We start from the raw sequence: 57,361 nt of genomic DNA, 5'->3' as shown, positions 1-57,361 counted from the left end.
TCCTGATACAACTCAGCACTTTGAGTTAACCAGCCTCAACCGAAGTTAAGTGGCGGAATGGACGGGACTCGAACCCGCGACCCCCTGCGTGACAGGCAGGTATTCTAACCAACTGAACTACCACTCCGCATTGTGGTGGGCGTGGAGAGGTTCGAACTCCCGACATTCGCCTTGTAAGGGCGACGCTCTCCCAACTGAGCTACACGCCCACAATGCAGTGGCTTATTTTTTATCCTGATACAACTCAGCACTTTGAGTTAACCAGCCTCAACCGAAGTTAAGTGGCGGAATGGACGGGACTCGAACCCGCGACCCCCTGCGTGACAGGCAGGTATTCTAACCAACTGAACTACCACTCCGTATTACGGTTCTGACATCATCGCCGTAACGAGGTGCGCATTTTAAATACTTTCCCTGTGTTGTCAAACATTTGCGTTAAAAAAATGGCTCTTTTTTTGATTTGATTAACACTTGATCAACTCTGCTTAATATTCAACCAGCGCTAAGGCATTGATCCTTTAACTGTTATCGGCCAGCGCTGATATTGGGAATATTCAAACAGCTATTCGCAAACGTTCGCAGCCTCGCTACACTGCCTCTAAACCACGCAACTTTAATGAAATGCCCGTTATGAATGATCACATGTTATCCCCTTTTATAGAGCAATGGATAGCGACCAACGACCCGCTGCCTACGATTCAGTATCAAAATGAGTGGCCCTCTCCTTGCGTTAAAGCTGATAGCCCGCAAGAAAACGATATCGTCAGCTGGCAGCCAGTCCCTCAATCAACACAAACTGACATGTTTGATCGGCTAAGCGATGCGCTTGAAATCGAAGTCCATCCGGCGATTGTGGAATTTTACTCGGGTTATTGGTCGGATCCGCTCGCCGCACAATCACAAGAGGGAGAACTCGTGCTGCTACAAGCATGGAGCCCTGAAGATATGGAGCGCCTGCGCAGTAACTTAATTGGCCATGCATTAGCAAAGCGAAAAATGAAGCACCCTTTGACCTTCTTCTTTGCTTGCACCGAACCTGATGACGGTATTCTGAGTATTGCGAACGACGATGGCAGCGTTTGGCTTGAATACCCTGGCAAACGCCCAACTCGTCAAATAGAGGAGAGTTTGCCAGCCTTCATCCAGCGTTTATCACCACGTCCATCAGCGTAGTGCTTACCACCCGACACAAAACGATAGCAGGCGGCTGATCTGGCAATATGGCCGCCCATTGGACTGCTCATGCCATGTGTTGAACGCTGATTGCACTTTAGCTAAATCACGTTTTGATGTTGGTGGCTTGTCGATAATATCTTGGGCTTTCAATGCAGCGATGACATCGTCTGTCAGAATAAATGCATCCTTACCCACCATCCTCAAAAAGTAAGCCCCTGACTTCCCACCAAGTTGTGCGCCGTGCTTTTTGAGGTGCGCCCAAAGCCCCACCAAATCATCTTCTGGCCACTGAGCAATCCAGTTAGCAAAGCTTCCATGCGTTGCTTGTATCTCGGTAATGAAGTAGGCATTAGCACGCGTTGCTTTGATCTTGCCCCAGTGCCTAATGATTTGATCGTTTTGCATCAACCGCTCGAGCTGCTCGTCACTCATTAGCGCAACTTTTTGCGGATCGAACCCCCAAAAAGCTTTTTCAAAAGCAGGCCATTTCTGATCGACAACAGAATGCTTCAGCCCCGCTCGAAAGATCCGCAAGGACATTGCCGAAAACATTGTGCTATCAGGGATCTGGCTCAACTCATCTCGCTCAAGACAATTCGGCAACAGCGACTCTATCACTGGGCCTTTGTGCGCTGCCGCGTGTTCATAGATCCATTGAAAGGACTTCACACATCCTCCGCTTCAAAATTAAGTGACGCCGAATTCACGCAATAACGTAAACCCGTTGGCGCGGGGCCATCTGTAAAAACATGCCCTAAATGCGCGTCGCAATGGCTGCATGTAATCTCTGTGCGAGCCATACCGAAACTACGATCAAACTTCTCGTTGATATGCTGTTTACTGTGAGGCGCATAGAAACTTGGCCAGCCGCTGCCAGAATCATATTTCGTTGCCGAGTCAAAGAGTGGCGTGCCGCAGCACGTGCAGCGATAAACACCAGCCTCTTTGTGATGATAATACTCACCAGTAAAAGGGCGTTCTGTGCCACCCTCGCGGCATATCGCGTACTGCTCCGGTGACAGCTCTTCGCGCCACTGCGCTTCACTTTTAGTGACTTTCGATTCGTTTGCCATCTTTATCTACCTCTGCGCTATGTGCTTGTTTTTGTGACCACAAGAACGCCGAAACGACTCCCATTAAGTAGAGTTCTCATCAAATCCTAAACGGCGTATGATAGGTTCCCTTTTTAAAAATGCTACCGTGGTGTCAATTACTCGGCACACGGATTACGGGATAAAACGCATGTCTGTTTTTCGCAAGTCCAATAAGCTGATCAACGTCTGTTACGATATTCGCGGCCCCGTTCTTCAAGAAGCCAAACGCCTTGAAGAGGAAGGCAACCGCATTCTCAAACTTAACATTGGTAATCCCGCCCCATGGGGCCTAGAGGCCCCGGAAGAGATTGTCCAAGACGTTATTCGCAACCTACCCGCCTCACAGGGTTATTGCGATTCGAAAGGCTTATTTTCGGCCCGTAAAGCAGTGATGCAAGAGTCGCAAAAAAGCGGAATTCGCAACGTAACGGTTGAAGATGTCTACATCGGCAACGGCTCTTCTGAGCTCATCGTGATGGCGATGCAGGGTCTCCTGAACGACAACGATGAGGTGCTCATTCCATCTCCAGACTACCCACTCTGGACAGCCGCTGTCAGCCTGGCTGGCGGTAACCCAGTGCATTACGTATGCGACGAAGAATCGGATTGGATGCCCGATATCGAGGATATGCGCAGCAAAATCACTGAGCATACGCGCGGTATCGTGGTGATCAACCCGAATAACCCCACAGGCGCGGTCTATTCGGAAGCGGTACTCAAGCAAATTGTTGAGCTTGCGCTCGAGCATGATCTGATCATATTTGCTGATGAGATCTACGACAAAATTCTATACGACCAAGCACAGCACATATCACTCGCATCGCTATCAGATGAAGTGCTCTGTTTAACGTTTAATGGCCTTGCTAAAGCCTATCGTGCCGCAGGCTTTCGTGCTGGCTGGATGATCGTCAGTGGACCTAAGCACCGGGCTCGCGACTACATTGAAGGGCTCGATATGCTAAGCAGTATGCGCTTGTGCTCAAACGTCCCCTCACAACACGCCATACAAACAGCACTTGGTGGTTACCAGAGTATTAACGAGCTTATCGTTCCAGAGGGCCGGTTGTATGAGCAACGGGAACTTGCATGGCGTTTGCTAACGCAGATACCTGGTGTTTCTTGCGTGAAGCCGAAGGGCGCGATGTATCTATTCCCGAAACTCGACCCAACGGTCTACCCAATCAAGAACGATGAAAAGATGGCCTTAGACCTGCTTCAACAGCAAAAGGTACTTATCGTACAAGGCAGTGGATTCAACATGCCGGATACTCAGCATTTCCGCATTGTTTTCCTACCACGCGTCGACGAATTGGAAGACGCGGTGCAACGTATCGCCGACTTCTTAAAAACCTACCAACAATAGCCACCTCGGGAGCAACAACCCTGTTGCTCCTAATCCTCGCCTTTTTGTCAAAAAGTTGTCATATTTATGCAATAAAGTACGCCTCACCGACAACGTAGTGGACACAGCAATGTTTATTAAGATCAAGAAAAACTGCGGTATTTACATGGAGCACAACGGCCTAGAGAAGCAACATCTCGTGCCGGTTACCTCTAACTTTCTTATCAACCTAGATCAGGTCGCAGAGATCTCTTTCTACACCATCAAAGAGAAGAAAAAGCGCTACGACCTAGAGGGTCACGAGTTTGACGTTCAGCCGCACACTCGCGTCATTCATTTGCAGATGTCCTACACCTATGCGATGACTAAAGAGAGCATCAATGGGACTAAAGGTCGCTTGATAGAGCGCAGCTACTACAAGTTGTACTTTATGCCAGAAGAGATGGGTCAATATGCCGAGTTACGCCAAAAAATTGAGGACCGTGTATTAAACCTGTGATCTGAGTAATTATGTCGTACAACAAAAGGGCTGATAACAACCCTTTTGTTTGCGATTTCACAAACCTGCTCTACGCTGATTAATAAACCTATCGAATATCGGTGTATTGTAGGAGATCACATGGAAATTAAGGACTTACTCGCGCAAACCAGTAAACTGCCTAACGTCCCCGAAGTCGTTCGTGAGCTTATTCAAGCGCTCAACCAACCTAATGCCGACTACTCCGAAATAGCACAGAAAGTCAGCAAAGATCAGACGCTATCACTCAAAATTTTACGCCTTGTCAACTCTGCCCACTTTGGCCTCTCAAGAAAAGTCTCTTCTATTGATGAAGCAACCGTCATGCTCGGAATGGAAAAGCTAAAAACATTGGTTATTGCCTCTGGCTTTGCGAACTCAACGGGTGATGTTGAAGGTTTAGATATCAAGAGCTTTTGGTCCGAGTCGTTCCGTGTTGCAACACTCGCAAAATGGCTCGCCGAGCAAACAGATAAGGTTGAGGCAGACAAAGCTTTCACCGCTGGCGTCATTCATAATATCGGCCGCTTACTCCTACACTTGGCTCAGCCAAACCGCGCTCAAGCTATCCAAACTCTGATCGAAGAGTCCGGCGTTAGCCGCTCCGAGGCAGAACGCGAGCGCCTAGGCTTCGCGACTCAAGATGCGGGTAAAGAGCTACTTGATATGTGGAAGTTCCCTGAAGAGCTCGGTATCGCGGTACAGCAACACAAAAAGCCGCTCACCTTCCAAGAAACGCAAGCACTGAGTTGTGTAGTCAACATCGCCTGCTACTTGAACGCCGCTATCCGCGACCAGAAAGATGAGGAGGCCGTCATCGAAGGCTTCCCTACTGAAGTTGCGATCCATGCAGGTTTGCCAGCAGATATCGTCGACAAGCTACCAGAAGCCCTAACGATCGAATCGGGCTTAGACAGCCTAGCCGCTTAAACTAAGTGTGACTTAGGCACTGTTTCATAGACGCCATCAGTGCGTAGGCATCATCCAAAGCTCGATGCTTACGCACTTCCGCCTTTGCCACAATGCGATAGTAGATCAATTGTTCTGGGCGCAGAACAGCATCTAACCCCGCCAACTTAAAAGCAGGGTTCATCCGTGCTGCATCAAATAGCCGTCTCATCCAGAAATAATCAAACTCAAGTGCATCGCAAATAACTGTGCACCCCGCCAGCCGCGCATTCAGCCGTGAACACGCTTCACGCACGGATAAACCAGACACTAACGACTCTCGCGGAATATTGTGAATAGACTGGGCTTTTTCGTCCCAATCGCTCCACTGCTCGACCTCGTTAGGATTAATCAAGAAGGTATCATGCTCATCAGAGCCGCTGTCTGCCCAGGCTATCTCAATTGGGTAGGAGCGCGGCCCCAAACCACTTGCCTCAATATCCAAGCAAATAAACGTATCTTTACTCACTACTGCGGTACACCATAGCCTTTACGCCTTTACCGGCTTGTTTTTCAGGGAAATCGACTTGCTCAGGAAGCGACTCTACATACGAGAAAGTTGGGCATTCACTGGCCATAATTTGGCGCAGAAACGTCTCATCATGGGATGGGTCATTATGACAAAGCAATACATCTCCCCCTTTGGCACACAGTCGATCGAGGCGTTGAACAAGACGACGATAGTCTTTCTCTGCAATAAAGCTTCCCGGCTGGAAACTGGGCGGATCTATAATCACGAGATCATACGGCCCGGAGCGGCCGATCTTTCCCCATGATTTGAATATATTGTAGGGTAAAAATGCAACTTTCGAGGTATCCAAACCATTCATCCGATGATTCGTTCGACCACGTGTCAACGCACCCTTACTCATATCCACATTCACCACATGCTCCGCATGGTTGGCAATTGCCACCACGGAGAACGCACACGTATAAGAAAATAGATTAAGTACTCGTTTGCCCTCTGCATGCGCAGCGACCCACTCACGGCCTTTACGCATATCCAAAAAGAGCCCAGAGTTTTGTGTTTGCGTCACATCCAGTGAGTACGCAAGCCCCAGCTCTTTCGCGTGGAGCGTAGCGGGCAGCTCACCATACAGGACTACGTTTTGTAGCGTGTTACCCACTCCTCTCCTCTGCAGCACGATACAATCCACCTCAGGCAGACGCTCTAAAGACTCGGCTAGGCTGCGCAGACTTTCGTCTGGGAACAGGTCATAGAGGCGAATCACCGCCACCGGAGCGAACCAGTCAACCACCAGCGATTCAAAACCTACAAAGCACCCACCTCTGCCGTGAAACAGCCGGCGCGACTCACCTTGAGCAAGTGCGAGTTGGGACGTAATTGAATCCAGAACCTGTTGCACCGAGCACCCTCTCAAAAAAAGCCACACATTATAGAGAGCTAAAGATGCGCCGACTAGTTCCTCAATCAGCTAACTCTGTACCGTCGTGGGTAGCGCATGATAACTGCTGAAAAAAGCTAGACGGCTAGACTCAAACGGGCCAAATATTTTTACCTTTTACTTGAAACTTTTGACCTGAATCTATATCTAGGCCATTAGATATTAATAACTATGGAACCAAGAACCATGCGAATCCTTCTGTTTCTCGCGACTAACCTTGCGGTTATCCTCGTCGCGTCCCTTGTACTTAACCTTCTGGGTGTGGGCAGTTATGTCTCATCTGCTGGTTTGAACATGACATCGCTGCTGATTTTCTGTGCTGTGTTTGGCTTTGTCGGATCATTTATTTCGCTATTTATGTCGAAATGGATGGCCAAACGCTCCACCGGTACTCAGATCATCACAGAGCCCCGTACCGCAGAAGAGAAGTGGCTGGTCGATACCGTTGCCGAGTTATCTCAGCAAGCAGGTATCAAAATGCCAGAAGTTGGGATCTTCCCATCCCACCAGTCCAACGCTTTCGCAACCGGCTGGAATAAAAACGACGCATTGGTCGCTGTCAGCTCAGGCTTGCTCGAGCGTTTTCGTCCAGAAGAAGCCCGCGCGGTCATGGCCCACGAAATCGGCCACGTTGCAAATGGCGACATGGTAACACTAGCCTTGATTCAAGGTGTCGTGAATACCTTTGTCATGTTCTTCGCGCGCATCGCAGCCTATGCCGTGGATAGTTTCCTCAAAAATGATGAGGATGACAGCGCCGCAGGCGAAGGCATTGGTTATTACATCACCGTATTCGTGTTTGAGATGCTGTTCGGTATCATCGCGTCTATGATCGTCGCTTGGTTCTCGCGCCGCCGCGAATACCGGGCGGATGAAGCGGGTGCCATGTTTGCCAGCACACCTGGCATGATTGGCGCATTGCAGCGTTTGAAAGCCGAGCAAGGGATGCCTGATGAGCTACAGGGCCAACTGCAAGCGTTCGGCATTAGCAGCCACATCAAGCAGGGTTTTATGGAGCTGTTCTCCTCTCACCCACCCCTTGATGATCGCATCGCGGCGTTGCAAAACCGCGCACAATAAGCTTCACGTGAAAAGGCGCCTAAGGCGCCTTTTTTTCTGTCTCATCTAAAATGGCGAATGAGATACAAGAGGCGAAAATGACGATAATAATGGCAACAGGTAAGCTTGCAACTAGCCCAATCGTAATGAGCGCGATAAACCAGAGAAGTGATACAAAGCGATAACGCCGCTTGTATGCCGCAGTGAACTGTCGACGATAAAAATGATAGGGATCAGGAGAGCGGTCGTGTGCCCAATCGGGCAACCAAGTACGCCACAACAACATTAGGAACAGCTTCATAAATACCCCACCTCCCTCTTCAGGTTAGGCGGGGCGACGTTTAAATGCAATGCTGCCTGATTACTGTTTAACAGGCTCGCGCATAGTAACAAACTCTTCAGCTGCCGTTGGATGGATGCCGATAGTTGAGTCAAATACCGCCTTGGTAGCGCCCGCTTTAAGCGCTATACCAATACCCTGAATGATCTCACCGGCGTCAGGCCCCACCATGTGCACGCCCAGCACCTTGTCTGTGGTTTTATCCACGATCATCTTCATCAGCGTCCGCTCTTCACTGCCTGAGATGGTATGCTTCATCGCTCGGAACTCACTACGATAGATATCGATATCGTGGTTTTGCGCGCGCGCTTGCTCTTCTGTCAGTCCAACTGTGCCGATATTTGGTTGGCAGAATACCGCTGTTGGTATCAGGTTGTAGTCGACGTTGATGTCTTGGCCTTGATACAGATGCTTCACCAACGCCATACCTTCTGCAAGCGCAACTGGCGTTAGCTGCACACGATCGATCACATCACCAACCGCATAAACGGACGGCACATTCGTCTGGAAGGTGTCATTTACAATGATTGCGCCATTGGCTTGCTGCTCGATGCCTAGATTCTCCAAGCCCAGCCCTTCAACGCGAGGCACACGCCCTGTCGCATACATAACGCAGTCTGCATCAATTGTGGAGCCATCAGTGAGTGATACTCGCAGAGAACCATCAGCCAGCTTCTCAACCGCCTCAACGTTAACACTGAACTTTAGATCCACACCCTTTTTTGCCACTTCCGCGGCTGTAAACTCACGCACGTCATTATCAAAGCCACGCAGGAACATATCACCGCGGTAGATCAACGACGTTTGAGCACCTAAGCCTGCAAAGATCCCAGCAAACTCGACGGCGATATAGCCACCACCGACCACAACAGCGCGCTTGGGAAACTCATCCAAGTAGAACACTTCGTTAGAGGAGATAATATGCTCTTTGCCTGGGATATCCGGGACAAACGGCCAACCTCCTACAGCCACAAGAATGCGTTCAGCGGTATAGGTACTATCACCCACCTTAACGGTGTGCTCATCAACTAATGAGCCATGGCCTTCGATCAACGTGCAACCCGAATTCACTAACAGGTTGCGATAGATACCGTTTAAGCGCTGAATCTCTGCGTTCTTGTTGTCACGCAGCGTTGGCCAATCGAAGGACGTACCCTCTACATTCCAACCAAAACCTTTTGCATCGTGAAAATCTTCACCGTAGTGAGAGGCATATACGAAGAGCTTTTTAGGTACACAGCCCACGTTGACGCACGTACCACCTAGATATTTATCTTCAGTGATACCGACCTTTACGCCCATAGCCGCTGCCATTCGCGCAGCACGAACACCACCGGAACCTGCACCAATTACAAAGAGATCAAAATCGTATGCTGACACCTGTCTCACTCCATTATCCAATAATAATGGATGAACTGTAGCGCCTTGGCGCACAACTTACCAATCAAACGTTTTTAACAACGCCATAGAAAATGACTATCGGCTTCACGATAAACTTGAGGTAACTTTTTGATACACTCAGCAGTCATTAGAAACAGCATAGTGGTCGGTAGAAAAATGAAAGTTATCTCTTTTAACATTAACGGCTTACGCGCACGACCTCATCAGTTGGCCGCGTTGATCGAAAAGCATCAACCTGATGTTATCGGTTTACAAGAAACCAAAGTAGACGATCCACAGTTCCCCCTAGAGATGGTGGAAGCGCTCGGTTACCACGTTGAGTTCCATGGACAGAAAAGCCACTACGGCGTTGCGTTGCTGTCGAAACAGCCGCCGTTGAGCATTCAAAAGGGGTTTACGACAGATGACGAAGACGCTCAACGCCGCCTGATTATTGGCGAATACCAATCACCTGCAGGAAACCGCATCACGGTGATTAACGGCTACTTCCCCCAAGGCGAGAACATCGCGCACGAAACCAAATTTCCAGCAAAAGAGAAGTTCTACGCCGATCTACAAAGTCACCTTGAGCATAACCATCAACCTGATGATCTACTCATCGTGATGGGTGATATCAATATCTCACCTGAAGATATCGACATCGGTATTGGTGAGCCAAATAGAAAGCGCTGGTTAAAAACCGGTAAAACGAGCTTCCAACCTATCGAAAGAGAGTGGCTAGGGCGCTTGAAAGGCTGGGGGCTAGAAGATAGCTATCGCCATTTACACCCGACCGTAGATGATCGCTTTAGCTGGTTCGACTACCGCAGCCGAGGCTTCGAAGCTGAACCAAAACGCGGCCTACGTATTGACGTTATCTTAGCGACTGCACCGTTAATCAGCCACTGCAGCGATGCGGGCATTGACTACGAACTGCGTGGTATGGAAAAGCCGTCAGATCACGCCCCAATCTGGGCACAGTTTCAGGCGTGATTAGATAAACAAGAAGAGCGGCAATTTAGTTGTCGCTCTCTTGCGGCTGAGACTCCGGCACAATCAGTAAATCCGCCGTTATTTGATCGATCACACGCTCAATTGAACTGCCAGTCAGCAAACGATCGAAAAAGTCGTGATCGACCGCTCCCATGACGACAACGTCGATATGCTCGTTTGCCACCACCTCCGGCAGCTTGGTATGCACATCGCCCTCTTCCAAATGAATGACCGCAGAGTTGACTCGCTCTTCATCAACAAGCTGCTGAAGCGCTTCGGTATGCTGCTCCCGCACCTTCAAGCGTAAGCCATCGTAGTCAGTTGTCAGGTGCTCATCAAAAATCGCTGATTGGGGAATCGCATTAAAGCTGTGGATGACGTGCAGCTCACCAATCAATAGGTCAACCATACTTTTCGCAGCGCCAAGGATCAGGTGATCAAGCTGAGCTGGCGAGTTACACTCTAAAAACGGCTCCACCGCAGCGGCAACCCGTGGATGCGCACTCCATGACTCGGCCCCCACTAGCATCAAGGGTACAGAGGTGTTCGATATCAGGCGCCAATCACCCTGATTGAGTAGATATTCACCTAGATAGTGATTGCTCTTTGGGGCAAGAATAAGGTCAGCCGCATGGTGCTCGGCCTGCTTGACAACGCGATCGGCCAGCTCAGAATCCCAACACAAATCATAGGAGACAGATGCACCTGTTTCCCCTAGCTGTTTCGCAAACTTTGCTAGGTCGTTTTCGCGCTTTTTCATATAGCTGGCAATGGCGGCTTGCTCAGCGTCTTTATCCAGTAAATAGCTATTTCTCAGTGGCCGCGAGTAGCAACAGGCGAACAACGCGATCTCAACGCCCGCAGAGGCGAGCAGCAACAATTTAGCTGTAAAACTATCTGAAATATCCTCGGGATCTAGATGGACCAGAACTTTACGAATCTGCATAACGACCTCCAGCCACTGATTTATAGCAACACGACCTTGCCTAGATATCTATAGCTAGCCATTTGAGTTCGTCTTAAGTCAAGAGGGAATCTTTACTTTAGAAATATCTTATATATTATATTAGAAAAATCTTAAATGGAGTCTATTTATGTCCCTCAATGCTGCTCTTCGCTTGATGGCCGGCACGGTTATCGTTGCTAGCCTTGCACTTGCCGTTTATGTGAACTTTAACTGGTTGCTCTTAACTGCGTTTGTTGGCTTCAATTTACTGCAGTCCGCATTTACTGGCTGGTGCCCAGCGATCACCGCTTTCCAAAAAATGGGGTTAAAGCAAGAGCCAAAGCCTGACCAAGGTATGAGCGTTAACCAGGGTGTACATATCATTGCCGGCGCAATCATATTGGCAACTTCAGGTGCCGTATTTCTCGAGTTTGCACCTTTTCAGCTACTTATCGTGACAGGAATCGTGGGCTTAAGTTTGGTTCAGTCAGCGTTCTCAGGCTGGTGCCCAGCGATCACAATCGCGCGATTAATGGGTTTTAAGCCTGCCAATTAAGAGGCTATTGTTTAAGTTATAAACTTATTCCAATTTTCCCTCATAATTGGGGAGGTTCGCGCCAATTGAGAACAAAAAGCAGATCTCGTAAAATAAGTTACAATTTGTAATGATAGATAACAAACTATAAAACTAAAGCGTTAGGAGATCGAATTGGCAGACGCAAATGACCCCAAACTGAGTGCTGAAACTTTAGAGATGATGAAGGAAAATGCTTCTCAGGCAGCCAAACTTATGAAGGCGTTAGGGAATGAAAGCCGTTTGCTCATATTGTGTTATCTAGATGGCAAAGAGCTATCTGTAACACAACTCAACAGCTGTCTGGATCTGAGCCAATCTGCACTCTCGCAGCATTTGGCGGTTCTACGGAAAGATGGACTCGTGCAGACTCGTCGAGAATCGCAAACAATTTACTACTCCCTAGCGGGAGATACCGCGAAGCGTATCATCCATACGCTGCACGAGCTTTATTGTCCTTCGATGTAAAGCATCCAGAAAAAGGCGCCGTTCAGGCGCCTTTTTTATTACTCACTAGCTAAACAGGTTTAACTCTGTAAACGCGTAATCTGCCAGTCCTCGGTCGGCTCATTCAGTAGCATCTTCATCTCCACGACCTCCTCTTCCATGTTAAAGCTGTTTTTAAAGCCAAGCTTTTGCGCCAGCCCCTGCATACCTTTATTCGATGGAAGAGTTGACCCTTCAATCATCAGCGTTCCGCGAGCTTTACAGTAGGCGATCACTTTGCTCATCAAGATCACACCTAACCCCTCTCCCTGCAAGTCATCCCGAATCACCACCGAAAACTCGCTGCGGATATTGTCTGGATCCGTGACTGCGCGCACAACACCCAGCGTTTCGGGACCTTTACCGTCTAACCTCGGTGCCGACACGATAAAAGCCATCTCACGGTCATAATCGATTTGGGTCCAACTCGCGAGCTCTTGGTGAGTGGGCACTCCGCGGCTATAGAAGTAGCGCATCCGGATCGACTCCGGGCTCAGTTGATTGTAAAAAGCCAAGTGGTTCGGCTCATCTTCACCGCGAATAGGTCGTATTACTGCAGGCCTTCCAGAACGTTTTAGCGTGATGTTTTCAGCCAAGTCGCCGGGATAGGGCGATATCGCCAAGCGCGAAGGTTCAGGAGATATCGAAACCGCCGCGTCAACGGCGAGAATCCCCTGTTTGTTCAGCAGCAGCGGGTTAATTTCCAAAGACTCAAGGTGCGGCAGATCAACGATCATCTCCGACAACTTAACGATTACCTCGGAAAGCTGATCAACGTCGCGCTCGAGTTGGTAGCTATGCTCCATCAAGATTCGGTAGATACGTGAACCTTTTACCATCTCGCGCGCAAGCGCCATATTGATAGGCGGTAGCATCAATTTTCGGTCTGCCAAAACATCAACAGTGTAGCCACCAGCACCGAATACGAGCAACGGTCCAAACGTACGGTCTCGAGTAAAACCGACATTCACCTGCATCGATTGAAAGCCGCGCTTCATCTGCTGAATACAGAACCCCATGCTGGCATCGTCGCCAAAGCGTTCACTTACTCGGTACGCTAATCGGGTGGCTGCGTGGCGCACCTCATCACGCGAAAAGATATCTAGTGCCAAATCATGCCAGCGCTGCCCAGACTTCTCATCATAGTTGAAGGGCTGCGCGTTCTCTTGATGGAGAGCTTTAATCGCAACAGCTTCACCGATATCGTCAGCGCATTGCACAACCGAGTCGATGTCAGCGGCATAACGTGTCGGCTGTACTGGAATATCGTATTGGTCCAGTAGGTCGAAAGCCTCGCGATGCGTTAAGTAATTGCGTTTATCATCTAACGCTTGTGTCACGATCTGTCGAGAGCTGAGATGGTTTGGAGTATTCTGCTCGATATACGTCGCAGGGGTCTGGCGCATGACCTCTTGGTTTTTCCGGTAGTCCACCATATGTAAAAAGGCATCGACCGCCTCTTCAGGGGTGATAAATGTCGCGATATTCGCATTATTACAATGGTTTCGTGCGTCAATCGCCGTTGCGCGCCCCATCCAGCAGGTTAAGAAATTACGTGGTGACTTACGCGCGACGGCAACCAACGCATCAGCTGTTTCGACTGAAGGAGCTAAACGCGTGGGCGCATGGATCGATAGCACCGCATCAACCGCCTTATCTTTAATCAGAATCGCCGCAGCTTGCGCGAAACGCTCTGGCGTGGCATCTGCATTCAGATCAACTGGGTTCAAGCCATTCCAGTTACTGTTTGGCATGATCTCACGTAACGCCTCAACCGTTGCCTCACTGAGCGGCGCCAACTGACCACCTTGGCGAATTAAACGATCCGTCGCCAGTGCATTTGGCCCGGAGCCGTTGCACAACAAAGCGATGCGTTCACCGCGCAGTGGCTTCATACGAGATAACGTTTCAAGAGCATGAAATAGCTCATCGGATGTTGTAACACGTACCACACCGGCACGCCGCAGTGCAGCGTTATATACCGTGTTTTCATCAGGAATACCCGGTGCAGGGGCGGGCTTAGCAACGGTAACATCATCCGACTTTAACACCAGCACCAGCTTATTTCGCGATGCTGCACGCAGCGCTGAGATAAAGTTTCTCGATGACCCTGTAACATGGTCTATCTGCAACAGAATCGAATGTGTATATGGATCTTGAGCTACATAATCGATCACCGAAGGCAGATCGACGTCACCGCCCTCGCCTAACGTTAAGAAGTGGGAAAACCCGATCCCTTGTCCTGCAGCCCAGTCGATCATCGCGGTACCCAGAAGCCCAGATTGGCCTATGTAAGCCACTTTCCCTTTCGTGATATTGATATGTGAGTAACTGGCATTCATATTTGAACCCGGTACCAGCATACCCATGCAATCTGGCCCCATGATACGAATGCCGTAAGGACGTGCAGCCTCTTTCACCTCTTCCGCCAGAGCCTCTGCGCTGCGACTGCCGGCCAGCGATAGGCCTCCCGTCAAAATCAAAGCGGCTTTGACTAAGTTAGCACCGAGTTTTCTGACAATATCCGCCACCGCCTCAGGAGGGGCGCAGATAATTGCTAGGTCAGGCATTTCTGGAAGTTCAGTAATCCCACGGTAACAACTTACACCATAAACGGCATCATACCCTTCAGGATTGACTGCCATTAAAGTCCCGGGGAAATTTGAATCGATCAGATTCTGGATTACGATCCCCCCCATGCTCTCGGCTTTTTCCGATGCACCAAACACAGCAATTGAACGAGGTTTGAAAAAGCGCTTAAGGTATTTCGTTGACACGGAAACCACCTAAATACAATTGAAGAGTTAAAGGGAAAAGACACGTGCTGCGGTATACATAGTAGCCAAATCGATACTTACAGCTCAGAAGAAAGATAGCACCGTTATCAATATATTGCACTGCAACAAAGCAAGCCAAATGACCCAGAGCAAAAGAGTTATACGACCAAATACCAACACATTCAGTATTTTCAATAAAAACTGAAACATGTATAGTATGTCGCGAACTGAGTACATCGCTTTACCGACAGGCGCAGCACCCACGCGCCTGACGTTATCACCCATTCTATTCGGGCTCTTCGGAGCCCATTTTTATTTTTTTCATATCTACCTCCCATTTCTTAAATTCTTTTCAATTTACAGGGCGCACAAGCCTTGCTAAATCTCTACCTGCGTAATCGCTGTTTATCCTTGGCACAGTGGATTGCCGCCCCGGAATTAGAATTGGCATATACAGCCTGCGGAGAGCAATTATGAGTAACGATTTCGACCTCGGCGACGAAGCGATGGACGACTTTGATCTTGCCAGTACAGACACATTTGAAGACCTTGGATTTATTAGTAACGCTCAGGATAAGCGTCGTAATGTCAGACGTAACATTGAGGAGATGCTAGAAGCCAAAGCACTGAGGGACAACATACGAGAGATCTTCGATGATGACGAGTAGTCGGTTTTTAAGCACCCGCCTACGACGAGCACACCACAATTGTTGAATCTTTACTTTAAAACCACCGCCGGTTGTGGTTATCCTAGTTAAGCGGTCGTCCTTGGTCGGCGATTCTCCAGCGAGCGCTGACCGAGTGACTTCCGTTTTCTGCGCTAATAGACCGATATTTCGCTCCCTCTGTGCTATAGTTCGCGCGCGAATTTAGAGTGTTTAATCGGTACGAAATTATGTCTAAATCCCTCCAAGATCAGCTTCTTAAAGCAGGGCTTGCAAGCAAGAAGCAAGCGAACAAAGCTAAAGCAGACAAGCGCAAGGCGAAGAAAAAAGCAGCGCCTCAAGCAAATGACCAAGCCGCACAAGAGCAAGCGCGAATAGAAAAGCAGCAGCGTGATAAAGCGCTTAATCAGCAGCGCAATGAAGAGCGCGCCAAAAAAGACCTTGAATCCCAAGCCAAGCAGATCATCGAAACCAGTCTTCTATCGCTCCCAAAAGATGCGGAGGTGCGCTACAACTTCGTGCACGACAAGCAGGTAAAGAGCATCTACGTCACCGCAGATATCCAGTACAAGCTGTCACGGTCACTGCTAGCGATTGCGATACTCGAAGAACGCTATGTGGTGATTCCAAACGACGCAGCAGAGAAAGTACTAGAGCGTAAGCCAGAGTGGGTGATCTTAATCCAAAAAGAGGAGAAGCACTCAGAAGACGATGATTACTACGCACAGTTCGAGGTACCCGACGACCTGATGTGGTAAGCACACATTGTGCCTTGCGCATTATTAACTACACTCATTAGGTGTAGGGACGCTAAATCTGCTGAGTAGGGATGCGACACCTAAACAAGTGAGGGCCAGTTCTGGGCCCCACTTTGAAGCGTTTGCAACCAAGGCGGTAAGAAGTTTGTTCGATCGTTCCAGTAGTTCTATAAAAACAGCATTTTTTATTCGCGTGCTACCGCTGTTCTTCCTGACTTCGGTCTGCTTTCTGATTGCGCTTGCTAACTATGAGCTGGAACGCGCAAAAAAAGATCACCGTAATGATCTACAAAAAACCACACATCATATTGCTGAACTTCTCAGAGAACCGTTGTGGCAACTCTCTGAACGTTTATATACCGAGATTTTATCAGCCGCGCTCAATCGCTCCGAAATCGTTTGTGTCCGCCTGATACAGGAAGCTAGTGTCAGCCCTCCCGTAGAGCGTGGGGAGTGTCAGAACCAGTACCACGACCAAGAGTCATTTAGCACCGAAATTTACTACGACCTGGGCGGTAAAAAAGCGTTTTTAGGGAGCCTTATCATTCAAGCACGCGTGAGCGACGGTTGGGCCACCATCAAGCGCCAGCTCTATATTTTAGCTTCCCTTTCTGTCGTGCTGTTTATACTGTTAGCCGGTGCAACACTCGCGGCCTTTAACTCCGCCATTCTGCCACCACTGCGGCATATTTCGGCATCTTTAAAGCAGCTCCAAGATACAGGGCAGCGCCAGCCGGTCAACTGGAGTTCACCGGATGAACTGGGCGACTTGATTCGCGTCTACAATGGCGCCCTGAGGCACCAAACAATTATTGAAGACAAGCTAGAAGCCGCGCGCGAGGAAGCTGAGCAAGCGTTAGAGAACCTACAGCATGCACAAGAGTCGCTTATCCAAGCCGAGAAGATGGCTTCACTCGGCAGCTTAGTGGCCGGTGTCGCGCATGAGATCAATACACCACTGGGCAATAGCCTAACCATCACCACCACAATCGGTAGCAGCGCAGAGCGCATCTCAACAAAAGTGGCGAACCAAGCCCTGACGCGGCACGACCTAAACATCTTTATTAGCGATATTAGCGAAGCCAGTGCCATTTTAGAGCGTAATCTGCAAAATGCTGCCACGCTGGTTCGTTCCTTCAAACAAGCGGCGGTTGACCAAACCAGCGAGAAGCAACGTAACTTCAACTTAAAGCGCTTAGTCGAAGATGTTTTGTATACGTTGCAGCCGCAAGTAAAGCGCACCGGATTTACCTTTCAGGTTGAGATCGATGATGACCTCTGGCTAACAAGCTACCCAGGAGCGATCGGGCAAATTATCACAAACTGCGTTTACAACTCGCTGCGCCATGGTTTTCAGGACCGTGATCACGGCATCATTCGCTTTGCCACCATCGATGCAGATACTCGCCACGTGGTCTTTACGATCTCCGATGATGGCTGTGGAATGAGCCCTGATGTTCTGCACCATGCGTTTGATCCGTTTTTTACCACTAAATTTGGTCAAGGTGGCTCTGGTCTTGGGTTAAACCTTGTCTATAATTTAACTACGACGGTACTTGGAGGTACTGTGAAAATTTGGAGCGAAGAGAATAACGGAGTCACTCTCAGCTTCACGTTTCCTTACACACCTCACGCTGAGGCTAAAGGGTAAACAACTGGATGCTACCAAAAGAAGAAGAACTCTTTACCTTTGCCAACGAAATGCCGGCACCCAAGCAGCCTGACTTGCCCGCGTGGCGCATCCTTATTGTGGATGATGAACCCGATGTTCATGAAGCCACCCGCTTCGCACTCAAAGAGCAACGCATTCTGGGGCGTCCACTTGAGCTTTGCAGTGCATACTCAGCGCAAGAGGCTAAGCGTATTTTGGCAGATGAGGCGGAGTTCGCTTGCATCTTGCTAGACGTGGTGATGGAAACAAGCAGCTCTGGGCTTGAACTCATCAGCTACATACGTGAAACCTTACAGCAGACTTCAACACGGATCGTTTTACGTACCGGCCAGCCCGGATACGCCCCTGAAGTTGCCGTGATCGAGAAATATGACGTTAATGATTATAAAAGCAAAGATGAGCTAACACGCACGCGCTTAATCACCACACTCACTGCCTCGCTGCGCAGCTATGAGCAAATTCGCAGCATTCTTAGCCATGATGAAAGCCTCAACCAATTCATCGCTAGCTCACGCGAGCTTTTCTGTGAGCATGACGTTGATAACTATGCCGCTGAGCTGATCAAACAACTCAGCAACATCTTGGGTGTTGAAAGCAGCGGAGCGGTCTGTACCTATGATCGCGACCGAGACCAGTTTGAGCTATTAGCCGCCACCGGCCGCTATCATCAAACCTCTATGGAGATCGGTCACTCGCTCCCAGAATCTGTTTGCCAGCAGCTTAAAGCGGCGACACAGACCCAAACACATGCACTCGATGAGGATTTTATCCTCTTGTCTTTGCAGCCACCGCACTCCCACGAGTTGTATATCTATCTGGATTTCGGGCGCAAAGCCTCACCCTTGGATCTACACCTCATTGATCTGTTTTGCTCAAGCGCCCCGGTAGGTTACGACAACGCTTGGCTATTTGAGCAGATGGCGGAGCAAGCATACTGCGATCCTTTAACCAAACTTCCCAACCGTGCAGGCTTTCAAAAAGAGCTCGCGCGCGCCGTGAAGTTGGGCAACCCTTTCTTTCTGATTCACACCGATATCGATAACTTTCAGGAAGTGAATGATGGCTTGGGCTACCCGTTGGGTAACGAAGCGTTGGTGACCATCGCGCACCATCTACAAGAGATTTTTGGTGAGCAGGCTCTATACGGAAGAAACTCATCAGACACTTTTTGTGTCGCGATTTTTCAGCCGCACCAAAGCACCATGAGTTTGTACATGCGCCACCTTGAAGCCTCGCTGGAATCGACCTTTAATGTGATGGGGTATGAACTGCCGCTTAGCTTAACGTCTGGCATTGTTCGCTTCCCAGACCATGGAAAAGACGCGGATACATTGCTGCAAAACGTTGGTATCGCGCTCAAACATGCGAAAAAGCACCAACGTGCCGGTTACACCGAATTTGGCCAAGAGTTTGAACAGCAACTACAGCGGAGGCTGCAAGTTGCGTCGGAATTGCGCCACTGCGTTGAACGCAATGAGCTGCAACTCTACTACCAGCCGCAGATCTGCCTGAAGGACCAAAAAGTGATCGGTGCCGAGGCACTGGTGCGCTGGATCAAAGATGGCAAAATGATCCCTCCCGGTGAGTTTATCAGCACAGCGGAAACATCTGGCTTTATCGTACCCATGGGCTACTGGATTTTAGAAGAAGCCTGTAACGAGCAGATACGCTGGCACACTGAACTTGGTTTGCAGTTGAAAGTAGCGGTCAATGTGTCGGTTAGACAGCTCAAAGACCCATCATTCATTGGCCGTCTCGATGATATCTTGAGACGCACCGGTATCGACGCTAAATGCTTAGAGTTAGAGGTGACAGAGTCGATGATGATGGAGAATAGCCGCGACCTGCGTAAAATCTTACAACTCATCCGCCAGCGCGGACTCTCCATCGCACTCGATGATTTTGGCACCGGCTACTCCTCCCTCAGTCACCTTCAAGAGTTGCCTATCAATCTACTTAAAATTGATCGCTCATTTATTAGTAAAGTAACTAAAAGCGAGGAAGACAGAGCGATTACTTCGTTGATGATCAAAACTGGAGAGCTCTTAAAACTGCGAGTTATCGCCGAGGGGATTGAGGAAGCTTACCAACATGAGGAGCTTATTAAGCTCGGCTGCCATGAAGCACAGGGCTACCACTATAGCCGCCCGCTAAGTAAAGCGGACTTTATGGCGCTGCTACAGGAGTATCCGGAGCTTGAATCATCTTAACCACCCGCCTTTTGGTAACGCTTGTAGAGAATTCCAACGCGCTTAACATAGGCTTGTGTCTCGGCATAAGGCGGTACACCGTCATATTTAGCAACGGCACCGGGGCCAGCATTGTAAGCCGCCGTCGCGCGAGTGATATCACCCTTGTAACTTGTTAGCAGCTCGCTCAGGTACTTGGTACCGCCACGAATATTCTCTGCAGGGTCAAAAGCGTTACCTACGCCTAGCTCGGCTGCTGTTGCAGGCATTAACTGCATCAGCCCTTGCGCACCCTGCGATGACACCGCACCTTTCTTGAAGTGAGACTCTGCATGCATCACCGCACGAATCAGCGCCGGGTCCACCGCAAACTCTTTAGCCGACGCACTCACATGATCACGGTAGGCTTCGGTATTCAAAGCGGTTTTGTACCAATCCACTGACGTCTTTGGACGACACGCATAACAGCTGAACTTAGCGTAACGTCTTGTCACAAAGGCTTTTTTGCCCTTGGGCTTCTGGTTGGTAAAAGTGATCACGCCATCATCTGAGCGGTACTTGTAAATCGACTCGTATGTTACTTTGCCCTTCTCCCCGGACTTGGGTGGGCGGGTGACGTAAGTGACGCCATCATCTGAAACATTGGTGTATTCAACACGGCCATCTTCACGTATCACTTTACGGATCGACTGCGCAAGCGCCCACTCACCGTGCAATAGGCCAAGTAACAGTCCAAACGAAACAACTCTGAGCATAGGGTTAATCACCTGCAAAATCTCTGCGCACAGTATAGCTAAGCCCCGGTGTTATACCACCAAGCTGGTATCATGTTTGATCTCGCGTAGTGCAAAGTTCGAGTGTACTTGGGCTATCCCTTCCAGCGGAAAGACCTTGTCATTGAGAAACTGGTCATAGGCTTTGATATCAGAGACCATCACCCGCAGCATAAAATCAGCGTTCCCTGTCACTGCGTAGCACTGTTGTACCTCTGCGCACTCGCGCATCGCAGCTTCAAATGCCACCGTGTGATCAACGGAGTGGCGCAATAAAGAGACCATCGCGATGACACACAACCCCTGACCCACTGCATCGGCATCTAGCAGCGCGGTATAGCGCCGAATAACCCCGCGCTCTTCAAGCGCTTTCACACGCCGCCAACATGCAGCGGAAGATAAACCCACCGCATCAGCTAACTGTTGGTTACTCATACGCCCATCGCTCTGTAACAGGCGCAAAATATGTTTATCAAAGCTGTCCAAATTTCACTCCCAACCAAAAATTGAAATTATTTTTCACCTATTTATAAAAAATGTAAATAGTCTTTCTTTTGAGCAGCCATTTAGTCATCAATTAGGAAGCACTTTTCACACAAAAACACTTACGCTGTGACTAACTTATAAGAATATGTGTGATAAAAATGACAAGAGCAACTTACGCACCAGCTGCTGGCAGCACAGCACCACTAGACACCTACGAATTGGACGAACGTTATACCCGCACAGAGGGCCGCGTGTTCCTCACCGGCACCCAAGCCTTGGTTCGTCTTCCCCTAGTTCAAGCGCGGCTGGACCAACAAAACGGCTTAAACACAGCAGGCTTTATCAGTGGCTATCGCGGCTCACCATTGGGCGGCTACGACCAAGCGCTGTGGAGTGCAAAAAAGCACCTCGAGTCACACAATGTAGAGTTCGTTCCCGCAATCAACGAAGACCTTGCTGCAACACTGGTGCTTGGTAGCCAGCAGGTCGAAACCGATCCCGACAAGCAAGTCGATGGCGTTTTCTCTATCTGGTACGGCAAAGGCCCCGGTGTTGATCGTGCTGGCGATGCACTAAAGCACGGCAACACCTATGGCAGCTCCCCCAATGGCGGCGTCCTTGTGGTGGCCGGAGATGACCATGGCTGCGTATCATCTTCTATGCCCCATCAGTCCGATGTGGCATTTATGGCGTGGTTTATGCCGACGATTAACCCTGCTAGCATCGCCGAGTATGAAGCTTTTGGCCTGTGGGGCTACGCATTGTCGCGCTTTTCAGGCACTTGGGTTGGCTTTAAGGCGATCTCAGAAACCGTAGAGAGCGCCGCAAGCGTTGAGTTAAAACCACTCCCGAATTTTGTAACGCCCACCGATTTCACACCACCCGACTCAGGGCTACACTATCGCTGGCCCGACCTCCCTGGCCCACAGCTTGAAACTCGTATCGAACACAAACTAGCCGCGGTGCAAGCTTTTGCGCGGGCCAACCCGATCGATACTAAAGTGTTGAGCTGCGACAACCCTACCCTAGGAATTATCACCACAGGTAAAGCACACCTCGATCTGATGGAGGCGCTAGACCTACTAGGACTTGATGGGCAAACCCTTCAAACACTCGGTGTCGAGATCTACAAGATCGGCTTAGTCTGGCCAATTGAGCGTCACGGTGTGCTGGATTTTGTTCATGGTAAACGGGAGATCCTTGTCGTTGAGGAGAAGCGCGGCATCATCGAGAGCCAGATCAAAGAAGCGATGTCAGAACCCGACCACCCCGGTGAAGTCCTCATTACCGGTAAGCAAGACGAGGCAGGCGAGCCACTCATCCCCTACGTGGGCGAGCTAAGCCCGTCGCTACTAGCGCGTTTTATCGTGGCACGCTTTACACGATTGTTTGACATCGACCTCACCGAACCTCTGAGTGCGATCACCGAATCGGGGGTTGCTGTCAAAGACCCGGGTGGCGTGCGCCGGTTGCCCTACTTCTGTTCCGGCTGCCCACACAACAGCTCCACCAAAGTGCCGGAGGGCAGCAAAGCCTTAGCGGGGATCGGCTGTCACTTTATGGCATCATGGATGGGACGAGACACTGAATCGCTTATCCAGATGGGTGGTGAAGGCGTTAACTGGGCCAGTAAGTCGATCTTCACAGGCAAAGGCCACATATTCCAAAACCTGGGCGAAGGTACCTATTTCCACTCAGGCTCAATGGCGATTCGCCAATCGATCGCTGCTGGTGCCAATATCACCTACAAGATTCTTTTCAATGATGCGGTTGCCATGACCGGCGGCCAGCCTGTTGATGGCCAAATCACGGTGCCTGCTATCGCTCAACAGGTGAGCGCGGAAGGCGTTAAAAAAGTTGTCGTTATCAGCGATGAACCTGAGAAGTATCGCGGCCACGAATCGCAGTTCCCAAGTGATGTTACATTCCACCACCGCGATGAACTAGACGATATTCAACGGATGCTCCGCGATATACCGGGAGTGACCGTGCTCATCTATGATCAGACATGCGCGGCTGAAAAACGCCGTCGCCGCAAGCGCGGTCAATTCCCTGATCCGGCTAAGCGGGTTATGATCAATCACCATGTCTGCGAGGCCTGTGGCGACTGCTCTGTGCAGTCAAACTGCCTATCCATTGTACCTCGCAAGACTGAGCTAGGTGTTAAGCGCCAAGTAGACCAGTCATCCTGTAACAAAGATTACAGCTGTGTAAATGGCTTCTGCCCAAGCTTTGTCACCATTGAGGGCGGCGAACTTCGCAAACCAGAAGCTAAGGGTACAGCCCAGCTCGATGCAAAACTTGAGCACCTATCAACACCCGAATTTAAACCACTCGCTAACGGCTATGATTTGCTAGTCAGCGGCGTAGGTGGCACCGGCGTTGTTACCGTCGGTGCACTGATCACTATGGCAGCGCATCTTGAGGGCAAGGGAGCCTCTGTGCTTGATTTCATGGGCTTCGCACAAAAAGGTGGCGCCGTGTTGAGCTACATCCGCTTATCCGAGCAGCCGAGCGCATTGAATCAGGTACGTATTGACCATGGCCGCGCCGATGCATTGATCGCTTGCGATATGGTGGTTGCCTCATCAGCCAAAGCGCTGGATGTGCTGCGCCACAACCATACGCAAGCGGTGATCAACGAAGCCGAAATGGCAACCGCTGATCATGTGCTGTATCGCGATGCTGATATCGAAAGTGGTAAGCGAATTGACCTGATCACCGAAGCGGTTGGCAGTGCTCAATGTGACCACTTCAACGCCAATGAGCTGGCGCTATCACTACTGGGTGATACGGTATTCTCCAACGTCATGATGCTCGGCTACGCATGGCAAAAAGGCTTAGTACCCGTCTCGCTGGCTGCGCTAGAACGCGCGATTGAACTCAACCGTGTGGCAGTAGAGAAGAACTTGAACGCGTTCAAGTGGGGACGCTTACTAGCGGAAGACCCAAAAGCCGCACAATTCGCGTTAACACCATCAGAGCCGGTGAAGCTAATTGCAACCCTTGATCAGCAGATTGATCGCTTTGCCGACTACCTCATCCAATATCAAGATGCAGCTTACGCAGACCAATACCGCGCGCTCGTGGCAAGCGTCCGTGCGAAGGAGCAACAACTGACCCCAGCGAGCGACACGCTCAGCCGCACTGTGGCCAAACAGCTCTTTCGCTTAATGGCCTACAAAGATGAATATGAAGTGGCGCGCCTGTACACCGAAACCGACTTCCTTAAAGAGGTCGAAGCCACCTTTACAGGTGACTACCAGATACATTTCAACTTAGCACCGCCGCTACTAAACAAGACGCAGCGCAATGGACGGCCTAAAAAGCGCCAATTTGGCCCTTGGATGTTGAAATCCCTGCGAATGCTGGCGAAAATGCGAAAAGTCCGGCACACCGTGCTCGACCCGTTCCGTTTTTCAGCTGATCGCCGCCTTGATCGGCAACTGCTTGAAAACTACAAGCGCGACATCACAACCTGGGTTGCTGAGCTCAATAGCCACAACCTTACGACAGCGATTGAGATAGCACGCCTACCTGAAGAGGTACGAGGCTTCGGTCCTGTCCGTGATGCCGCAGCAGAGCAAGCGGAGCAGCAAAGAGAAATACTCTTCGTACAGTTTAAACAAGCCAAGTAGGCCCAGGAGACGAACATGTTTGAGCATCTGCAACCTTTACCAGCAGATCCTATCCTTAACTTGATGGTTCAGTACCGCCAAGATACCAACCCAAACAAAGTGGATTTAGGGGTTGGTGTCTATAAAGATGAAGCGGGCAACACGCCGATTATGGCGGCTGTAACGGAAGCCGAGAAGATTATTCTCGCGACCGAAACCACCAAGTCATACATTGGTCCCGCGGGTGCAGAAGGCTTTAACCACCATGTTAGCCGCCTACTTTTAGGCAACCAACATAGTGTACTAAGTGATCAACGCTTAGCGATCGCCCAAACACCTGGCGGCTGTGGCGCACTGCGTATGGCGGCAGAGTTTGTTGCTAAATGTCGTAGTGATGTAACAGTGTGGGTGAGCACACCCACATGGGCGAACCATATTCCTCTACTGCAAGGTGCAGGACTGACCATCGCAGAATACCCATACTTCGATAAAGACACGAAAGGTGTCCAGTTCGATGCGATGATGGACATGCTGTCCAAGCAGACAAAAGCGGGCGATATCGTGTTGCTACACGGCTGCTGCCATAACCCAAGCGGCGCAGATCTATCCCGCGAGCAATGGGACGCTGTTGCAGCACTGTGTGTTGAGAAAGGCCTGATGCCATTTGTCGATATTGCTTACCAAGGCCTTGGCGATGGTTTAGGGGAAGATGCATATGGCTTACGCAAGCTAGCAGACACCGTACCAGAGATGCTGATCGCAAGCTCTTGCTCGAAGAACTTCGGCCTGTATCGTGAGCGTACCGGCGCTGTTATGGTTTTGGCGGCATCTGCTGAGCAAGCTAAGATCTCTGGCAGTCTACTTTTCAGTACCATTCGCGGCCACTACTCAATGCCTCCCGCGCACGGTGCCGCGATCGTTGAGACGATTCTCAGCAATGAGAAGCTCACTCAAATGTGGGATACCGAACTCACAGAGATGCGCCAACGCATTTTGCAACTGCGTCATGCCTTGGCCGATCAGATCGCAGCAGCGGGTTGCGAACAAAGCTTTGCTTTTATTCCCGAGCAAAAAGGAATGTTCTCTTTCCTCGGCATTAGCAAAGAGCAGGTCGCTCGCTTACGTGATGAATACTCTATCTATATGGTGGATTCGAGCCGCGTCAACATTGCTGGCCTTAACAGCAGCAACCTCGATTATGTTGCTCAATCGCTGACCAACGTGTTGAAAGGCTGATTATTACCCCGCAGCCATGATGATGGTCGCGGGGTTTCTCTTTGCAGGGCCGCTTACAGCGGATGTCGAAAACGGTCGTGACACTGTTTACATGTTCTTGCTACACGCCCTAGCGGCTTTCTCAGCTCATTTTTATCAGCTGTAACCGGCAACTTTGCAAGCTCCGAGGACGCCTCTTGCAGCTCCTTAACGAGCCCATCGAAACGATTTTTCTGATACCACATTTCATCTTTTAGCGCCGTTTCAGCATCCGCGTCTTGTGTGTTTGGGGTAAAGCCCTCGGCGACCATTTGCGTGAGTGCATGAACCAACTTAGCGCGACGCTGAAAGTCTTCAGCATCATATTCAGCGCGCCCCTGCACCATCTTGCCCATCGCTTTGAAGTGCCAACCCATCATCTTAAAAACACTTTGGCGATAGATGACCGTTTTATTCGCTTCACTACCACCATGGTCATGCCCGTTGTGCGCGGCAGAGCCCACAGAAACGCTCAGCAACAAAACGGTTAGCATCAGCTTGGACATCATCTGATTCATCTCCATTCTTATTTATAGCCAGCCCTGATTATCGATGATGATCCCAGCCCACACCGCGCCGGTCACCATAAGCCCCAGCATGACAGCGGCAGAGCCAAGATCCTTCGCTCGACCGGCAAGCTCGTTAAATTCGGTACCAGCGCGATCAACAACCGCCTCAATAGCGGAGTTAATCAGCTCCAAAATTAGCACCAGCAGCGCGCTACCCACTAACAGTGCCCACTGTGTAGCAGTTTGCGCCACCCAGAAAGCGAGGGGGAACAATACTGCAAACGCGATAACCTCATACTGAAATGCTGGCTCATGCTTAAACGCCGCTTTTAAGCCTTTAATCGAGTAACAGGTCGCATAATAGAACCGCGCCACTCCTCTCACTTTTAGTTTCATGCGTGCTGTTGCTCATCATCAAAATTTGCGCATTACTTTACCGGCTTTTACCCTGCCCCACCAGCGCAGTTACGTGACATTAACTAGCCTGGTAGCGAAGCTTGGCAGTCTTTAATCAATGCAGCAAGATCAGCTGTCGTGGTCAGTTTTGTGCGCTGTTTAATCAAACTAGCGGCCAAGGTCAGTGACAGCATTTCAGCCAAAGTTTTACGCTCATCATCTTCGATCTCATCAAGATCAGCGACGTGCGCAATACCGATCGTGCGTCGCGTCATCTCAATACCCGCAAAACCCATTGCAGATTCGCGCACACCTGCTAAAAAGAGCGTATCGAAACCTTGCTGCTGCAGCACTGGATCGTTAATTTTCGCTTGGAGTAATGCGTCGAACTCACCGAAATAACTGTTCACTAATTGCTCAATTTGATCGATTAAGTAAGCTTGGGTTTCGTCACGCTGAGCCACATGACTTTTACCCACTTGGCTGGCATAACTGAGCAACAGGTTTGCAAGCAATACCCCTAGGTCAAACCCAGCGGGCCCATAAAAGGCGAACTCGGGATCAATCACTTTAAACGCTGATTGCGTCACAAAAACAGAGCCGGTATGCAGGTCGCCGTGCAACAGCACTTGCGCATCGTTCATGAACTGATAACGCAACTGCGTCACGCCCAGCTTCAACTCGTCATCTTGCCAAAGCGCCTGCGCCATACTGCGCACACCTTGGCTCACATTGTTGCGTTCGTGATCACAGAAAGGATCAAGGAAGTAAACCTCCTCCGAGATACTGCACAGCTGCGGGTTCAGATAGCTGGCAACCATGCATTTTTTCGCAATAGAGTCGAGCAGAAAATCAGAAGAGGTGTAGTGCAGCATCGCTAAAAACTGCCCCAATTGGCTGCCAATCGACGTGGGCTTATCACCGCGTATCAGCACATGACGCAGGTTATGGTAATCGCCAATATCTTCCATCAAGATCACATGCTGACTGCGTTCAAAATGAAGCACCTCTGGACTGCTGTTGGGGCTGCACATATTAAAGAAACCCAGCGCTTGAGCCTCAATACGGATACGATCAACTGGCAACGGCCAGCCCTCACCAATGATGCGGATATAAGGTAGCGCCTGCTTCAAAATAACACTGTTTTGACCATCGCTGACACGGTAAACAAAGTTAATATTCCCGTCACTAATCTCTTCTACCTGTAGCATTTGCTGATCCTGAAAAACATCAGTGTGACGACAAACAAAGGCTCGAATCTCTTGGTCATTCAGCGGTTGTGGCGCAGTCATAGTATGGCAGGTTTCCTTATCAGTACGCGCAAGCTAGTTATTAGAGTAAGGGTAGGTCCGTCTCGGCCAGCACCACTTGGTTTCGGCCATCAGCTTTAGCTTGGTAAAGGGCTCTGTCTGCCGCAGCAAGCAGATCATCTAAACGCAGGCTATCGTCACCCGAGAGGCTGGCTATGCCCGCGCTGACAGTTACATTAACGGTTTGGTCGGCCAAGCAGAAGGGTATTTCCGCAATTTTGGTACGAAGCTCCTCCATCAGTCGAGCCGCACCGTCTGGGTCACTATCGATCGCAACAAGAAACTCTTCACCGCCAAAGCGGCCCAACGAGTCATCTGCTGAGAGACACGTTTGCATGGTTTCCGCGACTCGGATGAGCACCTCGTCACCCATCGGGTGTCCATAGCTATCATTGATGCGCTTAAAGTGGTCGATATCGACTAGGGCAACCGACATACAAGAGTGCTCACTCATGCTTTTGCTCACCAAAGCCTGCAGCGCTTTCAAAACCGCGCGACGGTTAAGTAGATGGGTGAGAGCGTCGTGCGTGGCCTCGTATGCCAGTTGTTGTTGCGCATCGATCAGTTTACGTTGCATCTCTAGCATCCGACGCCCGACCGAAAGCCGCGCTTGCAGCTCAGCTTTATCAAAAGGCTTACCAATAAAGTCATGCGCTCCTGATGCCAACCCCTCGACAATGCGGTCGGTTTCCGCGTGTGACGTTAAGAGAATAATATACGGTGGGTTTTCATCCGCTTGTTCGGCGAGCTTTTTACACAGCTCTAAACCACTGAAGCCCGGCATCTCCCAATCGAGCAACAGTAATTTCGGAGCATCAGGCTGCTGCAAAACCTCCCATGCCTCGCGCCCATCTGAGGTGACAACAGGCCGATAGCCCCAGGCTGTCACGAGCGTTTGGAGAATCACTTGTGTGGTAAGATCGTCCTCTGCTATCAGTACATCCATAGACGCTCCTCTCCTTAACAAACCAACTCGATTAACGTGATATCGTCTTGTTGCTGCTCGCAGCTGAACTCGTCGATAATCGACTTGAGCTGGTCAATATCTTGATTTTTTCGAATGATATCAGTGAGCACCTGCTCTAACCGCTGGTTACCGAACTCCTCACCCGACGCGTTCTGAGCTTCAGTCACACCATCAGAGTACGCGATAACCCGATCACATGATCTAACCGGAACGCTCTCAACGGGTTCGACGGTATCGGCCAAGATTCCCAGCGCAACAAAGCTCGATTCTAACCGCTGCACAACATCACCCCAGCGAAACACCAGCACAGGCTCCATACCGCAGTTCCAAACCCGTAGCTCTTGCCGCGAGGGGCTGAGTTCAATAAATATCGCCGCCAAAAACATATCGATAGGTAACTTACGACGCAGTTGACGATTCGTTTCTTGGGCGATCTCCAACAATGGAAGCCCCTTGGCCGTCATGCTGTAAAAAATATCGGACACCAGAGGCCCTGCGATCGCCGCCGTTAGCCCGTGCCCGGTAAAATCGCCCAGCAGAATATGCTGTCCGCCATCGGGGCGAGACGCTGAGAACAAAATATCGCCAGAGGTTTTCTCAACCGGTTCCTGCAAACTGCGCACATGGGCCGTTTCGAACAATGAAGGGTCGCGCATCTCTCCAATAATGTTTTCGATGAGTTCGCGCTCCGTTGAAAGCATATCTCGCGCCTGATTTAGCTCAGACTGGAGCTTTAATACCCGCGCACCCACCATGACACGGGCTTTCAGCTCTGAGAACGCAAATGGCTTGGTGACAAAATCATTTGCGCCCGCGTTCAACCCCTGCACAATATCTTCTGTACGCGTACGCACGGTAATAAAGATGATATACACCGGATCCGTTGTATACACCTGCCTGATTCGTTCACAAAGCTGCACCCCGAGAAGTTTTGGCATCTCCCAATCAAGCAACACTAAACGAGGTGCGTCTGGCGCGGTCAATAAATCCCAAGCATCTTCCCCGTTGTTGGCCGGCACGGGCTCAAAACCCCAGTCAGCCACTAACTCACAGAGCATTGTTTGCGAGGTAATGTCGTCTTCTGCAATCAGAACTTTCATAGAACTGTCGCCTCCATTCGATCCTTCAACTGGTCAAATACCTCACCCAACTCCTGCACCATCCGCTCAACCTCGTACCAATCTTCTCGGTTGGCTGCCAACTCAATTAAGTTCGCGTGATGGCTTAGCGCCACGCCTCCAACGTTCGCTGCGGCTCCCTTAATACGGTGAGCCACAGCTGCGACCGCAGTGTTATCTTCCTCGCAAGCTTGCTGAATCGCCGAAATTTGGCGCGGCATATCATCTAAAAAGGTCAGTAAAACCTTCGCTATCAGATTATTATCTCCCATTAAGCGCTGGCTCATCGCTTCTTCGTCAAAAACCACGCTAACACTCTGCGCGTCATCCTCAGCCAAAATTTCCTCCGCCGGTTCATCACCTGATTTTTGTCCCACCCAGCGGACAACCGCTTTGCGGAGTTTCTCAGTATCAACCGGTTTAGCGATATAGTCGTCCATCCCAACATCAAGGCATTTACGGCGATCCTCCTGCATCGCGTTGGCAGTCATAGCGATAATGGGAGTATCGTGATGGAGAACATTGGAGTGAGGGCTACGGATCATGCGCGTCGCTTCGTAGCCATCCATCACCGGCATCTGGCAATCCATCAAAATTGCATCGTAGCGCTCTCGTTCGAGGAGCTGCACGCATTCAAGACCATTCGATACCATGTCCACATGCACACCAATTTGTTCTAGTAGCCCCTTCGCAACTAACTGGTTAGTTGCGTTATCCTCAACCAGCAAGACTCGTCCGGAGACACGAGTGGTCGTTCGCACGGTGAACCGCGTAATGAGACTGTCATCAGACTCATCTTTTCCTGCCACTAACAGCAAGGCTTGATACATCTCATTTTGATTAATCGGTTTTGATAAGTAACCGAAGAATCCTTTTTTGAGCATGCGCTTGGCATCTCCACGCCGTCCTTGAGAGGTTAAAAGAACTAACTTTGTGGCACTGAGCTTGGGATTAGCTTTGATGCACTGTCCCAACATCTCGCCATCCATAATTGGCATCTGCATATCGAGCAGACCTATCGTGTAGGGTTGACCATCATCAGCGGCGTCCTGCATCAACCCCAGCGCTTCTTTGGCATCTGCTGCAATCGTATGTGGCACGCCCCACTGCTCGAAGATCTCTTTGAGAAGAATACGGTTAGATGTATTGTCATCAACCGCAACAATACGTTCGTCATGCAGACTCTCTTTGGAGGGTAACTCTCTCTCCGCGTCGGCACAGCTGAGGCATACGGTAAACCAAAACGTCGAGCCCACACCAATCTGGCTATCAACGCCTATTTCACCCTCCATCATATCGACCAACTGACTGCAAATTGCGAGTCCAAGACCCGTCCCACCAAAACGACGTGTTGTTGATGTATCAGCTTGCGTAAAACGCTCGAATAGCGATACCGTTTGCTCAAGGGTAAGCCCGATGCCGGTGTCTTGTACCTCAAAGCGCAGTAGGACATGCTGAGAGGTTTTCTCAACGCAGGCGTAACGCACTAGCACCTCGCCTGCGTCGGTAAACTTAATTGCATTGCTGACTAGGTTATTTAAGATCTGCCTTAAACGTCCTGGGTCGCCCTTGACCCAGAGGTTCTGAACGGGATTCGCAGGGCAGATAAACTCAACCCCTTTCTCCTCAGCACGCACGGCATGCACAATGGCAAAGTCTTCCATCATGCTATCCAGGTCAAACTCGATCGTCTCTAGCGCCATCTTGCCAGCTTCGATCTTAGAGAAGTCTAGAATATCGTTGATGATCGCTAGCAACGATTCAGCACTGCGCTTCGCAATAATCGCCCTCTGGTGCTGCTCTTTCTCAAGCGGCCCCTCCAGCAGGAGGTTTAACATGCCCAATACACCGTTCATCGGCGTTCGAATCTCGTGACTCATGTTCGCTAGAAAATCGCTCTTGGCATGGTTGGCACTTTGAGCTTCATCTTTGGCGACCAATAAGTCATCGTGGCTCTTCTTGAGGGCTCGTTCATTGGCTTCCCGCACTCGGACCATCTGGTTGAAGGCATCAGCAAGATCTCTCAGCTCGTTATTCGTCGTTACTTCGACGTGCTGCGCAGCATCACCTGCGGAGATATCGCGTGCCGTTTTTGCGAGCTTAACGATAGGAAAGGTTAAGTGTCGGGCTTGATAGGCTGCGAATAAGGCCGCAAGGACGCTTGTCACGGCAACAATGCCAAGTATGACCGCACCCAACCAATTCGCCTGCTCAACGGCTTCTTCTTGGTTCACTTCGCTAACTAAAACCCAATCGACCCCGGCGAGATCAAGATGGTGATGAACCCCGATCACCTTATGACCAAAGGGTCCGAGGTATATCTGGGCATCTAACGACTCTCCGCCGGAGTGCATGCTGTGAGTAGAACTCTTGAACTGAAAGCGCTCTATCGGGACTGCAAAGCGCAGTACCTGCTCCTCCTTGCCATTGATCGCACTGCGCAAATACCCATCCTGGCCAACGACATAGTGCAAAACCGAGGAGTTCATTCCGGCCACATCCGCTATCTTCAGGAAAATATCGTCAAGCCGAAGCTGCAGTACGAAAGCCCCAATACGCTTACCCTCGTTATCAACCATTGGCGCCGTTAAAAAACCGGCCAACTTGTTGTCAGATGGGCCATACCTTTCGATATCCGAAAATACGCTTTCCTCTGAAGCCAGCGTATTACGGACTGTTTGGGCAAAGCGTGTTTTTGATAAGCTTCCCGAGAACACATTTCTCCCTAGGTCTCGTTCTCGGCCCACCGTGAACAGTACATTGCCATCGTGATCGATCAGCAAGAGGTCGTACACATCGTCATCGCGCTTTTGATAGGCCTCCATATCACTCGCATATCGCGCCACTATTTCCGCCCATTCAGGTCCCTGCACAAACTCATAGGCGGGCACCTGCGCCCGCTCAAGTGCACCCCGTAGTTGTTCTAAAAAAGAGAGGTTATTACGTGACTGCGACATGATGGTCAGATCACCCACACGACTATCGAACCAGTCGTGCAAATAGATCATTTTGGCACGTGCCGCTGAGCTGAGCTGATCTTTAGCCGCTTGCGTAAGGCTTTTATTTGCTTGATGGTACGCGATACCCGCCACCAGACTCATGGGAACCAACGCTAGAACGAGGAACCAGATAAGCAGTGTCCGGCTAATAGGAACGATCTTTCTATCAGACATGGGCCGCCCCCTCGGTTACGCCGCTAAACCGACGGCAGCTTGCGCTTAACCGTCGCTCCAAGGCTGCGTCTGAGACACCCTGGTGCAGTTGCTCGCTGTCGGCGACATGCGCGAACTTGTTCCATGCAGATGTAGCGCGCAGGGGTGCACTTTTTGTTTGCTCCGTTATGCGACACCACGCTTCTGCCCACATCCCATTGGGCATGATGAATCTCCCTTGATCGGGTAAAGTTGGAGCCCGACTTATACGGGTATTGCTCCCAGTATAGACAACCTATGGCAAACTGAGGCACTAATGGACTACTTCACGAATACACCCTTGGTCGAAGGGCGCCTGATCAAACGCTATAAGCGTTTTCTGGCGGACATTGAGTTAAGGGACGGCAGTACGATGACTGCTCACTGCCCCAATACAGGCTCCATGAAGCACTGTGCGCAAGCAGGGGCACGCGTCTGGTTTTTCGATGCCAACAACCCAAAGCGTAAACTAGCGCACACTTGGGAGCTGGTTGAAGTCGATAATAAGTATCTCGCCTGTATTAACACCCACCGCGCAAACCACTTGGCACGTGAGGCCATTGAGAGCGGTTTAATAGCCTCGTTAGCAGGTTACGATAAGATTCAAACCGAGTGCCGTTACGGCAATGAAAATAGTCGTATCGACCTACTCTTATCCCAAGGAGAGGCTCCAGATTGCTACGTAGAGGTCAAAAGTGTCACGCTGCTGGAGCAGGATGGCTTAGGCATCTTCCCTGATGCGGTTACCACCCGTGGACAGAAGCACCTGCGTGAACTGATGGAGATGGTGTCTCAAGGATATCGGGCGGTGCTGTTTTTCAGTGTCGCCCACACCGGTATCCAAGCGGTTCAGCCCGCTTGGGAGATTGATCCTACCTACGCCCGCACCTTGAAAGAGGCGATCCATCACGGCGTGGAAGTGATCGCAGTCGGGGCTGAAATATCAACGCAATCCATCCGGCTATCGCGTGTTCTACCCTTTCATATTGGCGGTTAATCTCGCAAAATGGCCGCTAAAGAGGCCAATGCATAGTGGCGCTTAGTGCTCAATGGTTGCGCGAAACTGATACGCAGGTAGTTGTTGAAGCGCGTGGTTGTGGAGAAAAGCGCACCGGGAGTGATAACGATGCCCTCGGCAAGCGCGCGGTTATATGCGGTTAGCGTATCGACACTTTCGGGTAAGCTCACCCACAGCGCCATGCCGCCTTCAGGCAAGGTGTAAGATACATCGTCTTGCCACACCTCGCTGATCGCCTGCGCCCACTGGTCACGCTGAGTTAACAGTTGCAGGCGCTGTCGCCGCAAGAAGCGTTCGTATTCACCTTCGCGGATAAAGTCCGCCACCCCTTGCTGGGTATACTGGCTACTGGCCAAGACTGTTATCAACTTGAGGTGCGCAATGCGCTCACGCCAACGGGCGCCTTCAACCCAGCCAAGACGCAGATCGCGGGAGAGACTTTTCGACAAGGAACTGCACAGCATAATTCGTTCCTGCGTATCGAGGGCTTTTAACGGCTCAGGGCGCTCGCGAAACCCTAGATCGCCGTAGATATCATCCTCAATCAGCGCAAAATCATACCGGTTTGCCAGCTCAACCAACGCAACACGTGACGCCGCAGGCATCACCGCGCCTGTTGGCGTCGCAAAATTTGGGGTAACCACACACGCCTTGACCGGCCAACGCGCTAATTGCTCCTCGAGGATATTCACATCAATGCCGTTGGCAGGATCCGCCGGTATTTCAAGCACCTGTAGCTTCAACTGCGATAGCAACTGCAACGAGCCGTAAAAGCCCGGCGATTCAACCGCAACAACGTCTCCGGGCTCGCAACAAGCCATCAACGCTAAAAAAAGACCATGCTGGCAACCCTGTGTCACCAGCAGATCAGCCGAGCTGATAGCCACGCCTAAACGCTGGTAACGTAACGCTAACTGCTCACGGAGCAGCTCATTGCCTTCAGGAGCATCGTAATAGTGATGAGCGGCTTGGCGATGCTGACGCAGCGCTCGCCCAACGGCGCGGTTCAATGCTAAAAGTCCTGAATCAGCATCCGGCCCTTGCAGGTCCGGCAGCAAGTCAAAGGCTGCGCCACGGCGCATGATATCGTCGACGACGGCACTGGTGTTGACGGGCACCGGCCGCAGTGCCTGACCGTTCAGCGCTTTGCGATGCAGAGGTGCAGAGTCACGCTTACTCGGGCTGGCCGCCACAAAGTAGCCCGATTTAGGTACCGCTTTAATCAGCCCTTGCGCTTCCAAACGCTGATATGCGTGCTGTACGGTTGCCTTCGATAGTTGTTTGGTGGAGCACAACTCCCGAACCGATGGCAACTTATCGCCGGCACGCCACCGGCGCTGCACAATACCCTCCCGCAGCCACGACTCTAATTGTTGATAGCGATAGGATTCCGCCATGCTCCCTCCTCGGCAAACCGCTAGATTACGGTATTCTAATGCAATCTGTACCTATAAAATATAATTTTTTTATACCTGTACCTATCTAGTGACCCGCATTACACTGCCCGCAAACTGACAAGAGCAAGAGCTAGAGGCACAACAATGCAGAAGATTCCGGTTCAACAGGTTGATCCTGTCGCACTCACCGCTGCAGATAAAATTCACGTTCGCCTAACGGAGGGGCGCTTTCAAAACCTACGTCGTTTCATTAGCTGGCCGTTGATGTTCGCTTACTTTGCGCTGGTATGGGTGCAGTTCGACGGGCGCCCATGGCTACTATTTGATTTCGCAGAGCGCCACATTTTGTTGTTTGGCAACACGCTTTCATGGCACGACCTGCCAGCACTCGCCGGTATTATGATCGCTGGTGCCTGCTTGCTCTTTTTCTTAGCGGTTGGCTGGGGGCGCGTATGGTGCGGCTTTGCTTGCCCACAAAGTATCTGGACTTGGGTGTTTATTCGTATCGAACGCTGGACTGAAGGGCGTGCAACAGAGCGGGCGAAAAACGAAAAACTTCCGCTACGTAGTACCCGCCTCGCCCGCCGTGTCGCCAAGCACCTGTTATGGATCGCATTTGCCACCCTAACGGCGATCACCTTTACCGGCTACTTTATCCCTGTGCGTGAATTAACCAGCAGCTTACTGACCGGTACGGCAAGCTTAAGTGTTATCGGCTGGCTGATCTGCATGGCGGCCCTGACCTACACCAACGCGGGCTTAGTGAGGGAGAAGATCTGCTTGCACGCCTGCCCTTACTCACGTTTCCAAGGGGTCATGTTCGATTTAGACACCCGTACGGTGATGTATGACGCGGCACGCGGCGAACCTCGACGTGGTGCAGAAAGCACACAGGGTGACTGCATCGATTGTGGCATTTGCGTTAAGGTGTGCCCAACCGGCATTGATATTCGAGATGGCCTACAAGCTGCTTGCATCGACTGCGGTGCTTGTATCGATGCCTGTGATGCGGTGATGGAGAAGATCAAAAAGCCATTGGGCCTGATCCGTTTTGCCTCTGAAAAGCAGCTTCAAAAAGCGCCGAGCCCGATCTATCGACCGCGCTTAGCAGGCTACTTCGCGGTGTTAACGCTGGCGGTGTCTGGGGTTGTTTACGGGTTACAGCAACCCACTGAGCTGCTCGTTGAGATTCGCCGTGACCGTGGCGCACTCTTTTATAGTCCACAGCAAGATGTGGTGTGTAACCGCTACTTGATTAAGATTGAGAATTTCGGTAACGAAGCACAATTTACCTTGTCACTGGAGAGCAATTTAGATGCTCGGCTCGAGGGCAAAACGGCAATCGCTACCCACGAAATGGGACAATGGCTACCGTACAGCGTTTGCGCCACAGAGCCGGAACAAGCGCGCCAAAAGATCGCTATCGCATTTACGGGGTTGGATGTTCACGTAACGAAAGAGACAACGTTCATTACTGCCGTGAGATAACGAGCTAATAAGCGGGGTATCAGGCCCCGCTTTTCTTAAAACTTCTCTACGACTATTTTTGACACGGTGCCATTATCAAAAACGATGGTCTTAGTCTCGGAGTACCCGCGGTAGGTCCATATCTCTTCGGAACCATAGAGTGTTTCATTGGTTTTCTGTTTATCGGGCTTACCTAATATCTGCAAGATCTTATCCTTGCGCATCCCCTTTCTTGGTTCCACTTTGCGGGTTGGACGTTGGGTATTGCGTCGATCGCGGGACACTTCTGCTTTATGTGCACGATAGGAGCGCTCGCCTTGTTTTACCAAACGCTTCGACGCCTGAATGCTCTCCTGCTTTTTATCCATCTCGATCTGTTCACGCCGCTCAGCCCACTCCTCTTCCGGTGTCGGCGCCGAGCTGGAGCCTCCTCCGAAAATTCGGTAGTACTTATCGCACGGTAACCCTACTTCAATCATCTTGCCATCAACTTCACACTGATAAGCGGACGCGTGGCCAGACAGCCCCAACAACAACGCAGCAACACATAGGTGCACTTTTCGGTTATCCATTACCCCAACCCAACAAAAAATCTTGATGACACCATTTTAAGCAGCAAAATGCTGGAATAAAAGGTTCGCTATCCCATGCTTGTGGGATTTGCTAAATTGGCCTCTTTGGAAACTGGGTATCACTTTGCAGCACCTTAACTTCAATTTACTGCGTTCGCTTTCTGTCCTGTTAGAAGAGCGCCACGTAACGCGCGCTGCCAATAAACTCTGCCTCACCCAGTCGGCTATGAGCCGCCAACTCGGCCAGTTGCGCCAGTATTTTGAAGACCCTCTCCTGTTGCGCGAAGGCAGCGGATACTTGCTAACCCCCAAAGCGCAAACGCTGATCCCCAAAGTGCAGCACATTCTTGTGGCGATTGAGGAGCTCAACGATACACCCGCCTTTAATCCTGCGGTCTGTGATCGCGAGTTTCGTTTTGCCAGTACCGACTATGTTGCGCAATTCATCTTTCCCGAGCTACTGCTGCATCTCCAAACACATGCACCAAACATTCGCGTCCATTTTGACGTGCTAAACGGTAGCTGGTTACCACAGCTCGGCGAGCTGCCGCTGGATATGGTCTCGACAATGGCCGCGACGCTACCCGACAACCTAGACAGTTACTTTCTTGGCCAAGATTCACCCGTTTGTTTGATGAGCCAAACACACCCGCTCAGTAACCAAACTTCTCTTGAGCTAGAAGATCTGGCCCAACATCCATTTGTGCGGATTAACAGCGGCGGCGATAAAGACTCTTTTTTGGATGATGCCCTGAGCGCAGCAGGCCTTAAACGCGAAATACGTTTTGAAGTGCCTTTTTTTAACGCAGGCTTCGCCGCCGTCACTCAAAACCAGCTACTGATGGTTGTGCCTGCCCATATTGCCCGTAACACCGCAGCGTGGCTGCCCGTCACATCGAGGCCATTCACCGTTACGGCGCCCTCTCATCGTTACTATTTATGCTGGCACCGGCAGCACCAAAATGATCCTGCGCACCACTGGATGCGTGAATCCTTGGCCGAAATTCTACAACGCTCTATGTACTCACCCAAAGATCATGATTTAATTTTCTGATTGGCATTCGAATAATGCATTTCCAACATGCTGACCATACCTCGTAAACTGCGCGTCTAGAACCTTTATGTTATTCGGAGCAGTATATGACGCTTGCCAGCTGGCTTTCCCTACTCGCAATCTGCGTATTGGGTGCTATGACACCCGGCCCAAGCCTTGCGGTTGTGCTGCGGCACACACTGACAAATGGCCGCCTTCATGGCGTTGTCTCTGGCGTTGCTCATGCTGCTGGCGTCGCAGGGTGGGCCATTTTAACGGTTTGGGGCTTAGCGCTACTTGTCACAACATCGCCACTTGTGTTCAACGCAATCACCTATGCTGGCGCGGGTTACTTAGCTTACTTGGGTGTAAAAGCGCTACGCGCACAACCCTCTTCCACCGAGGACGCACGGGTCATGCGCGTACCGCTTTATCAAGCCGCACTGGATGGGCTTATGATCAGCCTACTCAACCCGAAGCTAGCGATCTTTTTTCTGGCGCTTTTTTCCCAGTTTGTAACAACCGCCGTTTCGCTGGAATCTAAGAGTATTATGATTGCCACGGTCACCGCTGTTGATGGCGCTTGGTACACCTTGGTGGCAATTGTACTGTCTCATTCGCGTGTGCTCGGCAAACTGCAGTCCCGCACATTCTTAATTGAAAGAATCAGCGGCGGGATATTAATTGCACTGGCGCTGCGTGTTCTAACGCTTTAAGTATTTAACACAGCGCTACCTGCACATTTAGCAACATGCTAAGCTGTTGCGTTTTGAGCGATACTCCATGCGCCATTCAGACTCGCAAACACTGAGTACCAGTATCCTATTAGCCGTACTCTCCGCCATTTTTATGGGCACGATTGGTATCGTGTCCAAAACAACCGGCCTGAGTGCCGATGTGGTCACTTTTTACCGGCTGTTTTTTGGCGCGGCTATTATGCTGGGGTATTTAGTCATCGCGCGTCGCGCCCATCTGCTATCGGCACGACCGCCATGGCAGGTTGTTGTAAACGGGATATTCCTAGCAAGCTTCATCGTCTTTTACGTCCAAGCGATGAACTATACCAGTATGGCCAACGCCATTATGTTGATCTATCTGGCCCCGATTACCGCCTCAATCATTGCCCACTTTTGGCTTAAAGAGCACCTCACTCCCCGTAGTATCGCCTTAATCGCCACCGCTCTATTCGGATTTGCCATGATGATGGAGTTCAAGTTCAGCTTTAACCAAGGTAGTCATGAAAGCTTGGGGCTCGGCTTTGGCGTCTTGTCGATGGCCGCTTATGCAGGTTTCATTTTAATCAACCGTATCATGCCCGCTAGCTACCCCGTGCTTGCTCGTACCTGGTATCAGCTGTTAATCGGCGCGCTGTGCATGTTGCCATTTTTGCTCATGGCGCCGGTTTGGCCAGAGCAATGGCAGTGGGGATGGCTACTCGCGGCAGGCTTAATACCGGGCTTCCTAGCGATTCTATTCGCGGTCAGTGCTTTGAATCACCTGCACTCAAGCTTATTTGGCACACTTGCCTACTTTGAGCCGGTGGCGGTAGTGACCTTTGGCTGGGTGCTTTTTGATGAAAGCCTCAACACGCTGCAACTTACAGGGTGTGGAGTGATTATGCTCAGCGGTATTATCCAAGCCATCAGCTCAAGCCGACAAAATAAAACCCTTCAGCAGGAGACTGCCCATGCTTAGCCTTGCTTGGGGCGCCACTTTTATCGGTGTCTTTATCTGGTCCGCCATCGAACCTTACGACACCTTTACTTGGTTTTTAGAGGTGGCTCCTGCCCTCATCGGGGCAGCACTCGTGGTCGCTACGCGTAAGCGTTTTCCTTTAACGCCACTGCTCTACAGCCTCATTTTGGCACACTGTATTGTTCTGATGATCGGTGGCCACTACACCTATGCAGAAGTGCCCTTTTTTGATGGCCTTTTTGGCGCTGAGCGCAATAACTACGATAAGGTCGGCCACTTCTTCCAAGGTTTTGTGCCCGCCATATTAGCCAGAGAGCTACTGATCCGTTTACAGGTTGTCTCCGGGCCGCACTGGCGCACACTGTTTGTGCTATCGGTCACGCTGGCCTTTAGTGCTTTTTACGAGCTAATTGAGTGGTGGGTTGCCTTACTGAGTGGTGAAGATGCCACCGCGTTCCTCGGCACACAAGGCTATGAGTGGGATACGCAATCCGATATGGGGTTTGCACTCTTCGGCGCTATTTGCGCACTGCTGCTACTTGCAAAGTGGCATGATAAACAGCTCGCAAAGTTGCGTTAATCAGGCCTATTTACTCGGCTTGATATAACTGAGCGGCACGGCGGTGGTTTCAACAATTTTACGCATCACAAACGCCGACTTCACGCCGGTTACGCCGCGAATTCGAGTAATTTTGCCCAGCAAAATATCGTGATACGCATCCATATCGGACACCGCGACTTTTAATTGGTAATCGGCATCGTGACCGGTGATTAAATAGCACTCCATCACCTCCGGTAGCTCGCTAATCGCTTGCTCAAACGCCTCGAAGCGCTCGGGGATATGCTTATCCATGCTGATATGCAGCATGGCGATCAGCGACACATTAACAGCACGTTCGTTGATCCTCACGACTCGGCGTGCAATCACGCCGCTCTCCTCCAACTGTTTGACGCGGCGTGAGCAGGGAGCAGCCGTTAGCCCAACCTGCTCCGCGAGTTCTTGGTTAGATAACGAGCCATCAGCTTGCAAAGCGTGCAAGATACGAATATCAAATCGATCTAATTCAACATCAAATTTCACGAAAAACTCCAGATGCGCAATAAAAATAAACACTGAAACCAATATAGTTAAATTATATTGCCGAAAAGATAAAAACAAGCGGGAAATAGATCAGCTATTGCGCAACAATCTCTCTAGACTACTCACTATTGAAACGACGGCCTTGTCGCCGGTTTCAATAGCCGTTAGGCAACCAGCTATTCACTCGTAGTTGGGGGTGTGACAGCCACAAGCTGATAAAGCCGATCTAACGCTAGGTTTATCGAACCGACCACCGCGCTAACCAAAAGTAACAGCGACCTATTTGCCCCGTGAGGCATGCTGCACGGGGCAGTATGACAACATACCCAACAACACTTACAACAAAGCAGGAATGCTCGCTCATGTTTGACCATCGTAAATATCGTCCATTTCCCGCTATCCAGTTGCAGGATCGTACCTGGCCGGATAAGCAGATCACAACAGCGCCCGACTGGTGCAGCGTTGACCTGCGCGACGGTAACCAAGCGCTTATCAACCCGATGTCGGTGGAGAAGAAAACAGGGCTATTTCAACTGCTAGTGAAACTGGGTTTTAAAGAGATTGAGGTGGGCTTTCCGGCGGCGTCGTTGCCTGATTATGAGTTCATGCGCAAGTTGATCGATGAAGCGCTGATCCCTGACGATGTTACCATTCAAGTGTTAGTACAAGCCCGCGAAGAGCTGATCAAGCGTACATTTGAATCGTTACGCGGTGCAAAGCGCGCTGTGGTACATGTTTATAATTCAACCTCTACAGTACAGCGTGAGCAGGTATTTGGCTTAGATTGCGATGGTATTACTGCTATTGCCGTTCAAGGTGCCAAATGGCTGAAAGAGTATGCTGCACAGCACCCAAACACCGAGTGGACTTTCCAGTACTCACCGGAGAGTTTCACAGGTACCGAGATTGATTACGCCATCGAAGTGTGTGATGCCGTCATCGACGTATGGCAGCCGCAAAATGGCCAGCAGGTGGTTATCAACTTACCTTCGACGGTTGAGATGTCGACACCCAACATTTTTGCCGATCAGGTTGAGTATTTCTGCCGCAACTTGAAAGGCCGCCAACACGTGCGCATCTGCTTGCACACCCACAATGACCGCGGCTGTGCTGTCGCTGCGGCAGAGCTGGGCGTGATGGCGGGGGCTGACCGTGTTGAGGGCACCTTGATGGGGAACGGCGAACGCACCGGTAATATGGATATCATCACCATGGGTATGAACCTCTACTCACAAGGTGTGGATCCTAAACTAGACTTCTCGAACATCCCAGAGATCATCGCGACCGTTGAGCACTGTAACGAGTTACCTGTACCGGCACGCCATCCTTGGGCAGGAGAGCTGGTTTATACTGCGTTTTCCGGTAGCCACCAAGATGCCATTCGTAAGTCGATGGCCTACCATGCCGACCGCCAACTACCGCACTGGGAAGTCGCGTATTTGCCGATCGATCCCATGGATATTGGCCGTGAATATGACGCAGTCGTGCGTATCAACAGCCAAAGCGGTAAAGGCGGCGTTGCATTAGTCCTTGAGCGCGACTACAACATCGAGCTACCCAAGTGGATGCACATCGAGTTAAGTAAAGTGGTGCAGAAAGCGACCGAGCAAACCGGACAAGAGATCACCCCAGCGGCCATTAAAACGCTGTACGATGAGTCTTTTGTCAACGTTGAACAGCCGTGGGTAGTCTCTGGCTACAACATCCACACCGATGCTGACCGTGTAACCGCTCTGGTACGTACAGCGGATGCCGCCTTCGAGGGTCAAGGTGCTGGAGCGATCGAAGCACTCTGCGCAGCACTATCGAAGGCTCACCAATGTGAGATCAAAGTACAGCACTTTGATGAGTACGCACTTGGCGAGGGAACGACGGCTCAAGCACGTGCATGTGTTGCGCTGGATGTTGATGGAGAGCACTGCTGCGCTGTTGCAGTCGCCAGTGATACGTCTGCTGCGCCATTGCAAGCGATTCTGAGTGCTTTTAGCCGCTCACAGATCAGCGCACAGGCCGCTGCTGCTTAAATCGAACAACAAGCCGCTTGCGCTTAACGTCGGGCGGCTTGTTAAAACTCCCAGAACAGCACCAGAAATAACAGTAAAGATGCGCCGAGATTCAGCCACTTTACCCCGCCAAACGTTGCGATCATATTCAGCGGTTGCAACCGTATTTGAGCTTTGGAGTGCGTCATCGCGTGATGCCTTGCAGGCTGTTAAAGTGCCTGCAGTGTAGGCCTGAGATATGACATTCCGGTTAATGACGAGTTTCGATCGCTAGCGCGCGTATCTCTTCAACCAGTTCAGGAAAGAAGCGTAAGAAACTGCGATTTAGCGCCTCATCCAGCGGCTCAAGCTCAGCGATAGCTCCGTGAAACTCATTCTTAAACCGAATACGACCGGCAATACGATCTAACGCAAAGCCGACACCTTCAAGAGTACGATAAGAGCTAAACCAATCCTGTGCCACGATACGCTGAGAAGTTTGATCCATCGCGCTAGGCATCAGGTGCCGACCTTGCATCAATTGTGCGTAATAAAACTGGCAGTCTTGATCAAAAGGCCGTGCGCTAAAACGATCCCAATGATTTATCAGGTAGTGATCGAAAGCCAAATCGATAATAACGCCCGCAAAACGGCGCCGCTTTGCTGAGATCCGTTTTTTCAGTGCCTGTACTTCAGGATGAGTATCGGTAAAGCGATCAACCGCGCGGTGGTTACGTACCCCCGCTGCCACCGCTGGTGCAAGCTCGGCGAGCCGCACACCACGCATGAAATCCCCCATCAGATTACCAACACGCGACTCCACGGTATTCTGTGCCAAAAAGAGATGAGCAAGATAGTTCAACCCGATAACTCCGCATGGCTGTGATCACTTTCAGCGCCTTGGGATTGGGTATGGACATGTAGGTGTACATGTTGATGCGCGTGCACAACAGCCGGTTTCAGTTGGCCATCTTCCAATGCGATAACACGGGCATCTAGTTGTTGAATCAACTGGGTATCATGGGTTACTAACAACAAGGCTTGAGGTAGGTTTTGCAGTACTTCTATCAAGCGGTGGCGAGCCTTCTGATCAAGCCCATTGGTGGGCTCGTCCAGCAACAGCAAATCGGGCTCCATCACGAGTACGGATGCCAACGCAACCAAACGCTTCTGCCCACCAGACAGTTTAAACGTTACTCGGTTTGCTATGGCCAACACGCCAAGACGGGTTAACATAGCCAGCGACTTCGCCTTTGCGGTTTCATGGCGCCAGCCGAGATTGAGTGGACCAAACATCACATCATCGAGTACGGTCGGGCAAAATAACTGATCGTCAGAATCTTGAAATACCAGCCCAACTCGCTTGCGCAGTTCACGAAAATCATGCGCAGCTTTGCAAGATTTACCAGTAAGTCGGATATCGCCAGCGTCAGCGTTGTGAAGCCCGACAATCAACTTGAGTAACGAGCTTTTGCCAACGCCATTATCACCCCAAACCACCAGCTTCTCGCCCTGCTGAATTTCTAAGTCGGCGTCTTTCAGCAGCGCGTTGCCATCGCGAGAAAACGTCAGCTTATCTAGCACTAACAGGGGTGAGCTCATCGGAACCTCTCTATTAAACTGATCAACATCACGGCACTACATACCAGCAACCACAGTGTATCGCGAAGATGCCAGCGCTCCGCCAGTTGGGTGGGGAAGTCGCCTTGAAAGGCTCGGCACTGCATCGCTTCAAAAACGTGCTGCGCCCGTACCATGCCGCGGACAAGCAGCATACCAATTAACCAGCCGAGAGTACGCCATGTATGCCATGAGCTGCGCACTTCAAACGCGCGTGCTTTCATCGCTTGGCGCAAGCGGCCATACTCCTGCTTAAACAGCTCGATGTAACGTAATGTCATAAGCAGCAAAGTGACTAGCTTACTCGGTACTTTTAGGGCATTCAGTGCAGCGCCAAGTTCACTGGGTTTGAGTGGACCTAACAAACCAAAAATGAGCAGTGCCGCTGCACTCACTTTTAAAAACACGCCTATTGCGCGCTCGACTCCCTGCACAGAAGCAGCAATACCAAACAATGAGAATAGCGTATCCCCCTCAACTGAAAAGGGAAGCAATAACACAATGAAGACAACGAATGCTTCAACACGCAGCAGGTGTATCAGCATCTCCCGCATGGAGCGGCCAAACATTAAGGCTATTAGCAGCGCAATGAGCGCACCAACCGACAGCAGGATCAGCGATTGCGATACAACTTGCGCAATGATCAGTAGTAAGCAGCTAACTAACCGAGCCCGCGCATCTAGCTCCCCTGCAAACTTGCTCATTGCCTTGAACGCCACCAGAGATAAACACCTGCCAGGCCGAAAATAATCCCAACGCCACCTAACAGATCGCTCAATTTGGCGCGATCTTGCTGTTGCTGCAAAGCGAGTTTTAACGGTGCGACCTCTTTCGCAACTGCATCGCGCACGATGCGTTCGAGCGCCTGCGCATCAGTGGTACCGGGCATAGCCTCAGCAGCAGGTTTAGCCGTTTCTACAGCTTGGAGCGGCCATTTCACGATGTGACCATCTTGCGAGTTCGCGATAACCCATGTCGCGCTGTTCGCCGACCTTGGTAGTTCAAAGCGCCCCTGCTGATCCGCAGAGACCTGCATAAGTACCTGCCCATCGTCATTATGCAGTGCCACGAGTGCCTGCTGAGCGGGGATTCCACCACTAAAATAAACATGACCACTGAGTCGATCATGACTCTCTTGAACAAACAGCTTTAAGCTGTGTGCCGCCGCGTAGGGCGCAAGGCAAAAAGCGCACAAAAGCGGGAGTATGTACCGGCTCAGTCTAACCATTCGGGTGCCACCTTCATCAGGAATCGGATAATAACAACGGCAATAACGGCTTCAAGCAACGCTAGGGGTAGGTATGTAGCCATCATGACAGCGGCAGCCGGCAGATATTCGCTCCCGGACAACAAGAGTGAGAAGAACACCAACGCTCCGGTTGAGATCACGGCCATGGCTGCTAACGGTGCGGCCAAAAGCGCACGCGCATTTTCAGATACTCTCCCTTTCAGCCAATAGAATGCACTACCTGCGAACAACGCCGGTACAGCAATATTGATTGTGTTTACACCCAACGCCAACAAGCCGCCTAAGCCAAAAAAGATACTCTGCAACAGCAGTGCGACGAACAGTGCCGGAATGACTGCGCTACCAAGCAAAATCCCCATCACACAACTCAGCATTAAGTGAACACTACTAGGGCCTACTGGAAAGCTGATAGTTGAACTGACAAAAAAAGCCGCACCGAGTACCGCTGCGTGCGGGACTTTTTCTGAGGCAAGGCGCCGCAAAGAGACCCACAGGGCCGCCCCGCAAGCCGCCGCTCCACCAGCCACCACCGGTAGCGATAAGATGCCATCAGGAATATGAGCCATCGTAGCAACCCTACTGCATAGGTTTAGCAAAAATCCAGATCAACGCGCCCTGCTCCACAGGGACATCAACCCCCTCTGGATTTCGCATCGGTTTGTCCGCAGTTATTAAAGCCGCAAAGCCCCACCAGCCGGATTTAGGCATCACATAACTAAACACACCATTGCCATCAGCCTTCACCACTTGCGTTACGTATGGGTCCTGCACTGATGAAATAGAACCATCATTGCGCCACTCCACTTCGACTTCAGCAAAAGGCACCGGCTGCCCATTTTTCTTAACGATCCCCTGAAAGAGATTACCCTGCCAGATGCCGTAGGGGCGTGTTAGCGGCTCAATCTCAACAGGTAAACCCACCAATTGGTCCCACGCAGGCTCGCCACCAAAAGCATCGACAACCACTTTCGTAAAGTGTTGGATCATGACGCCCTCTTCTGGCTCCCAGTAGGGTGCAGGTGTTAGGTAAAAGAGGTGGTCACCGGGTGACTTAATTTGATACTCCGCACTGAAGCGTCCACTCGGTTGCGCCTTTAATGCCGGCAGCAGGTCAGTTTGGCCACTGGCTGTGACCACCCCGAACGCTTCTGGAGGCTGCATGGTCATAACAGGGCCACGCGCCATCGGATGGGTAAATTGGATATCGAAGTTCAATGTTGCTTCAGCGGGAGAGTGCACAGCTTCCGATGAGGGTATCAGTTCTTGAAAGTGGCCATAAACCGATGACAGAGGTAATAGACTGAACAATAACGCTGCGATCACTTGCCCGCGCATAACTAACTCCTTAAAAGCTTTATCGTATTACGATTTCTTAATTCGTAATACCGACTATATCACTATTTGGAACGAACATCTTCCAAAGATAAAAGCACCAGAGTTCACCCCTAATATGAGTTAGCCAAATCTCAGCAAATACTATTAATAGTGATGTCGATAAAATTTACAAAATAGTTACCACAAAGAGACAAAAAACACACAAAACAAAATAAATGTATTAATTTTCATGCAGTTAACAAACATGGAACGGTACGTGCTTATAACTTCATCAATTAACTTGTACCTATACCAACGAATTAAGGAAGTGAGGACTTAGCATGCTTAAGAAAGCGATCGCAGGTTTAGCAATAATGGCAGCAGCCAGCAGCGCGAATGCGGCTCTGATGGATATTCAAGTTGACTTAGAGCTTCAGCTTCTTGCCGACGTTTCCGGCAGTGTTAGCTCGACCGAATACAGCCTGCAGCTGCAGGGCTATGAGCAAGCGTTCCGCTCAGCAAACGTACACGACGCAATCATGAACGGTAACATCGGCTCAATAGCCGTTCAGTATATCGAGTGGTCAAGCACCAGCCTTCAACAAGTACAGGTCAACTGGTTTGAGATCAACAGCGCCGCCAGCGCAAACGCCTTCGCCGACGCGCTTGCCGGTGTAACACGTGCTTTTAACAACAGCACGAGTATTTACGGAGCTATTGATTTCGGTGTAAATCAGTTCGTTGATAACGGCTTCGATAGCAACCGCCAAGTGATGGACATCTCAGGCGATGGTACATCAAGCGCCAGCCTAACCAGCACCGCGCGAGATAATGCGCTGGCAGCCGGCATCGATACCATTAACGGTATTACGATCGGCACCTCCACATCCTTACAAAACTTCTACGATGCTAACGTTATTGGTGGTGTTGGCGCTTTCCAGATCAACGCGTCAACGTTCGCTGACTTCACTTCGGGTATCGAGCGTAAACTCGTACGTGAGATTTCTGTGCCCAAAGATGTTCCAACCCCATCATCTCTTGCCCTATTGGCAATCGGCCTAATCGGTGCTGGTGCAGCGGCTCGTAAGCGTCGCGCGTAACAGCAAATGACGAAACCGCTAACTGATATTCATAGTTAGCGGTTTTATCGCTATTCACCCCTCGGGCAGCACGGTATATAGTTAACGGCCACGGATACAACTAGTCATGGATCGTTATTAGTATGCTACGTTTCGCCGGCATCTTTCTTACAGTACTTTTTGTGCTGTTTGGCATTGAGATGCTTAACCCAGTACAGAAGGCCGTTGTCCAGCCTTTCACCTTTTTCCTCGCTGAAGTGAGTTCCGCCATCATTGCCCCCTTTGATGACACAGCGATCTCCTTTGGCAAAATCATCCAAAATAAGGTTAACGGCTTTGCCGTCTCGATCGAATCAGGCTGCAATGGAGTGGAGGCGATCATTATGCTCGCCGCTGCGGTAATTGCGTTTCCTGCAACCGTCAAACAGAAAGTTGCCGCAATTATCCTCGGATCATTGGCGATTCAGGTGCTCAACATCGCGCGCATCATTAGTCTCTACTATTTAGGGCAATGGAGCTTTGCAGCGTTTGAGTGGGCACATTTATACATCTGGCCTGTATTGATCATGGTGGATGTTCTTATCGTGTTCCTTGTTTGGCTGAACTACTTAAACCGCCAATCACCGCAGACAAACGAGGCTGCCGCATGAGCCAGCAACCTCTCAATCTACGCCGTTTTGTATTGCTGCTTTTTCCAATGCTAGCGATCTGCTTTGCGCTTTGGTGGTCATTGAGCGGCTGGCTAGCCTCACCCGCTCTCTCTGCAAGTGAGTGGTTACTGGCATGGTGGCTGCCAGACTCTTTCCATCTCCTGCAACAAAAAGGCGCCACTGGACTGGTTTTTAGTACGCTAGGTGAGTTCAACGGACAACTGATGAGTGCTCAAGCGGCGAAGAACTATTTAGCATTTGAGTTCAATACTCAAATTCTCTCCTTTTCTCTGCCGTTTTTCTGTGCTTTGACCTTTGCAGCTCCTGGCAACTTCTCCCTAGAGCACCTTCTTGAGGGGATCGCTGCGCTTTACGCCGTATTTGTGATCAGTGTGGCGATACTGGCATTAAAAACGCTGATGGTCGGCTTAGGCCCTCAGAATGTTGTGGAGTCACAAGGCAGTCTCTTTCTGAACATAAATACCGTCGCGCTGCTCTACCAAGTCTGCACACTAATATTACCGATATTGATACCTGTGCTTATTTGGGTGGCACAAAAGCGTCATCTGCTAGCGCCACACTTCAACCGGATCTACAACCCATCCTAGAGCTTACTGAGTATTACGTCTGAGGCCGAATATGCGTATGTTCAGCACCATGCTGGTGCGCATCCGCGGCCATATCTACCGGGATGATGTTCAACTGTCCATGCCGCACACCAGGCTGAGACGTAATGCTATTCGCGAAGGCCTGCACCTGCTCAACTACGCCTTTCAGTACCACCGTCTCAAGACAGTTATCGTGATCAAGGTGAACATGGAGCGTGGATACCGAGAGGTCATGATGCGCATGCTGAGCGAGTGTTAAGCGCCGTGCTAATTCACGCTCCTCATGGTTATAAACGTAAGTCAACGTGCCGACACAATAGCTTTCAGCGCTATGCTCGGCCCGCTCCGCTTCCAGCTTTTCACGGATAAGATCACGTATCGCTTCTGAACGGTTCGAGTATCCCTTGGCTTGTAAAAACTGTTCGAACTGAGCCACCAACGACTCATCCAACGATACTGATATTCTCTCCACAACTCCCCCTTAGATCTTGTCTGGTTTCCGGTTTTAAAATATGCCGGGCCTCTTTATTGTAACCAAGCCACTATGCCGCTGACACGGCAAGCGCTTTGAGCATCAACACCTTATCAAAGGTAATCAGGCTTTATTCAATATAAAGCCTGACGCAAAGCCGAAATTTTGCCAAATTAAGCCCCAAACCTTTAAACATTTTAGCTAAACTCCTATCATGCACGACCTTTCAGACAGGCAAGAGAAGAGAAGTCCGATTTGGCAGCTACAGAGTTCATCACCGGCCAACGCTGGATCAGTAATACCGAAGCAGAACTAGGCCTAGGTATTGTGGTAGAAAACCTCAATCGCCGCGTCACTATGCAGTTTCCTGCAGCCGACGAAGAGCGCACCTACGCAATCGATAACGCCCCCGTCAGCAGAGTTGAGTACCCCATCGGCGAGCAAGCTCGCACGAAAGATGGCGTCTCCTTTGAGATAAAAGACCGGCACGAACAGAATGGTTGCTTGATCTACTTTGGCGTTGACCAAGACGACAATGAAGTGATCGTCCCTGAGGTAGAACTCGATAGTGCGGTTCAGTTCAGCCGCCCACAAGACCGCCTCTTCGCCGGTCAAATTGACAAGTCCAGCCGATACCGCTTGCGCTTAGACACCCTCCAGCACCACCATCGCCAGCAACAGTCGCCAACATATGGACTTGCCGGTGGACGTGTTCAACTGCTGCCGCACCAATACTATATCGCTCATGAGGTCGCTAACCGCTTCGCACCTCGTGTATTGCTGGCCGATGAGGTCGGACTGGGTAAAACAATTGAAGCAGGCCTGATACTGCACCACCAATTGATCACCGGACGAGCAAAACGCGTTCTGATCGCTGTACCAGACAGCCTGATCTACCAGTGGTTGATTGAGATGATGCGCCGTTTCAATTTGCAGTTCAGCATTATGGATGAGCTACGTTGCACGGCGATGGAGCTATCCGGTACTGACAACCCGTTTGAATCAGCACAGTTAATTCTCTGCGGCCAGAACTTCATCAACGACAACGCCAGCCGTATGGAGCAGATCCTCGCCTGTGATTGGGACATGCTGATTGTTGATGAGGCCCACCACTTGGTATGGAGTGAAGAGGCACCGAGTACGCTTTACCAGACCTTTGAAGCGCTCGCACAGCAGATTCCAAGCTTGCTCCTGCTCACGGCAACCCCTGAGCAACTGGGCCTTGAAAGCCACTTCGCACGTTTACGCCTGCTCGACCCTGATCGCTACAGCTCGCTTGAGCAGTTCCGTGAAGAACAGTCGCACTATGCAGAGGTCAACCAACTCGTGCAGCAGTTGATTGCCAGCGACGGCATCAAAGCACTGCAACAAAGCACCGACCTACAGCAGCAGCTGAACGACTATCTCGGTACAACGACGGCCGCAGACCTTATCGCTCAAGTCAATCAAGGTGATAACGAGGCACTTGCAAGCTGCGTTAATCACCTGCTGGATCGCCACGGTACGGGTCGCGTGTTGTTCCGTAACACACGTGATGCTGTAAAGGGCTTCCCAACACGGATTCTGAACCCCTACCTGCTGGAGAAACCGCCTTTATTGGAGGAGCTACCAGAAGATGCGCCGCTCAGCCACCTGCTGCATCCTGAAAAAGCCCTTGGCGAAGACTGGCTAGAGCAAGATTCACGGGTCGCTTGGTTGACCGAGTGGCTTAAGCAGCACCGTCTTGAAAAAGCGCTACTCATCTGTGCCAATGCTGACACTGCTCAACAGCTAGAAGAGTATTTGCGCCTGCGCCAAGGCGTACGCAGCGCCGTTTTCCACGAAAAAATGACGCTTATCAACCGCGACCGCGCAGCCGCTTACTTCGCCGATGACGAAGACTATGCTCAGCTACTTGTGTGTTCCGAGATCGGCAGTGAGGGCCGCAACTTCCAGTTTGCCCAACACCTGATCATGTTTGATCTCCCTCTCAATCCAGACCTTCTCGAACAGCGCATTGGCCGTTTGGACCGCATCGGGCAACAGCATGATGTGCAGATCCATGTACCCTTCTACAGCGATAGCGCACAAGCCGTTTTGCTACGTTGGTTTGACGAGGGTATCAACGCATTCCGCCATACCTGCCCTGCCGGACAACAGCTGTTCGAGCAGTTCTCTGAAAGCCTTGAGATGTTGATCCGTGACGGCGCTGACGAGGCAACATTCCAAACCTTGATAAACGACTCCCGCGCCGCGGCTGATGCCATTCAACAGGAGTTGCAAGATGGCCGCGACCGCCTGCTTGAGATGAGCTCTTGCCGCTATCCAGACGCGGACCACTATGTCGCGTCCGTGGCGGAGTATGAAGACCAAGCAGACCTCAAAGCCTATATGGAGTTTGTGTTCGATCAGTTCGGTGTCGATATGCAGGAAAACGGTGAGCACTCCGTGATTTTGCAACCAACCGACCAGATGATTCAGCATCGTTTCCCTGCCCTCGCGGATGAGGGCTGCAGCGCCACCTACTCCCGTGAAGAGGCGTTAAGCCGCGAAGATTTGCAGTTCCTCTCGTGGGAACACCCCATGGTCACCGGTGCCATGGAGATGATCACCGGCAGCGAGTTTGGCAACGTTGCTGTTACAACCCTCAAACTGCCGCCGCTACAGCCAGGCACTCTGCTAGTTGAAGCAATTTTTGTGCTCTACTGTGCGGCACCGCGCCACTTGAACGTACAGCGCTACCAGCCGCAAGCAACGGTACGGGTATTGTTCGACAGTAACGGCAACGATCTATCCGCCATTGTGACCGATGCCCATCTTAATAAACTAGGCGAGCGCGTGAAGCGCCGTGTAGCGCAGAACCTTATCCGCCATGCCCGCGCTGAGATCACTCAAGTGCTTGAAAATGTTGAGCGCACCGCAGCTAAACAGCAGCAAAGCTTAATCGACAGCGCCGTAGCAAAAGCAACGGCTGAACTGGACGATGAGCTTGAGCGCCTCGAAGCGCTACGTGCGGTGAACCCTTCTATTCGCGAGGAGGAGGTCATGCAGCTGAGTACCGCCCGCGATGATATTCTCAGCCACCTGCAAGGGGCCAAGCTGCGAATGGATGCCATTCGCGTCGCGGTGATAGACAAGTAACACCAGAGGAGTGTGGGCATGAGCCAAAAGGATTGGGGGCTCGCCCTCCTCGTTGTACTTGCATGGGGCGTTAACTTTGTTGTTATTCGCTGGGGCTTAGACCAGCTACCGCCGCTATTGCTGGGCGCACTGCGCTTTAGTTTAGTGGCACTCCCCGCCGTGTTCTTCGTAAAACGCCCCAAGCTACCGCTGCGTTGGCTGATCAGCTACGCGATGACCATTAGTTTTGGCCAATTCGCGTTGCTTTTTAGTGCTATGTACGTGGGTATGCCAGCCGGACTTGCCTCACTGGTCCTGCAGGCTCAGATGTTCTTTACGATCCTCTTTGCTGGCCTATTTTTAAACGAAGCATGGCGTGCGCATCACCTGCTATCGATGCTGATCGCCGCTTGCGGGTTAGGTTTGCTTGCTTCCCAAAGTGGCGATACCGCCATGACAGTAACAGGGCTTGCGCTAACATTGAGTGCCGCGGCTTGTTGGGGCGCGGGGAACATCATTAACCGCCGTATAAGCCAGCGCTATTCGGTACCGCTACTTAGCCTTGTTGTTTGGAGTGCGCTTATCCCACCACTCCCCTTCTTAGCCATGTCATGGATGCTGGAGGGGCCAACACTGATCGCCAGCAGCATCCTGGACAGCGGGCTACAAGCATGGGGAAGCCTTTTGTACCTTGCGGCGATTGCAACGCTGTTTGGCTACAGCGCATGGGGAGGATTGCTGACCCGTTATCCTGCAGCACAAGTGGCACCACTGACGCTTTTGGTGCCCGTTATCGGCTTATTTAGCGCGTGGATAATCCTTGGAGAGACCCTTAACTTCATTCAAGGCGCGGGTATTCTGCTGATATTAGCAGGGTTAATCATCGGTGTATTTGGGGCACGGCTGACACGAGCTAAGGCTTCAACTTAACGTACAGTTCACCCTCTTGTACCGCGATCTCCTCAACCCCTTGAGCAAAACCATGCCAAAAGCCTTGTTCATGGCGGTACTCCTGAACGAGGTCTTTATTTTTTAGCTCGCCAAGCCACGCATTCGGTAATGGCACTCCCCAAAGACTCACGCCTACAATTTTGACACTAGGGGCGCCATTCTGATAACGAATATCTAGCCCCGTATGCACATGCAGTGTCTTGCCACCGAGCAGCGGAAAATCGGGATCAAGCGGGATCGCTAAGCGGGCACTGGCAAGGTGATCACTCAGATCGATAGAGAGCTTACCTGCCCACTCTGGGCTTTCGGCGATCATCCCGTTGAGCTCGCGCTCAGTAAAAGTCACTGTGCGAACGGCTCCCTTTTCAGTGTAGGGTGCGGGCTCCAGCGTAGCTCCAGCATCAGCACTAGCAGAGTAACTAATACCGATCACGCGGAACTTGTCGCTCAACACTTGCTGCTCTTGGGGTGATAGCGGCTTGGTGTCATTCGCTGACATCACCCATTTGATCAGCAAAAATGCCACAAGCGTGCCACATAGCGCGGCAAAAAAGATAATCAGAAACAGTGATCGCTTACTCGTCGCGCCCACCGGCTCACCTGTGTGGACTCTTGAATGATCCAAAGGCTTTACTGCTCCTGTAATTGTGCTGTACTTAAAATCGCAGAGCGTAACTGCTCTGCTCGTTTGCGATTTGCACCTAAATCGCTGTAACCAACACGCGATGCTGAGCGCAGATGTATCACACGGCTATCATGGTCAACCAGCAGCTCCATATCATCAACGAATCCAAATAGCTTAGAACGATAAATAGCAGCCATGTAGCCCCCCTCCATCGTCTCGATTAACCCTCCGGTATCGGTGATCGCCTTGATAAGAAGGCTTTCAACCTCATCTTGGGTTAGCGTTTGCGGATAAAACACCGGTTTAATTAGTTTATCTGTTGGTGTACCGGGATAACTACTCACACAGTTGGGCTGTGCTCCGCACGGTGCCAGTTGCCCTTCACGCAAACCTGGGGCCTTACCACCTCGCGACTGAACAGCCATCCAGCTAAAAGCAGCTAGACCCAATCCGATGAGTAACAATACAGCGATCAGTAGCTTCATTTACCACTCCCTCTCTGCTTGGCATTTTACGCCAGTATAAGTAACTCAGCATACAAACACACCCCCATTCACTCATCTTGGCAGGAGCAGAATTGCGTATATGAACTAAGCTTGCAGCAATGGACTAAACAAAGAGTAAATAGCGACTACGGAGGGTCATATGCGTTTTTTTAATATGCAAATCAGTGCGTTAGACAAGCTTACATCACATGGCCTACGCATCACGCTAAAACCACCTCGGTATCCTGAGTTTCACTACGAACCCGGGCAGTTCGTGATTATCGAGACAAAGATCAAGGGCGAGGTATACCAACGAGCCTATTCACTCAGTAGCTCCCCCATTACCGATCGAGCACTACAGCTTATGGTTAAGCGCATCCCTGGCGGGGTCGTCTCCAATCACCTTCACAAACATATGAAAGTAGGTGAATACCTGCGCATCAGTGAACCTTGCGGCCTATTTGGGCAACCGTTAAAGCGCGATCCCGATAAAATATTCTGTTACGCCGCAGGCAGTGGCATAACCCCTCTGTGGTCTCTTATTAAAACGGTGTTGGTAAATCAACCCTGCTGTGAGGTCTACCTGCTATACGGCAATCGACGCGAGCAGGACATCATCTTCCAACACGAAATCGCACTGTATGAAAGAACCTATCGCGAGCGCTTTAAGGTAAAACACACGTTATCCCAGCCCGATAGCAAGAGCTGGTTCCAGATATTCTCGACGCAACCACCATGGCAAGGCGCTCGTGGTCGCATCACACATCAGGCCATATCTAACTGGATCACACCCGATGCAGCGGCTAGCGAGCACTTTATCTGTGGCCCCGATGGGATGATCAACACCACCGAGCGAGCGCTACACAGTGCTGGCGTCAGCGGTGATAAAATTCATATCGAAAGGTTTGGCTCCACATGGAGTAGCGCTGGCAGCGACCAACCCGTGAGCCTGATTATTGAAACGGCTGACCAAAAACAGACGCTCACAGCCCGAGGCAACCAAACGCTGCTTGATGCGCTA

Annotated in this window: 55 protein-coding genes and 3 tRNA genes (1 of these 58 running past the window's edge); 27 read left to right on the top strand and 31 right to left on the bottom strand. The window is 50.8% G+C overall.

All coding sequences use genetic code 11. The annotated features are described in order from the left end of the window. Nucleotides 1-50: 50 nt before the first annotated feature. From EOE65_RS01840 to EOE65_RS01830, 3 genes are all read right to left on the bottom strand, one after another. Nucleotides 51-127, bottom strand: a tRNA-Asp gene (locus EOE65_RS01840). 6 nt (nt 128-133) lie between these two features. Continuing rightward, nucleotides 134-209, bottom strand: a tRNA-Val gene (locus EOE65_RS01835). A 73-nt stretch (nt 210-282) separates the two neighbouring features. Beyond that, nucleotides 283-359 (bottom strand) — tRNA-Asp (locus tag EOE65_RS01830). A 271-nt stretch (nt 360-630) separates the two neighbouring features. Here EOE65_RS01830 and syd point away from each other — a divergent pair. Then, a complete protein-coding gene (gene syd, locus EOE65_RS01825) occupies nt 631-1,173 on the top strand; it encodes a SecY-interacting protein (protein WP_164846990.1) in 543 nt (180 codons plus the stop codon). Nucleotides 1,174-1,176: 3 nt separating this feature from the next. Here syd and EOE65_RS01820 read toward each other — a convergent pair whose 3' ends face one another. Together EOE65_RS01820 and msrB are read right to left on the bottom strand one after the other, a co-directional pair. Then, on the bottom strand, nt 1,177-1,845 hold the full coding sequence (locus EOE65_RS01820; protein WP_206052585.1) for a DNA-3-methyladenine glycosylase I: 669 nt from the start codon (nt 1,843-1,845) through the stop codon (nt 1,177-1,179). Next, entirely contained in the window at nt 1,842-2,249 is a 408-nt protein-coding gene (gene msrB, locus EOE65_RS01815; RefSeq protein WP_127692582.1) for a peptide-methionine (R)-S-oxide reductase MsrB, read from the bottom strand. The genes EOE65_RS01820 and msrB overlap by 4 nt, the downstream gene beginning before the upstream one ends. A 169-nt stretch (nt 2,250-2,418) precedes the next feature. Here msrB and EOE65_RS01810 point away from each other — a divergent pair, with 169 nt between their 5' ends. From EOE65_RS01810 to EOE65_RS01800, 3 genes are all read left to right on the top strand, one after another. Next, on the top strand, nt 2,419-3,633 hold the full coding sequence (locus EOE65_RS01810; RefSeq protein WP_127692581.1) for a pyridoxal phosphate-dependent aminotransferase: 1,215 nt from the start codon (nt 2,419-2,421) through the stop codon (nt 3,631-3,633). 109 nt (nt 3,634-3,742) lie between these two features. After that, nucleotides 3,743-4,111, top strand: coding sequence for a hypothetical protein (locus EOE65_RS01805; protein ID WP_127692580.1), 369 nt, complete (start codon nt 3,743-3,745; stop codon nt 4,109-4,111). A 120-nt stretch (nt 4,112-4,231) separates the two neighbouring features. After that, the gene (locus EOE65_RS01800) at nt 4,232-5,059 is read left to right on the top strand and encodes an HDOD domain-containing protein (protein ID WP_127692579.1); all 828 of its coding nucleotides are present in this window, start codon (nt 4,232-4,234) and stop codon (nt 5,057-5,059) included. Nucleotide 5,060: 1 nt separating this feature from the next. On the opposite strand, the gene EOE65_RS01795 is transcribed toward EOE65_RS01800, so the two are convergent. Together EOE65_RS01795 and EOE65_RS01790 are read right to left on the bottom strand one after the other, a co-directional pair. Next, nucleotides 5,061-5,546 (bottom strand): 3'-5' exonuclease, encoded by a 486-nt coding sequence (locus tag EOE65_RS01795; RefSeq protein ID WP_240656895.1) that lies wholly within the window; start codon nt 5,544-5,546, stop codon nt 5,061-5,063. Then, nucleotides 5,539-6,444: a class I SAM-dependent methyltransferase gene (locus EOE65_RS01790; RefSeq protein WP_127692578.1), complete on the bottom strand. Its 906-nt coding sequence runs from the start codon at nt 6,442-6,444 to the stop codon at nt 5,539-5,541. Before EOE65_RS01790 ends, EOE65_RS01795 begins: the two co-directional genes overlap by 8 nt. Nucleotides 6,445-6,669: 225 nt before the next feature. Between EOE65_RS01790 and htpX the strand changes: the two genes are divergently transcribed. Next, a complete protein-coding gene (gene htpX / locus EOE65_RS01785; protein ID WP_127692577.1) occupies nt 6,670-7,563 on the top strand; it encodes a protease HtpX in 894 nt (297 codons plus the stop codon). 19 nt (nt 7,564-7,582) lie between these two features. Here htpX and EOE65_RS01780 read toward each other — a convergent pair whose 3' ends face one another. Both EOE65_RS01780 and gorA read right to left on the bottom strand, forming a co-directional pair. Then, nucleotides 7,583-7,843 carry a hypothetical protein gene (locus tag EOE65_RS01780; RefSeq protein ID WP_127692576.1) on the bottom strand — a complete coding sequence of 87 codons (261 nt, stop codon included), beginning with the start codon at nt 7,841-7,843 and terminating at the stop codon, nt 7,583-7,585. A 60-nt stretch (nt 7,844-7,903) separates the two neighbouring features. Further along, on the bottom strand, nt 7,904-9,262 hold the full coding sequence (gorA, locus tag EOE65_RS01775) for a glutathione-disulfide reductase (RefSeq protein WP_127692575.1): 1,359 nt from the start codon (nt 9,260-9,262) through the stop codon (nt 7,904-7,906). A 177-nt stretch (nt 9,263-9,439) separates the two neighbouring features. Here gorA and xthA point away from each other — a divergent pair, with 177 nt between their 5' ends. Beyond that, nucleotides 9,440-10,255 (top strand): exodeoxyribonuclease III, encoded by an 816-nt coding sequence (gene xthA, locus EOE65_RS01770; RefSeq protein ID WP_127692574.1) that lies wholly within the window; start codon nt 9,440-9,442, stop codon nt 10,253-10,255. Between the two features lie 25 nt (nt 10,256-10,280). Here the strand turns inward: xthA and EOE65_RS01765 are convergent, their stop codons facing one another. After that, a complete protein-coding gene (locus EOE65_RS01765) occupies nt 10,281-11,201 on the bottom strand; it encodes a universal stress protein (protein WP_127692573.1) in 921 nt (306 codons plus the stop codon). A 148-nt stretch (nt 11,202-11,349) separates the two neighbouring features. On the opposite strand from EOE65_RS01765, the gene EOE65_RS01760 reads away from it, so the two are divergent. Together EOE65_RS01760 and EOE65_RS01755 are read left to right on the top strand one after the other, a co-directional pair. Beyond that, entirely contained in the window at nt 11,350-11,757 is a 408-nt protein-coding gene (locus EOE65_RS01760) for a YgaP family membrane protein (protein WP_127692572.1), read from the top strand. Nucleotides 11,758-11,958: 201 nt separating this feature from the next. Beyond that, nucleotides 11,959-12,243 (top strand): ArsR/SmtB family transcription factor, encoded by a 285-nt coding sequence (locus EOE65_RS01755; protein WP_240656913.1) that lies wholly within the window; start codon nt 11,959-11,961, stop codon nt 12,241-12,243. A gap of 59 nt (nt 12,244-12,302) precedes the next feature. Here the strand turns inward: EOE65_RS01755 and EOE65_RS01750 are convergent, their stop codons facing one another. Further along, complete coding sequence (locus tag EOE65_RS01750; RefSeq protein ID WP_127692571.1) at nt 12,303-15,038, bottom strand: bifunctional acetate--CoA ligase family protein/GNAT family N-acetyltransferase; 2,736 nt, start codon at nt 15,036-15,038, stop codon at nt 12,303-12,305. A gap of 473 nt (nt 15,039-15,511) precedes the next feature. Here EOE65_RS01750 and EOE65_RS01745 point away from each other — a divergent pair, with 473 nt between their 5' ends. The 4 genes from EOE65_RS01745 (at nt 15,512) to EOE65_RS01730 (ending at nt 20,343) form a co-directional block, all read left to right on the top strand. Next, the gene (locus EOE65_RS01745) at nt 15,512-15,706 is read left to right on the top strand and encodes a PA3496 family putative envelope integrity protein (RefSeq protein WP_127692570.1); all 195 of its coding nucleotides are present in this window, start codon (nt 15,512-15,514) and stop codon (nt 15,704-15,706) included. A gap of 227 nt (nt 15,707-15,933) precedes the next feature. Further along, a complete protein-coding gene (locus EOE65_RS01740) occupies nt 15,934-16,461 on the top strand; it encodes a DUF2058 domain-containing protein (RefSeq protein ID WP_127692569.1) in 528 nt (175 codons plus the stop codon). 145 nt (nt 16,462-16,606) lie between these two features. After that, nucleotides 16,607-18,112 (top strand): ATP-binding protein, encoded by a 1,506-nt coding sequence (locus tag EOE65_RS01735; protein WP_127692568.1) that lies wholly within the window; start codon nt 16,607-16,609, stop codon nt 18,110-18,112. Nucleotides 18,113-18,120: 8 nt separating this feature from the next. After that, complete coding sequence (locus EOE65_RS01730; protein WP_127692567.1) at nt 18,121-20,343, top strand: bifunctional diguanylate cyclase/phosphodiesterase; 2,223 nt, start codon at nt 18,121-18,123, stop codon at nt 20,341-20,343. Here the strand turns inward: EOE65_RS01730 and EOE65_RS01725 are convergent. Together EOE65_RS01725 and EOE65_RS01720 are read right to left on the bottom strand one after the other, a co-directional pair. Beyond that, a complete protein-coding gene (locus tag EOE65_RS01725) occupies nt 20,340-21,077 on the bottom strand; it encodes a lytic transglycosylase domain-containing protein (RefSeq protein WP_127692566.1) in 738 nt (245 codons plus the stop codon). The two genes, EOE65_RS01730 and EOE65_RS01725, sit on opposite strands and share 4 nt — an antisense overlap. Nucleotides 21,078-21,128: 51 nt before the next feature. Then, entirely contained in the window at nt 21,129-21,581 is a 453-nt protein-coding gene (locus tag EOE65_RS01720) for an Lrp/AsnC family transcriptional regulator (RefSeq protein WP_240656894.1), read from the bottom strand. 158 nt (nt 21,582-21,739) lie between these two features. On the opposite strand from EOE65_RS01720, the gene EOE65_RS01715 reads away from it, so the two are divergent. Together EOE65_RS01715 and EOE65_RS01710 are read left to right on the top strand one after the other, a co-directional pair. After that, a complete protein-coding gene (locus tag EOE65_RS01715) occupies nt 21,740-25,219 on the top strand; it encodes an indolepyruvate ferredoxin oxidoreductase family protein (RefSeq protein WP_127692565.1) in 3,480 nt (1,159 codons plus the stop codon). 15 nt (nt 25,220-25,234) lie between these two features. After that, nucleotides 25,235-26,434, top strand: coding sequence for an amino acid aminotransferase (locus EOE65_RS01710; RefSeq protein ID WP_127692564.1), 1,200 nt, complete (start codon nt 25,235-25,237; stop codon nt 26,432-26,434). Between the two features lie 53 nt (nt 26,435-26,487). On the opposite strand, the gene EOE65_RS01705 is transcribed toward EOE65_RS01710, so the two are convergent. The 6 genes from EOE65_RS01705 to EOE65_RS01680 all read right to left on the bottom strand — a co-directional run bounded on the left by EOE65_RS01705 (nt 26,488) and on the right by EOE65_RS01680 (nt 33,925). Beyond that, nucleotides 26,488-26,961: a c-type cytochrome gene (locus tag EOE65_RS01705; protein ID WP_164846989.1), complete on the bottom strand. Its 474-nt coding sequence runs from the start codon at nt 26,959-26,961 to the stop codon at nt 26,488-26,490. 21 nt (nt 26,962-26,982) lie between these two features. Further along, nucleotides 26,983-27,357 carry a diacylglycerol kinase gene (locus EOE65_RS01700; RefSeq protein WP_127692562.1) on the bottom strand — a complete coding sequence of 125 codons (375 nt, stop codon included), beginning with the start codon at nt 27,355-27,357 and terminating at the stop codon, nt 26,983-26,985. 83 nt (nt 27,358-27,440) lie between these two features. Continuing rightward, entirely contained in the window at nt 27,441-28,649 is a 1,209-nt protein-coding gene (gene mtnK / locus EOE65_RS01695; protein WP_127692561.1) for an S-methyl-5-thioribose kinase, read from the bottom strand. A gap of 40 nt (nt 28,650-28,689) precedes the next feature. Then, nucleotides 28,690-29,613, bottom strand: a complete 924-nt coding sequence (locus EOE65_RS01690) for a GGDEF domain-containing response regulator (RefSeq protein ID WP_127692560.1) — start codon at nt 29,611-29,613, stop codon at nt 28,690-28,692. A gap of 14 nt (nt 29,614-29,627) precedes the next feature. Then, a complete protein-coding gene (locus tag EOE65_RS01685) occupies nt 29,628-30,734 on the bottom strand; it encodes a PP2C family protein-serine/threonine phosphatase (protein ID WP_127692559.1) in 1,107 nt (368 codons plus the stop codon). Next, nucleotides 30,731-33,925 (bottom strand): response regulator, encoded by a 3,195-nt coding sequence (locus EOE65_RS01680; RefSeq protein WP_127692558.1) that lies wholly within the window; start codon nt 33,923-33,925, stop codon nt 30,731-30,733. The genes EOE65_RS01685 and EOE65_RS01680 overlap by 4 nt, the downstream gene beginning before the upstream one ends. Nucleotides 33,926-34,220: 295 nt before the next feature. Here EOE65_RS01680 and sfsA point away from each other — a divergent pair, with 295 nt between their 5' ends. Beyond that, a complete protein-coding gene (gene sfsA, locus EOE65_RS01675) occupies nt 34,221-34,940 on the top strand; it encodes a DNA/RNA nuclease SfsA (RefSeq protein WP_127692557.1) in 720 nt (239 codons plus the stop codon). On the opposite strand, the gene EOE65_RS01670 is transcribed toward sfsA, so the two are convergent. Beyond that, nucleotides 34,937-36,358, bottom strand: coding sequence for an aminotransferase-like domain-containing protein (locus EOE65_RS01670; protein WP_127692556.1), 1,422 nt, complete (start codon nt 36,356-36,358; stop codon nt 34,937-34,939). The two genes, sfsA and EOE65_RS01670, sit on opposite strands and share 4 nt — an antisense overlap. 144 nt (nt 36,359-36,502) lie before the next feature. Here EOE65_RS01670 and ccoG point away from each other — a divergent pair, with 144 nt between their 5' ends. Continuing rightward, nucleotides 36,503-37,846, top strand: a complete 1,344-nt coding sequence (gene ccoG / locus EOE65_RS01665; RefSeq protein WP_127692555.1) for a cytochrome c oxidase accessory protein CcoG — start codon at nt 36,503-36,505, stop codon at nt 37,844-37,846. Between the two features lie 35 nt (nt 37,847-37,881). Here ccoG and EOE65_RS01660 read toward each other — a convergent pair whose 3' ends face one another. Beyond that, on the bottom strand, nt 37,882-38,397 hold the full coding sequence (locus EOE65_RS01660; protein WP_127692554.1) for a hypothetical protein: 516 nt from the start codon (nt 38,395-38,397) through the stop codon (nt 37,882-37,884). 124 nt (nt 38,398-38,521) lie between these two features. Here EOE65_RS01660 and EOE65_RS01655 point away from each other — a divergent pair, with 124 nt between their 5' ends. The 4 genes from EOE65_RS01655 to EOE65_RS01640 all read left to right on the top strand — a co-directional run bounded on the left by EOE65_RS01655 (nt 38,522) and on the right by EOE65_RS01640 (nt 41,705). Next, the gene (locus EOE65_RS01655; RefSeq protein ID WP_127692553.1) at nt 38,522-39,451 is read left to right on the top strand and encodes a LysR family transcriptional regulator; all 930 of its coding nucleotides are present in this window, start codon (nt 38,522-38,524) and stop codon (nt 39,449-39,451) included. An 86-nt stretch (nt 39,452-39,537) separates the two neighbouring features. After that, a complete protein-coding gene (locus EOE65_RS01650) occupies nt 39,538-40,146 on the top strand; it encodes a LysE family translocator (protein WP_127692552.1) in 609 nt (202 codons plus the stop codon). A gap of 67 nt (nt 40,147-40,213) precedes the next feature. Next, nucleotides 40,214-41,125: a DMT family transporter gene (locus EOE65_RS01645; RefSeq protein ID WP_127692551.1), complete on the top strand. Its 912-nt coding sequence runs from the start codon at nt 40,214-40,216 to the stop codon at nt 41,123-41,125. Continuing rightward, nucleotides 41,118-41,705, top strand: coding sequence for a DUF2238 domain-containing protein (locus tag EOE65_RS01640; protein WP_127692550.1), 588 nt, complete (start codon nt 41,118-41,120; stop codon nt 41,703-41,705). Before EOE65_RS01645 ends, EOE65_RS01640 begins: the two co-directional genes overlap by 8 nt. A 6-nt stretch (nt 41,706-41,711) precedes the next feature. Here the strand turns inward: EOE65_RS01640 and EOE65_RS01635 are convergent, their stop codons facing one another. Next, nucleotides 41,712-42,206 carry an Lrp/AsnC family transcriptional regulator gene (locus tag EOE65_RS01635; protein WP_127692549.1) on the bottom strand — a complete coding sequence of 165 codons (495 nt, stop codon included), beginning with the start codon at nt 42,204-42,206 and terminating at the stop codon, nt 41,712-41,714. A 362-nt stretch (nt 42,207-42,568) separates the two neighbouring features. Here EOE65_RS01635 and EOE65_RS01630 point away from each other — a divergent pair, with 362 nt between their 5' ends. Beyond that, the gene (locus EOE65_RS01630; protein WP_127692548.1) at nt 42,569-44,230 is read left to right on the top strand and encodes a 2-isopropylmalate synthase; all 1,662 of its coding nucleotides are present in this window, start codon (nt 42,569-42,571) and stop codon (nt 44,228-44,230) included. Nucleotides 44,231-44,459: 229 nt separating this feature from the next. Here the strand turns inward: EOE65_RS01630 and EOE65_RS01625 are convergent, their stop codons facing one another. Genes EOE65_RS01625 through EOE65_RS01600 form a run of 6 tightly spaced genes read right to left on the bottom strand, consistent with a single transcriptional unit; the run spans nt 44,460 to nt 48,392 of the window. Next, nucleotides 44,460-45,050 (bottom strand): acyl carrier protein phosphodiesterase, encoded by a 591-nt coding sequence (locus EOE65_RS01625; protein WP_127692547.1) that lies wholly within the window; start codon nt 45,048-45,050, stop codon nt 44,460-44,462. Next, nucleotides 45,047-45,790 (bottom strand): energy-coupling factor ABC transporter ATP-binding protein, encoded by a 744-nt coding sequence (locus EOE65_RS01620; RefSeq protein ID WP_127692546.1) that lies wholly within the window; start codon nt 45,788-45,790, stop codon nt 45,047-45,049. Before EOE65_RS01620 ends, EOE65_RS01625 begins: the two co-directional genes overlap by 4 nt. Then, a complete protein-coding gene (gene cbiQ, locus EOE65_RS01615) occupies nt 45,787-46,512 on the bottom strand; it encodes a cobalt ECF transporter T component CbiQ (RefSeq protein ID WP_127692545.1) in 726 nt (241 codons plus the stop codon). The genes EOE65_RS01620 and cbiQ overlap by 4 nt, the downstream gene beginning before the upstream one ends. Next, nucleotides 46,509-47,036 carry a hypothetical protein gene (locus EOE65_RS01610; protein ID WP_127692544.1) on the bottom strand — a complete coding sequence of 176 codons (528 nt, stop codon included), beginning with the start codon at nt 47,034-47,036 and terminating at the stop codon, nt 46,509-46,511. The genes cbiQ and EOE65_RS01610 overlap by 4 nt, the downstream gene beginning before the upstream one ends. After that, a complete protein-coding gene (cbiM, locus tag EOE65_RS01605) occupies nt 47,024-47,623 on the bottom strand; it encodes a cobalt transporter CbiM (RefSeq protein ID WP_127692543.1) in 600 nt (199 codons plus the stop codon). Before cbiM ends, EOE65_RS01610 begins: the two co-directional genes overlap by 13 nt. 10 nt (nt 47,624-47,633) lie before the next feature. Beyond that, nucleotides 47,634-48,392, bottom strand: coding sequence for a DUF4198 domain-containing protein (locus EOE65_RS01600; protein WP_127692542.1), 759 nt, complete (start codon nt 48,390-48,392; stop codon nt 47,634-47,636). 320 nt (nt 48,393-48,712) lie between these two features. On the opposite strand from EOE65_RS01600, the gene EOE65_RS01595 reads away from it, so the two are divergent. The 3 genes from EOE65_RS01595 to EOE65_RS01585 all read left to right on the top strand — a co-directional run bounded on the left by EOE65_RS01595 (nt 48,713) and on the right by EOE65_RS01585 (nt 50,708). After that, complete coding sequence (locus tag EOE65_RS01595; protein ID WP_127692541.1) at nt 48,713-49,471, top strand: DUF1194 domain-containing protein; 759 nt, start codon at nt 48,713-48,715, stop codon at nt 49,469-49,471. A 122-nt stretch (nt 49,472-49,593) separates the two neighbouring features. After that, complete coding sequence (xrtH, locus tag EOE65_RS01590; protein WP_127692540.1) at nt 49,594-50,100, top strand: exosortase H; 507 nt, start codon at nt 49,594-49,596, stop codon at nt 50,098-50,100. After that, nucleotides 50,097-50,708 (top strand): exosortase H-associated membrane protein, encoded by a 612-nt coding sequence (locus EOE65_RS01585; protein WP_127692539.1) that lies wholly within the window; start codon nt 50,097-50,099, stop codon nt 50,706-50,708. The genes xrtH and EOE65_RS01585 overlap by 4 nt, the downstream gene beginning before the upstream one ends. Nucleotides 50,709-50,721: 13 nt before the next feature. Here EOE65_RS01585 and nikR read toward each other — a convergent pair whose 3' ends face one another. Then, the gene (gene nikR / locus EOE65_RS01580; protein ID WP_127692538.1) at nt 50,722-51,180 is read right to left on the bottom strand and encodes a nickel-responsive transcriptional regulator NikR; all 459 of its coding nucleotides are present in this window, start codon (nt 51,178-51,180) and stop codon (nt 50,722-50,724) included. 255 nt (nt 51,181-51,435) lie between these two features. Here nikR and rapA point away from each other — a divergent pair, with 255 nt between their 5' ends. Then, nucleotides 51,436-54,300 carry an RNA polymerase-associated protein RapA gene (rapA, locus tag EOE65_RS01575; protein ID WP_127692537.1) on the top strand — a complete coding sequence of 955 codons (2,865 nt, stop codon included), beginning with the start codon at nt 51,436-51,438 and terminating at the stop codon, nt 54,298-54,300. Between the two features lie 18 nt (nt 54,301-54,318). Beyond that, nucleotides 54,319-55,209, top strand: coding sequence for an EamA family transporter (locus EOE65_RS01570; protein ID WP_127692536.1), 891 nt, complete (start codon nt 54,319-54,321; stop codon nt 55,207-55,209). On the opposite strand, the gene EOE65_RS01565 is transcribed toward EOE65_RS01570, so the two are convergent. Continuing rightward, nucleotides 55,193-55,855, bottom strand: coding sequence for an arginine N-succinyltransferase (locus EOE65_RS01565; protein ID WP_127692535.1), 663 nt, complete (start codon nt 55,853-55,855; stop codon nt 55,193-55,195). The genes EOE65_RS01570 and EOE65_RS01565 overlap by 17 nt on opposite strands. 5 nt (nt 55,856-55,860) lie before the next feature. Then, the gene (locus EOE65_RS01560) at nt 55,861-56,340 is read right to left on the bottom strand and encodes a DUF1499 domain-containing protein (RefSeq protein WP_127692534.1); all 480 of its coding nucleotides are present in this window, start codon (nt 56,338-56,340) and stop codon (nt 55,861-55,863) included. Between the two features lie 160 nt (nt 56,341-56,500). Here EOE65_RS01560 and EOE65_RS01555 point away from each other — a divergent pair, with 160 nt between their 5' ends. Beyond that, nucleotides 56,501-57,361 carry the 5' portion of a ferredoxin--NADP reductase gene (locus EOE65_RS01555; protein ID WP_127692533.1) on the top strand. 258 nt of this gene lie beyond the right edge of the window, so the window shows 861 of its 1,119 coding nt (coding positions 1-861); the start codon lies at nt 56,501-56,503; its stop codon lies beyond the right edge, outside the window.

The organism is Neptunomonas marina (genome assembly GCF_004005935.1).
Classification (GTDB): domain Bacteria; phylum Pseudomonadota; class Gammaproteobacteria; order Pseudomonadales; family Balneatricaceae; genus Neptunomonas; species Neptunomonas marina.
The sequence above is the reverse complement of the archived record's forward strand: the minus strand, read 5'-3'. Positions and strand labels throughout refer to the sequence as shown.

Excerpts from the sequence above, each read along its gene's own strand:
- EOE65_RS01745 (WP_127692570.1), top strand. The coding sequence starts at position 15,512 with ATGAGTAACGATTTCGACCTCGGCGACGAAGCGATGGACGACTTTGAT.
- EOE65_RS01685 (WP_127692559.1), bottom strand. The coding sequence starts at position 30,734 with ATGAAAGTTCTGATTGCAGAAGACGACATTACCTCGCAAACAATGCTC.
- xrtH (WP_127692540.1), top strand. The coding sequence starts at position 49,594 with ATGCTACGTTTCGCCGGCATCTTTCTTACAGTACTTTTTGTGCTGTTT.
- EOE65_RS01730 (WP_127692567.1), top strand. The coding sequence starts at position 18,121 with ATGCTACCAAAAGAAGAAGAACTCTTTACCTTTGCCAACGAAATGCCG.
- EOE65_RS01660 (WP_127692554.1), bottom strand. The coding sequence starts at position 38,397 with ATGGATAACCGAAAAGTGCACCTATGTGTTGCTGCGTTGTTGTTGGGG.
- htpX (WP_127692577.1), top strand. The coding sequence starts at position 6,670 with ATGCGAATCCTTCTGTTTCTCGCGACTAACCTTGCGGTTATCCTCGTC.
- EOE65_RS01670 (WP_127692556.1), bottom strand. The coding sequence starts at position 36,358 with ATGGCGGAATCCTATCGCTATCAACAATTAGAGTCGTGGCTGCGGGAG.
- EOE65_RS01680 (WP_127692558.1), bottom strand. The coding sequence starts at position 33,925 with ATGTCTGATAGAAAGATCGTTCCTATTAGCCGGACACTGCTTATCTGG.
- EOE65_RS01570 (WP_127692536.1), top strand. The coding sequence starts at position 54,319 with ATGAGCCAAAAGGATTGGGGGCTCGCCCTCCTCGTTGTACTTGCATGG.
- EOE65_RS01650 (WP_127692552.1), top strand. The coding sequence starts at position 39,538 with ATGACGCTTGCCAGCTGGCTTTCCCTACTCGCAATCTGCGTATTGGGT.
- EOE65_RS01780 (WP_127692576.1), bottom strand. The coding sequence starts at position 7,843 with ATGAAGCTGTTCCTAATGTTGTTGTGGCGTACTTGGTTGCCCGATTGG.
- EOE65_RS01800 (WP_127692579.1), top strand. The coding sequence starts at position 4,232 with ATGGAAATTAAGGACTTACTCGCGCAAACCAGTAAACTGCCTAACGTC.
- ccoG (WP_127692555.1), top strand. The coding sequence starts at position 36,503 with ATGCAGAAGATTCCGGTTCAACAGGTTGATCCTGTCGCACTCACCGCT.
- xthA (WP_127692574.1), top strand. The coding sequence starts at position 9,440 with ATGAAAGTTATCTCTTTTAACATTAACGGCTTACGCGCACGACCTCAT.
- EOE65_RS01560 (WP_127692534.1), bottom strand. The coding sequence starts at position 56,340 with ATGAAGCTACTGATCGCTGTATTGTTACTCATCGGATTGGGTCTAGCT.
- msrB (WP_127692582.1), bottom strand. The coding sequence starts at position 2,249 with ATGGCAAACGAATCGAAAGTCACTAAAAGTGAAGCGCAGTGGCGCGAA.
- EOE65_RS01600 (WP_127692542.1), bottom strand. The coding sequence starts at position 48,392 with ATGCGCGGGCAAGTGATCGCAGCGTTATTGTTCAGTCTATTACCTCTG.
- EOE65_RS01705 (WP_164846989.1), bottom strand. The coding sequence starts at position 26,961 with ATGATGTCCAAGCTGATGCTAACCGTTTTGTTGCTGAGCGTTTCTGTG.
- EOE65_RS01715 (WP_127692565.1), top strand. The coding sequence starts at position 21,740 with ATGACAAGAGCAACTTACGCACCAGCTGCTGGCAGCACAGCACCACTA.
- EOE65_RS01620 (WP_127692546.1), bottom strand. The coding sequence starts at position 45,790 with ATGAGCTCACCCCTGTTAGTGCTAGATAAGCTGACGTTTTCTCGCGAT.
- EOE65_RS01765 (WP_127692573.1), bottom strand. The coding sequence starts at position 11,201 with ATGCAGATTCGTAAAGTTCTGGTCCATCTAGATCCCGAGGATATTTCA.
- EOE65_RS01710 (WP_127692564.1), top strand. The coding sequence starts at position 25,235 with ATGTTTGAGCATCTGCAACCTTTACCAGCAGATCCTATCCTTAACTTG.
- sfsA (WP_127692557.1), top strand. The coding sequence starts at position 34,221 with ATGGACTACTTCACGAATACACCCTTGGTCGAAGGGCGCCTGATCAAA.
- EOE65_RS01645 (WP_127692551.1), top strand. The coding sequence starts at position 40,214 with ATGCGCCATTCAGACTCGCAAACACTGAGTACCAGTATCCTATTAGCC.
- syd (WP_164846990.1), top strand. The coding sequence starts at position 631 with ATGAATGATCACATGTTATCCCCTTTTATAGAGCAATGGATAGCGACC.
- cbiM (WP_127692543.1), bottom strand. The coding sequence starts at position 47,623 with ATGGCTCATATTCCTGATGGCATCTTATCGCTACCGGTGGTGGCTGGT.
- cbiQ (WP_127692545.1), bottom strand. The coding sequence starts at position 46,512 with ATGAGCAAGTTTGCAGGGGAGCTAGATGCGCGGGCTCGGTTAGTTAGC.
- EOE65_RS01690 (WP_127692560.1), bottom strand. The coding sequence starts at position 29,613 with ATGGATGTACTGATAGCAGAGGACGATCTTACCACACAAGTGATTCTC.
- EOE65_RS01640 (WP_127692550.1), top strand. The coding sequence starts at position 41,118 with ATGCTTAGCCTTGCTTGGGGCGCCACTTTTATCGGTGTCTTTATCTGG.
- EOE65_RS01725 (WP_127692566.1), bottom strand. The coding sequence starts at position 21,077 with ATGCTCAGAGTTGTTTCGTTTGGACTGTTACTTGGCCTATTGCACGGT.
- EOE65_RS01610 (WP_127692544.1), bottom strand. The coding sequence starts at position 47,036 with ATGGTTAGACTGAGCCGGTACATACTCCCGCTTTTGTGCGCTTTTTGC.
- mtnK (WP_127692561.1), bottom strand. The coding sequence starts at position 28,649 with ATGACTGCGCCACAACCGCTGAATGACCAAGAGATTCGAGCCTTTGTT.
- EOE65_RS01740 (WP_127692569.1), top strand. The coding sequence starts at position 15,934 with ATGTCTAAATCCCTCCAAGATCAGCTTCTTAAAGCAGGGCTTGCAAGC.
- EOE65_RS01630 (WP_127692548.1), top strand. The coding sequence starts at position 42,569 with ATGTTTGACCATCGTAAATATCGTCCATTTCCCGCTATCCAGTTGCAG.
- EOE65_RS01700 (WP_127692562.1), bottom strand. The coding sequence starts at position 27,357 with ATGAAACTAAAAGTGAGAGGAGTGGCGCGGTTCTATTATGCGACCTGT.
- EOE65_RS01760 (WP_127692572.1), top strand. The coding sequence starts at position 11,350 with ATGTCCCTCAATGCTGCTCTTCGCTTGATGGCCGGCACGGTTATCGTT.
- EOE65_RS01585 (WP_127692539.1), top strand. The coding sequence starts at position 50,097 with ATGAGCCAGCAACCTCTCAATCTACGCCGTTTTGTATTGCTGCTTTTT.
- EOE65_RS01595 (WP_127692541.1), top strand. The coding sequence starts at position 48,713 with ATGCTTAAGAAAGCGATCGCAGGTTTAGCAATAATGGCAGCAGCCAGC.
- EOE65_RS01805 (WP_127692580.1), top strand. The coding sequence starts at position 3,743 with ATGTTTATTAAGATCAAGAAAAACTGCGGTATTTACATGGAGCACAAC.
- EOE65_RS01810 (WP_127692581.1), top strand. The coding sequence starts at position 2,419 with ATGTCTGTTTTTCGCAAGTCCAATAAGCTGATCAACGTCTGTTACGAT.
- EOE65_RS01755 (WP_240656913.1), top strand. The coding sequence starts at position 11,959 with ATGAAGGAAAATGCTTCTCAGGCAGCCAAACTTATGAAGGCGTTAGGG.